The following is a 56547-nucleotide window of genomic DNA, read 5'->3' on the forward strand; positions in this document are numbered from 1 at the left end:
CCCGCTCGAGTACTACAAGAAGCTGCGCTTCCACCGGACGGCGGCAACGGCGAACGCCTATGGCCTCGAACTTGCCGGAACCGGCGCATGAGCGAGGGAAAGCGCGTTACCGTCTATACCGACGGCGCATGCTCGGGAAACCCCGGCCCCGGCGGCTGGGGAGCCATTCTCGTCTATGGCGACAAGAGCAAGGAGCTCTGCGGCGGGGAGCAACTGACCACCAACAACCGTATGGAGCTGACCGCCGCCTGCGCCGCACTCGAGGCGCTGACGCGGTCCTGCGCGGTCGATCTCTATACTGACAGCCAATATGTGAAGGGCGGCATCACCGGATGGATCTTCGGCTGGAAGAAGAATGGCTGGAAGACCGCCGACAAGAAGCCGGTGAAGAACGCCGACCTCTGGCAGCGGCTCGAGGCGGCGCGTGAGCGCCACAGCGTCGACTGGCACTGGGTAAAAGGCCATGCCGGCCACGACATGAACGAGCGGGCCGACGAGCTTGCGCGCCAGGGCATGGCGCCGTTCAAGCCCGGCTATGTGCCGCCCGGCGGAGGAGGAGAAAATGCCGCATGAAGCCGCGCCGATCCTCGTCGTGGCCAATCCGGTGGCCGGAAACTTCAACTATCGCCACCTGATGCGATTGGCCGAGCGGCTCGATCGACTCGGCCTCAAGTCCGACATCTGGCTGACCCGCTACTCGGGCGAGCTTTCCGATATTGCCTTGGAGCTATCGCCTTCGGTGCGTACGCTCGTGGTCGGCGGTGGAGACGGCTCGATCAACGAGGCGATCACCGGCATCGTCCGTCGCGGTGGAGACGGCCCTGCCCTGTCGATCCTGCCATTCGGCACCGCCAACGTGCTGGCGCACGAACTCGGGCTGCCCTCCTCACCGGAGAAGATCGCCGAGCGCATCGCGGCGGGGCGCAAGACCCCGCTTCATCTCGGCATGGTCGGCGAGCGCCCCTTTGCGCTGATGGTGTCGGCCGGCTTCGACGCCGATATCGTCCATGCCGTCGAGGCTCCCTTCAAACGGCGCTGGGGCAAGCTCGCCTATGGCTGGCGTGGCCTTGCCTTGGCGCTTGCCCAAAAAGGGCGAGACGTGACGGTCATCGCCGACGGCGAGACGATCAAGTGCCGGATCGCCGTGGTGACGACGGCGCGCTTTTATGGCGGTCCGCTTACGATCACGCGCCACACCAAGGCGACCGAGCAGGGCCTGCGCCTGGTGACGCTCGCCGACGACCGGCCGGCAACGCTGCTTCGCGCCGCCACCGCGCTGGCGCTCGGCCGCTTGGAGAGGTTGGCTACGGTTCAGGACCGGCCAGTCACGGAGGTTCGCTTCTCGGGCGAAGGCATCCGCATGCAGATCGACGGTGACCGGATGGAGACGACAGACGCGGTGGTGCGATCCGGACGCATCATCGACGTTCTGGCGTGAACGCGTCATTCGCGTTTTTCGCACACGGATGGCAGCCACAATCTCGCCGCGAACAGGCTCGATGCATAGTCCGATAGCATCCACTGGCATTTTCCGCCGCGTGGGGCCCAGCCAAGCGCTCAGGCATCATGCCCCAATCAACATCCGTCGCATTCGCTTGCTTGATCTTGTCGGCATCCCCCTTACAGGCGGCCCCAGCGAGCTTTGAAACGCCGAGACCGGACGGCAGTACGATCCACTGGTCGCTCGACAGGCCGGATGCAGGCGCAAACGGACTGCTGGTTCTGATGCAGGGCTCGGGTTGCGCCAGTTCGAACAGCAGCGACAATCTCGCCAAAGCAAGAGCTGCCTTTGCCGACTTCGCGGTGTTGACGGTGGAGAAGTACGGGGTCGAGCCATCCTCGAGCCCAGAGCCGACCGGGGAGGCCTGCTCGGCGGAGTTCTACAGAAACCACAGCGTCTTGCAACGCGTCGCGGACTATCTCGACGTCATCGCCACGCTACGCGACTCACCATGGTGGAACGGCCGCCTTGTGCTCTTCCGCGGTTCGGAAGGCGCCGATGTCGCCTCCCGCCTCGCGGTCCCGGCCCATGCGGACGCGGCCGTCGTCCTTTCCCTCGGCGGCGGCTACACCTTCGGCGAGGACGTGCGCTGGTCCTTCGAGCAACAGATGATACGCGAGGGCGTGCCTCGGGACCAGTGGCCGGACCTCGCCGCGGTCTTTTCGGAGGCCAAGTCCGCCCCGCGCAGTGGCAAAGCCTGGGGTGGATCCGGCTATCGCTTTTGGGCGGACAGCGTCGACCACCGGGCCGCCGATGACCTCATCCGGTTCGACGGTCCGATTCTGATGATCCATGGGAGCGCCGACACGTCGGTTCCGGTCGCCTCGGCGCGCGCGACGCTGGACAGGTTCGCCGACGCAAAGCGTTGCAACCTGACCTTTTGGGAGTTCACGGGCTACGACCACGGCATGACCGATATGGACGGTCGGAACCACATGACCGAGGTGCTCGATCAGGCCGCCCTCTGGGTCAAGACCCGGTTGGCGGAACGAGGCGCTCGGTCGCCTTGCATGGCGCCCTGAGCCTCGTCCACGCCATCGTCGACCGCAGCGCCTCTTGTGAGAGCGACTACAGCTTTTCGAGAATGCTCGGAGCCGCCGAACAGGTGGCCTCGCTCGCCCTTTCTTCGACCTGCAGCTCCTTGACGATGCCGTCCTCTACGATCGCGGCGTAGCGTCTGGACCGAATGCCCATGCTGGGCGAAGGTTCGAGATCGAGCCCAACGCTCTTGGCAAAGGCGGCCGCCCCGTCGGCGAGAAAGACGATCTTGTCGCCGGCACCGAGCGCATCGCGCCACGCGCCCAACACATAGGCATCGTTGACCGCGGTGACCGCGATGGCGTCGATGCCCTTGGCCTTGATCTCATCGAACTGCTGAATGAATCCAGGAACATGGGTCTTGGAACACGTCGGTGTGAAGGCACCGGGCACAGCCACCAGAACCACCTTCTTGCCGGCAAACACTTCGTCGGTCGTGATCTCCTTCCGGCCGCCGTCGGCGGTCGGCGTCAAGAAGGTGAACGCAGGCAGCTTTTCTCCAACCTTGATCATGACCTCTCCCTCTCTCTACAGTACGACCTCGTGATTATACCTATTCAGACATAGCGTCGAGGCTACGGACGATCTCGTAGGCCCGGTCTTTCTCGGCCAGCACGAAATTAAGCTCAACGCCGTCCACGCCCGCCGCTTTCGACGGTCCCTCCAGCGCAATGGTGAAGCGGCGACGGCCGTCCTCCACGCCAACGGGCTCCGGTGGCGCTGCGTACCATTTGGCCGGTCCGGTCACGAAGAGATCGACAAGGCGACCGTCATCGGGCACCGACACCTCGACGCTCCCCCTCGCCGTCGTCGCATCGAAGTGGAGGCGATCGACGGCGACGCGACCATCGTCTGCGATTGTCGGCACGCGCGCTTCGAAGGCCGAGATGGCGGAATTGGCCTCGGGATCGGCTGGAGCATCGGGATCGAGGCGGACGGTCGCATCAGCCTCTGCCGGCACGCAGATCTCCGCGCATAGCCCGTAAAGCACGTGAACGGAGAGCGTCAGCGGCTTGTCCGGCCGCTCCGGAACAGCTCGGATCGGCAGGAGGAGACGCCCCTCATAGATCATCGACGTGCCGGTGCCGTCGGTGTAGCGCTTCGGCACCGGATAGGCGACGCCGAAATCCTTGAGATTGGCGCTGCCGGCCACATCGAAGATCGGCGGAATACCGGCATCGCCGGGGTTGCGCCAATAGGTGTGCCAGCCCTCGGGCAGATCGAGTTCCAGCGCCGCACGATAGGCGCCGTTCTCGATGCCGCCTGCAACAAGCAGGCGAGCATCCACTTTCGGCACGTCGAAAGCCGACGCCGGGCCCGCCAGGACACCGAGCAGCGGCAGGAGAAAAGCAGTTCGCAGCAGGGCCGACATCTTCAATACAGTCATCTCGATTCCGGAAGGCAATCGGGACCAGATAGCATCAACCCGGCCTTCAGCCCCACGAAAAAACGATAAGCCGACTGATTGGGGATCACATTATCGTGGCCGGGACCACCACCGGCGAGACCGGCCACATTGTCATAATAGTCAGTGTTTTCTGTTTCTTAAGGGCTCCGGGAGTTGATGATTACACCTTTCGTATGAGCCCTCGAGGATAGTATGCGTCTGTCCATACAGAAGTCGATAATTCTGGTTGTTTCGACGTTGAGTCTGGCCCTTTTGGCCCAGACAGGAGACGGCGTCTGGACGGCATATCGAGCATGGTCGACAGCGGAGACATTGCGAGGTCTCGCGGAGGTTGAACGCAGCCTGTTCGAGGCCATGTCCGCCTTCCGTATCGAGCGCGGCGATACGCCTTCCGCGCTCGGGATGCCAAAAGAGCAGAGCGGTGACATCGTCAACGCAATCGCCGAGCGTCGGGCGGAAACCTCGGCCAAGCTCGATGCCACGATCGCCGGTCTTGAACTGATCGGCGGCGACGCGTTGAAGCCGGCGAAAGACGATCTCATGAACCGGCGAGACCGGCTAAAGACGTTGCGAGACGCCGCCGACACCGAGCTCGCCAAGCCGCTTGCCGAGCGGGACAAGAAGATCGGCAAGACCTACCTCGCAGAGGGCGGAGACATCCTCGCCGCGATGGATAAAGCAACGGGCGCAATTGAAACCCAAATGCAGTCCATGGCCCCGGAACTGGCCGCCTTGGTCAACGTCCGAGCGCTGGCCTGGAACGCCCGCAGCTACGCGGGCACCACGGTGATCGGAATGCTGCCCGCGATTACGGAAAAGCGCCCGTTCCGCGATGGCGAGGCCGCACCGATCAATGCCGCCCTCAAACAGGCGCAGTCCCTGTGGGAGCTGGTGCGCGACATGGTCGCCTCACCCGGCATTCCCGAAAAAGTCAGGCAGGCTTTCACCGAGGGAGACACCGCCTTCTTTTCCGGCGAGTTCCGCAAACACCAAGACGATCAGATCAAGAAGATGACGTCCTGGCAACCGCCGAGCATCAAGCTCGATGCCTGGCTGCAGGCCGGAGCCAAGGCGACTTCGACGGTCGGCGGGGTCGCCGGAGCGGCGATCGAAGCTCTCGGGACCAAGGCCGACGGCTATTCGTCCAAGGCCACGCGTCAGCTCGCCATAAATGCGGCCATGCTCGCCTTCACCGTGCTTCTGTCGATCGCCGCCGCCGTCATCACCCGCGTCCGGCTTGGCCGTCCCATGGCGTTGATGACCGTCGCCATGAGCCGTCTCGCCGCCAACGATACGACGGTGGAAGTCCCCGGGCTTGGCCGCAAGGACGAGATCGGCGCGATGGCCGCCGCCGTCGAAGTGTTCAGGAACAACGCCATTCGGGTCGGCGAAATGGCTCGCGAGGCCGCCGAGCGCGATGCAGGCGAGATCGCGGAACGGCAGCGGCTGCGTGAAGAGACCGCCGCCGCCTTCGAGACCACCGTCGGTGGCGTCCTGGAGCGGGTCATCGCCGCCATCGACCTGTTGCACAGCTCAGCCGAAACTCTGACCGGGAACGCCGAGGAGACGGCAATGCAGGCTGCCTCGGCCGCCGCCGCCGCCAGTCAGGCGACAGCCAACGTTCAGACCGTCGCCGGGGCCACCGAGGAGCTGTCGTCCTCGATCAACGAGATCGGTACCCGCGTCGCCGCAGCCGGCTCGGTCACAACGGAAGCGCGGGAGACGGCCGCCGCCACACGGGAGAACATCGCCGGCCTACAGACCGCAGCCGATCAGATCGGCACCATCGTTGAACTCATCGACAGCATCGCGGGACAGACCAACCTCCTCGCGCTGAACGCCACCATCGAGGCCGCGCGGGCCGGTGAAGCGGGCAAGGGTTTTGCCGTCGTCGCCGCCGAGGTGAAACAGCTTGCCGACCAGACCTCGAAGGCCACATCCCAGATCGGTCGTCAGATCGGTGGCATCCAGTCGTCGACCGGCACATCCGCCACCTCGATCGGTGCGATCGCCGAGATCATCAACCGCCTCAACGACATCTCCGGGGCCATCGCCACAGCCGTGGAGCAGCAGTCCGGCGCGGCGAGCGAAATTGCCCTCAATGTCAGCGAAGCGGCGCGCGGAACCGCCGCCGTGTCGGAGAACGTCGAGGGCATCCGAAAGGCTTCGGAGCATACCAGCGCCGTGTCGACCACCGTGCTCTCGGCGGCGGACGACCTCGCGGAGCAGGCTGGCGAACTTCGTCGGGCGATGGACGATTTTCTGGTGACGCTGCGGGCGGCCTGATACCGGGCAATCCGGTACTTTTTGCGAAGGGAGGTTGCAGACGCCGCCTCCCTTCGCCGCTTTCAAGCCTTGAATAATCGCCATGGCGGTTCATATTGGTCAATCGGAGCCCCACGAACCCCGGATGCGCCATGGCCGACAAGGCAGCCTATCTCGACGGTAAGTTCCTGATCGCAATGCCGGCGCTCGACGACGGTGAGTTCGAGCGCTCCGTGATCTATATGTGCGCCCACTCGGCCGAGGGAGCGATGGGGCTTGTGATCAACAAGCCGCTCGACCATCTGTCCTTCCCCGATCTTCTGGTGCAGCTGGAAATCATTCCCGACGAGAAGCGCATCCGCCTGCCCTCAATGGCCCGCTCCATGCGGGTGCATCAGGGCGGCCCCGTCGACACCGGCCGAGGCTTCGTGCTGCACACGTCCGACTTCCATCTCGAGACGTCGACGCTGCCGATCTCCGAAGACCTGTCGTTGACCGCGACGGTGGAAATCCTGAAAGCGATCGCCGAGGGGCGAGGGCCCGAGCATTCGCTTCTGACGCTCGGCTATGCCGGCTGGGCGCCGGGCCAACTCGAGAGCGAGATCCAAGCCAACGGCTGGCTCATCACCGATTCCGATCCCGACATTATCTTCTCCGCCGCCGATGGCGAGCGCTATCGCCGGGCGCTCGCCACGCTGGGCGTCGATCTCGCCGCATTGTCGCCGGTCAGCGGACGGGCCTGATCAGCCCGCAGCCTTTTCCCTGGCCACGGCGCGCCAACCGATATCGCGGCGACAAAAACCATCCGGCCAGCGAACGCGATCAACCGCCTCATAGGCCTTGGCCTGCGCTTCGGAGACACTGTCGCCGAGTGCCGTGATGGCGAGAACACGGCCGCCGTTCGAGACGATCGAGCCGTCCTTCGAAGCAGTCCCTGCGTGAAAGACCGACACGTCCGGCAGCGCCGCCGCTTCGTCAAGGCCGTCGATCCGGCTACCCTTGCCATAGGTGCCGGGGTAGCCCTTGGCGGCCATGACCACGGTCAGCGCCGTGCGCTCGTCGAAGTTGGCGATATTGCCGGACAGGCGCCCTTCGGCGGAGGCCAGCATCAACTCCAGAAGATCGGACTGAAGACGCGGCAACAGGACCTCGGTTTCCGGATCGCCGAAGCGAACGTTGTATTCGATCAGCTTGGGGCCGTCCGCTTCGATCATAAGGCCGGCGAACAGCACGCCGACAAAGGGCGTCCCGCGCTTGGCAAGGCAGCGCACCGTCGGGACGATGATCTCGTCCATGATGCGCATCTCCATCGCTTCGTCCACCACCGGCGTTGGTGAATAGGCGCCCATGCCACCGGTGTTGGGGCCCGTGTCGCCATCTCCTACCCGCTTGTGGTCCTGGGCAGCTGCGAGCGGCAGCACGTCGATGCCGTCGGTGATGGCAAAGAAGCTCGCCTCCTCGCCGACGAGACAATCCTCGATCACCACCTCGGCGCCAGCCGCCCCGAATGCGCCGGAGAAGCAGGCGTCGACCGCAGCAAGCGCCTCGTCGACCGACGACGCCACGACGACCCCCTTGCCGGCGGCCAGACCATCGGCCTTGACGACGATGGGCGCGCCCCGATCGAGAACATAGGCACGGGCGGCCTCGGCATCGGAGAACCGACCATACGCCGCCGTCGGGATACCCGCTTCGGTGCAGACTTCTTTGGTGAAGGCCTTGGACCCTTCGAGACGCGCCGGCTCCCTCTTCGGACCGAAGGCCTTGATGCCGGCAGCGGAAAGATCGTCGACGAGGCCGGCCACCAACGGCGCTTCCGGTCCGATCACCACGAAGTCGACGCCATTGGTTTTGCAGAAGGCGATCACGGCCTCATGGTCGGCGGGGTCGATGGCGACAAGGTCGGCAATCTCGGCGATTCCCGCGTTGCCAGGAGCGCAGCTCAGACGAGTCAGCTTTGGAGAACAGCGAAGGGCGGCGGCAATGGCGTGTTCACGCCCGCCGGAACCGATAAGGAGCACGTGCATCTGAAGCCTCCAACGTCGCCGAGCCGATGCCGCGCGCCTTAACATGGCGGGCCGTGGAACAAAAGGCCGGAAGGCGAAACGGCCAGCGTTTTTCCATGAGTAAGCTGTCGCACGCAAATGGGAGGAGGGCTAGACTTCCTCCATGAACGCCCCTGATTCCGACGATATCGTCATTCCCGACGCCAAGCGCGGCAACTGGACCGATCGCCTGTTGCCGGCTGCCGCCAAGCCCTATGCGCAACTCGCCCGACTGGACCGGCCAATCGGCTGGTGGCTGCTGCTTCTGCCCTGCTGGTGGTCGCTGGCGCTGGCAAGTGGAGCGGCCGGCCAGGCTTTTCCGTCGCCTTGGCATGCGCTGCTGTTTTTCGTTGGCGCCGTTGCGATGCGGGGCGCCGGCTGCACCTATAACGACATCGTCGATCGCGACATCGACGCCGCCGTGGCGCGAACGCGGACGCGGCCGATCCCGTCGGGACGCGTCAGCCGCGGAGCCGCCACCGCCTTCCTGGGGCTGCAGGCTCTGGTCGGCCTCATCGTGCTGCTTCAGTTCGACCACTTCTCGATCGTTCTCGGCCTGTGTTCGCTGGTGCCGGTCGCGATCTATCCGTTCATGAAGCGGATTACCCACTTCCCACAGGTCGTACTCGGGCTTTCCTTCTCGTGGGGCGCGCTGATGGGCTGGAGCGTGGTGTTCGGGCGGCTCGATCCGCCGGCATTTCTCGTCTATGTCGCGGCCATCCTTTGGACCTTCGCCTACGACACGATCTATGCGCATCAGGACCGCGAGGACGATGCGCTGATCGATCTCGGTTCGACAGCCCGCTATTTCGAGCACTCGACGCCGAAGTTGCTCACCGTCTGCTACGGTGCCGCCGTCTTGCTGCTTGGGGTGGCCTTCTACCTCGCCGATGCCAAGATCGTCGCCTTCGTCGGACTCGCGGGTTTCGCTCGCCATCTCGCCTGGCAGGTGGAGAAGTTCGACGCGGACGACGGAGAGCTTTGCCTCAAGCTGTTCAAGTCCAACCGCGATGCCGGACTTATTCTGACCGCCGGCCTTGTCATCGACGGACTGCTCAAAGGCATGTAGCCAGCCCCCGCTTGACGAAGGTCGGCTACAGGACAACGTTCAAGCCACGATCATTCGTAGCTGATGATCTCGCGCCAATCGCGTAACACCGGCATTTCGCCCGCCGCGCCCATCTTGCGACGGACGAGGAAGCGAGGTCGACGATCGCCCATGGAAGCGTGACGCCGACGCGGCGCCGGATCGCCCACCGGAACGGCGGCCTTGGAGCCGACGCGCTCGACGGAGCCTGATGTCGAGACCAGCAACATCGGCAACCCGAGACGATCGGACCAGCCCTTCCAGTCGGCCGCAGCGGCTTCCATGTCGCGCGTCACCGTGAGCGGAATCGACAGCGCCGGATCGCGATGGTGCAGCTCGACGTTGGCGACGAGATCGCCGGCGGCATTCGGCTCGATCCTGACCGACACGCCCTCGAAGGCTGTGAACGGCAGGCTCAGCGTCAGCGGCAACCCGGACAACTGACGGCGAACGACGACCCCATCGTCGTCCATATAGATGGCGGCCTCCTGGACGGGCCGACCGACCTGCCCGACGTTGACGCACCACTTGGCCGGCAGATGCCCTGGATCGAGCCTAAGCGCCGTTTTCAGGCCCAGGGGAGTGGCTCCCATCATGCTCTTTGCCTCACTCGCAAACTTTTGACTATCCCTGTCGGGCCGAGCGTCTTTTTTTCGCGCTCAGTCCCGAAACCATGGCGAGCATAGGTCGAACGTCATCCCCGGCGGCTTAAGGGATTGGGTAAACTTTTTCTCGATTTTTGAGAGGGTTAGCGGAATCTGAAGCGCCAAATCGCGGCACGGCGTCAACTCTCGGTCAATCTTCGTTGACAACGCCTCGCCAGCCCTTCCATCGGCGATGACGTAACGTTCAGCCAGAAAATGCTTGCACGTCAAAAGGTTGACGGCCAACCTCCCCCGAAAGGCGAGCAAGCGTCACGGTGAAGGCCGGCAAGGAGTTGCCGCATTTCTGTACGAGGAAGACCGCCTCAAGGCTTGTCGGCCGACACCCCCAGCCCTAAACACGGAACTCCCGGAACCGATCGGATACCCGCATGAGCGATCTCGTCGACCTCGACCAACTGACCCAACAGGCGGCTCGCCTCGTCGAAGCGGCGCGCGCGGCCGGCGCGGACGCCGCCGATGCCGTCGCTGTCCGCTCCGTCAACCAGATGGCGAGCGTCCTCAAGGGCAAGGTCGAAAAGATCGAGCATGCCGAAAACGACGATTTTGGCCTCCGGGTCTTCGTCGGCGATCGCAACGCAACCATCTCCGCGACGCTCGGCTCGGATGTCGAGGCATTAGCCAGCCGAGCGGTCGCCATGGCCCGCGCGGCGCCCTCGGACCGTTATGCCGGTCTGGCCGACAGCGCCTTGCTGACCACCGCCCGGCCCGACCTCGACCTCCTCGACGAAACACCGGTGTCCGCCGCCGATCTCGCCGAGCGAGGGAAGGCCGTCGAAGCGGCCGCCATGTCCGTCGACGGCGTGAGCAACACCACCGGCGCCAGCGCCTACTGGGCACGCGGAGGCATGGCTCTCGTCACGTCCAGCGGGTTCTCCGGTGCTTATGAGTCCTCCGGCCACGGCCATTCGGTCGCGGCCATCGCCGGCAGCGGCACCGGCATGGAACGGGACTGGGATTCCTCTTCGAAGACCCATCTCGCCGACCTTGAAAGCGCGGAAACCGTCGGCGCCCGGGCCGGCATGCGTGCCGTACGCCGCCTCAACCCGCGTCAGGTGGCGACCCAGAGCGCGACGGTGGTTTATGATCCGCGCGTCGCCACCAGCCTGATCGGCGCGCTCATCGGCGCCATTTCCGGCGCGTCGATCGCCCGGCGCTCATCCTTCCTCAAGGATCGGCTCGGACAGCAGCTGTTCGGGCCGAAGATCCGGATAACAGACGATCCTCTGCGGCGACGCGGCCCTGGATCACGTCCGTTCGATGGTGAAGGCGTCGGCGCCGAGCCGCTCGATCTCGTAAAGGACGGCGTTCTCACCACTTGGTTGCTCGACAGTGCGACGGCACGCGAACTTGGCCTTCAGACGAACGGCCGCGCTGGCCGGGGCACCGGCGCGCCGAGCCCCTCGTCGACAAACGTCTTGCTGCACCCCGGCGGGCAGTCGCCAGCAGAGCTGATCGCGGCGGTGGGCACGGGACTCTACGTTACCGACTTCATCGGGCATGGCGCCAACCTCATCACCGGCGACTACTCGCGGGGCGCGGCAGGCTTCTGGATCGAGAACGGGGAGATCGCCTATCCGGTGGCCGAGATCACGGTGGCCGGCAACCTCATCGACATGTTCCGCGAACTGGTACCGGCCGATGACATCGAATTTCGCTCGGCCTTCACCGCGCCAACGGTGGCCATCGGAGGACTGACGATTGCCGGTCGCTGACAGCGCACGCATCGACGAAGACACGGCGCTCCTTTCCGACGCGGCGCTCGCCGCCGCAAGCATCGGTCTTTCCTTCTTTCGCCGCGACCCGCGCGTCTGGAAGAAGGCCAATGACTCACCGGTCAGCGAAGCCGATCTCGCCATCGATCGCTTTCTGAAGGATCGCCTGCTGGCCGCGCGGCCCGATTATGGCTGGCTGTCGGAAGAGACCGAGGACGATCCGGCTCGCTTGGGCTGCGAGCGCGTCTTCGTGGTCGATCCGATCGACGGAACGCGCGGCTTCATCGCCGGCTCCGACCAGTGGACGATCTCGCTCGCTGTCGTCGAACGCGGGCGGCCGGTGGCGGCGGCGCTTTTGCAGCCGTCAGTCAGTCATCTCTATACGGCCGGTCATCGGCGCGGCGCATTCCTCGATGGCAACCGCCTGCGCCTGCAGCCGCGCCCGAGTCTCGCCGGCGTACGTGTCGCCGGTCCCGCCGTTCTGATTTCCCGCCTGTCGCGGCCGGTGCCGACGCTCAGGAGCCGAGGGTACGTCGCTTCGTTGGCGCTCAGAATCGCCATGGTCGCCGACGGTACGCTCGACCTCGCTTTCGCGCGCGGCGGCTCCCACGACTGGGACCTTGCCGCCGCCGACCTGATCGTCGCCGAGGCCGGCGGGACACTCGAGACCATCGACGGTGGCCCTATCGTCTACAACCGCCCCGATGCTGACCACGACAGCCTAATCGCCGGCTCGCCGGCACTGACGCGAGCGGCAGCGGGCGCCATAGGCCCCTATTGAGGAGCCGCCCTTGCAAATCGGGCCGGGCTTGACGAAAAGAAGATGGGCCGCCCAAAGGAGGCGCCCGTTGCGGAAGGCGAGATCTTCATGACGACCGAAATCACATCGAAGCAACTGCTTCACCTCGTCATTGGCGGCGAGATGAAGACGCTCGACTCGACAGAGTTTGCCGATATCAACGCCATCGATATCGTTGGCGCTTTCCCCAATTATGCCGCCGCCTATGCCGCCTGGAAGCAGAAGGCGCAGGCCACCGTCGATCAGGCGCAGACACGCTACTTCATCGTCCACCTGCATCGTCTCATGGATCCATCGACCTGATGCAGCTCCCGAACAACCCCCATCTTCCGATGTCGCACACGCGCTGCCTTCTGTCTCCGGAGACACCGCTTGCAATTTAGCCGGAAACTTCTCGGCAGCGCGTCGGTCAACAACGCCCTGTCGCATCTGCTCGCCTGGTATGTTCTTGGTGTGTTTCGCACCGCCAAGGTGAACATCGTGCCGTCTGATGCCTTCGACGTGGCGCTCGCGGAAGCTCCGGTGATCTTCACCTTCTGGCACGGTCTCGCCATGATGACGCCTCGTGCCGTGCCGCTCGGCCTGCCGATCGTGCCGATGATCGCCCGCAACAAGGCGGCCGGAATCGTCGCCAATGCCGCGGGAACGCAGGGCATCCGCACCATTCGAGCGTCCGGCTCGCAGGGCACGCGTACATTGCACAGGAAGGGCGGGGCCGCCGGATTCCGGCAAGCCTTGCGCGAACTCGAAGCCGGCAATTCCGTTTTGATGACGGCTGACGTCCCCAAGGTGTCCCAGGTATCGGGCAAGGGTGTCATCCACCTGGCCCGGCTCTCCGGCAGGCCGATCATTCCCCTCGCCTACGTGTCGCGCTACGGCCTTCGTTTCAACAACTGGGACCGCATGGTGGTGGATCTACCGTTCTCGCCGGCAACTGTCAGGCACGGCGCTCCGATCCGGGTTCCGGCCGAGGCCAACGTCGAGGACGTCGAAAGGTTGAGGCGCTTCCTCACCGAGGAGCTTGATCGGATCACGCAAGACGCCTACGAACGCACGGGAATCGCTGAAAAGTTCATCCCCGGTCCTCAAAACCAAGACCTTGCCGCCGATGGCTGATCTCGGAGACGCGCTTCTTTCGACGTGGATCGCCCTGACCCGGCTCGCCGGCCCTGTCGGTGGGGCCATCGTCGGCATGCGTCGACGCCGCGGGAAGGAAGATCCCTCCCGGTCGTCCGAACGGCTGGGCCATCCTTCGGCCCCCCGTCCGGAGGGGCCGCTCGTCTGGGTACACGCCGTCAGTGTCGGCGAGGCGATGGCGGCGATGCCGGTGGTCGACCGTTTGATCGCGGAGGGCAAGGGCGTTCTGGTTACAACGGTCACCACGACGTCCGCCGCTCTCGTCGGGCACCGCTTGAGGCCAGGACTGATCCATCAGTTCGCACCTCTCGATCTCGCCGGTCCGGTCGATCGATTTATCGCCCATTGGCGCCCCGATCTCGCGGTGTTCGTCGAAAGCGAGATCTGGCCGGTCGCCATCGGCCGCCTCGCCGATCACGGCATACCGCTTGTCGTCGCCAACGCCAGGCTGTCGCCGCGCTCCTTCGGAGGGTGGCAACGGGCGGCGCCAGCGGCGCGCGCCGTGTTTCGTCGCATGTCACTGGTGCTTGCCCAGACCGATGACGACGGAGCGCGCTTCTCAAGGCTGGGGGCCCAAGAGGTTGCCACTTTCGGCAACATCAAGTTCGACGCCGGCCTGCCGGACGTCGGCGTCGCCGATCTCGAAGCGTTGAGACATGGCATTGGCGCGCGACCGGTGCTGCTTGCCGCCTCCACTCACCCAGGCGAAGACGAAGTCGTCCTGACGGCGCTCCTGAAGATCAAGGAGAGACGGCCGGAGGCGATGCTCGTCATCGTACCGCGTCATCCGGTGCGGGGGAGCGACATTGCGCTGCTCTGCCAGTCCGCCGGTCTTGAAACGCGTCGTCGCGGTGCCGGAGATCTTCCGGATGCCTCTACGGAAGTCTATGTCGCCGACACGCTTGGCGAACTGGCTACGTTCTTCCAACTGGCCGATTTGGTCTTGATGGGCGGCACCTTCATCGAGGGTATCGGCGGTCACAATCTCATCGAGCCGGCTCGCCTCGGCGCAGCGGTGGTGAGCGGACCGCACTTTTCCAACTGGGTCGAAATCTACCAAGCCTTCATCGAGGCCGGCGGCCTCAAGGTCGCCGAGACGCCCGACGATCTCGCCGAAGCGGCACTGAGCCTGATCGACGATCCAGACCTCAGAACCAGGCAGGCTGCAGCTGGGGAGCGGGTGGTCGCAGGCTCGGCCGGCGCCGTTGCCCGCACCATCGAGGCTATCACGCCCCTGATCGGCCGACCGCCGGGTGGTGCCCCATGCTGACGCCGGCCTTTTGGTGGAAGCGCAAAGGTGTCGCCGCCTTGTTGCTGGCCCCGATCGGCCTTGTCTATGGCGCCATCACGGCGCGGCGCATGCACCGCCCCGGAGGCGCTGAGCCGCCACTGCCTTTGGTCTGCGTCGGCAACTTCGTGGCCGGAGGCGCCGGCAAGACGCCAACCGCCATCGCTCTTGCCCACTCCGCGCGTTCGGTCGGTCTCGATCCCTGCTTTCTGACCCGCGGACACGGCGGGCGCCTCAAGGGGCCGATCCTCGTCAACATCGAGACGCATACGGCGAGCGACGTCGGCGACGAAGCCTTGTTGCTCGCCCGAGTCGCGCCAACGGTGGTGGCACGCCGACGCACCGATGCCTTTGGGCTGCTCCGGGCCACCGGGACAGATCTCTGCATCATGGACGACGGGTTCCAGAACCCGTCGGTAAAGAAGACCTTCAACTTCGTGGTGGTCGATGGAATGGTCGGGGTCGGCAACGGTCTGCCACTGCCTGCCGGACCCCTGCGGGCGCCGCTTCGGCGCCAGATGCTGCTGGCCGATGCAATCATCATTTATGGCGACAGCAAGCTCGGCCAGCGGGTCGTGCGGATGGCCGCCCGCGCCGGCAAACCGGTATTCCGAGCCACTCTCGATGCAAACGCGCCGCCCGCCGCTCCGCATCGACGACTCTATGCCTTCGCCGGCATCGGACGTCCGGAGAAGTTCTTTCGGTCGCTAGAGGCAGAGGGTTACCGTCTGGCTATGCGTCGAGCCTTTCCAGACCATTATCCATACCGCTTCGAAGACCTTACCCGTCTGCTCGACGAGGCCGACATGCTCGATGCAGTGCCCGTCACCACCGAGAAGGATGCCGTTCGTTTGCCGCGCGGCATTGTCGGCAGCAACTGGTCGCGAAACCGCGTCGCCGTATTCGGCGTTCACACGCGCTTTCTCGAAGAGAATGCGTTGGGGGCCCTGCTTCTCGACATCCGCAGGCGCTGGATGGCGAAGCACTTCAGCTGATCTGCTTCGACCTCGGGCAGATGCTACCCAAACCGAGACCTGGACTCAGCGAGCGCCTGTATGACGACGGTAGGCGGTAAGCGCCGCCTCGGCATCGATATACGGCTCCTGATGCTCGACGGACCAGTATTTCAGGTCCTGCAGCAAGATCGGGCGTCCGGTGATCGCGCAACGCACATAATTGCCGTTGCGGAGGATCTGGTAATCACCGTCGAGATAGCGGATCTGCGCCTCGCCACCGCCGAAGGGGGGGTCCATATTGTTCAACATGGAATGGTGAATAACCCTCGCCCGGCGATCATGCAAGAGGCTCATGCCTTGGCGGCAAGGCGGTCGATCGACCACCCGGCCAGCCATAGAGCGGGCAGACCGAACAGCGCGGCGCCAATGCTCCACCAGAGGATCACCGCGTCAGCGCTGCCGTACCAGATTCCGAGCCAGCAGAAAGGCAACGTGCCGAGCGTCGCCCTGCCCCAGTTGAAAAACGTCGAGTAGGAGGCAAATCCGAGATTGTTGAAGGCGGCATTGGCCACGAACAGCGCTCCGGTGAAGATGAATGTCGGCGCGGCCCAGAGACAGTAGAAGGCGATCATTTCCGCCACCCTGCCGGAGGCCTGGAACGCCCAGTTGATCGCGTCAGTCCCCAGAAGCAGCAACAGCCAGATCGCCGCCACATAGATCGCCGTGAACAGCGTGCTGTCCGACAAGGTCTTGCGGACCCGGTCGAAGCGATGAGCGCCGACATTCTGGCCGAAAATGGCTCCGACAGACCCCGTCAGCGCAAAGATTCCGGCAAAGCACAGCGGATAGATGCGGCCAATGATCGACCAGCCCGCCACCGCTTCCGTGCCGAAGCGCGCGACATAGGCGGTGACCATCATGTTGCTGACCGGCGTGGCGAGGTTGGTCAGAATGGCAGGAAAAGCGATGATCAGGAGCGGCGCGAAGTCGCGACGGACATTGCTCATCGTCGGCCGCACCAGAGCATTGAGGCGCGGCACCAACCCGTACCAGCCGACGGCGATCGCCACGAAGCGGATCAGAACGGTGACGATGGCGGCGCCGGTGACGCCGAGATCCAGAGCGAAGATGAAGATCGGGTCCAGGATTGCCGTTGCAACGGCACCAGCCAGGTTGATCCATAGCGTCATGCGTGGCGCACCGAACGCCATCAGCACACCGCCCATGGCCATGCTGAGGGCCAGAGGGGGCATGCCCAGCATGGTGATCCACAGGAAATGCCGGGTTACCTCGAACTCTCGACCTGTCGCGCCAAGTAGCGAAAGACATGGATCGAGCACGGCCGCGATCACCAATGTCACGGCACTGCTGGCGGCAAAGGAAATGACCAGGCCCGATGTGGCGACACGGCGGGCGCCGCTGCGGTCGCCGGCACCAACCCGCTGAGCGGTCAACGCCGTCACACCGATCGAGAAGCCGATGCCGACCGACACCAGAAGGAACAGCACGGCTCCGGCGTAGCCCATGGCCGCCGTAAGCACTTCGTCGCCCAGAAGCGAGATGTAGAGGAGATTGACCAGATCGACGGTGAAGATCGCCATCAGCCCCAACGAGCCGAGAGCGGTCAGCGCCACGACGTGACGGAACACCGATCCTTCCACGTAGGCGGCGTCGGCGGTCGCACCGGCGGCGTGCGGCATCGTGAGACCTCTCAAGCGATCAGAAGCAGACGAAACGACGAAGGCCAAACGGCCTCACTTCAGGATGTCGTCGGTAGCATCCTGGAGATCCTGAATCTGGCAGCTTTGTTCGCCGGTGATCCCGGTGCAAACTTCAACCGAACCACGATGGATCATGTCTACGGCGACATAGAGAATGACCAGGAGGCCGATCCACGCGATCCAGCGGAAGCGGTGCAGCAAGCGAGCGATCAGCGTGGCCGCGGCTCCCATCAAACCGACCGAAAGCAACAGGCCGATCACCAGAACGCCGACATGGTCGCGCGCTGCGCCCGCCACGGCCAGCACGTTGTCCAGCGACATGGAAACGTCGGCGAGGATGATCTGGATCAGCGCTTGACGGAATGTCTTGCCGCTCGCGGCCGGCGTCGCGTCGCAAGCGGCGGAGTCGAGCGCCTGCTCGGCGGCCTCAACACCTCGCGCCTCCTCGTGACGGTTCGCCCAGATTTCCCGGAACATCTTCCAGCAAACCCAGAGCAACAACACGCCGCCCGCCAGCGTCAAGCCAACGATGGCGAGGAGATGGGTGGTAATGATCGCAAACAGGATGCGCAGAACAACCGCGCCGCCAATGCCCCAGAAAATCACCTTGCGCCGAATGGATCGATCGACACCCGCCGCCGCCATTCCGACGACAATCGCATTGTCACCGGCCAGAACGACGTCGATAAAGACGACCTGAGCCAGCGCGGCGAGTTCAACCGACAAGAAATCCATCGAAAACACGGCGTCTGTCCCAACCCTGTTCGGCGAGACGCCGATATCTTCCAGGCAAATTCCCGACCGCCGTCAGGTAGGACGCGCGAGAGGAAATTTCAATGGCTGGAGTGAATTTAGACCCTCGTCATTTATGCGAAGGAAGACGCTTCAAAGAAGGCCATGGGAAACGAGCTCGGCCTCAAGGGCGACCGGCGTGGTGAAGACCGCGCCGAGCAATCCGGCTTCGTGCGCGCCCTCCACGTTTTCCGGCATGTCATCGATAAAGAAGCTTTCCCCTGGCCGGAAACCCAGTTGTTCGAGGGCTCGGCGGAAGACCTTCGGATCGGGCTTCAGCGTCGAGAAGGAGGAAGAGACCAGGAAACGATCACCCACAAGACGTGCGAGGTCCGGCGCGAGTGTTTCCCGATAGGCATAGACCAGGGGACCATTGTTGGTCAGCACCGCGACGGCAGTGCCGGCCGCGATCAGCCGTTCGATGAGGGCGAGCGTTCCGGGGATAAGGCGCATGCCCCGCCTGCGGGCCTCGACCCAGTCCTCGATGGCCAACGGATAGCCAAGACGCTCGCGCCAGGAGGCAATATAGAGTTCCGGCGTCGGAAAGGCGCCACCGTCGGCGGCAGCCTCCAGCCCCTCGCCCCAGACGCGCTCGTTGATGAAGAGAGGATCGAGACCGGTCACGCTTGCAATGTGAGCGATGCGATCCGCGCGCGTGTACGTGTAGACGACGTCGTCCATGTCAAACAAGGCAAGGCGGATGGGACGCATACTGCTTTCTCGTTGCGATCGGATGGGTACCGGAGGCCTACCCCGGCTCTTGGCGACCTGCGACTTCAGGTCGCCGTACCACCGACGGTGACCTGATCGATCCGGAGCGACGGCTGACCGACACCGACCGGCACGCTCTGTCCGGCCTTGCCGCACATGCCAATGCCCCGGTCGATTTCCAGGTCGTTTCCGATCATCGAGACCCGCTTCATCGCCTCGGGACCATTGCCGATCAGCATGGCGCCCTTGATCGGCTCGCCAACCTTGCCGTTTCGAACGCGATAGGCCTCGGTGCAATCGAACACGAACTTGCCGGACGTGATGTCCACCTGGCCACCCGAGAAGGACACGGCGTAGATGCCGTCCTTCACCGAGGCGACGATCTCCTCGCGACTCTTGTCGCCGGAAAGCATGTAGGTGTTGGTCATGCGCGGCATCGGCACATGGGCATAGGACTGCCGGCGACCGTTGCCGGTGGACTCGGCGCCCATCAGGCGGGCGTTCTGGCGATCCTGCATGTAGCCGACAAGGCGTCCATCCTCTATCAGCACCGTCTTGCCGCTTGGTGTCCCCTCGTCGTCGATGGTCAGCGATCCGCGCGCATCCGGCAACGTGCCATCGTCGATGATGGTGACGCCCTTCGCCGCCACCTGCTCGCCCATCAGTCCGGCGAAGGCAGAGGTCTTCTTGCGATTGAAATCGCCTTCGAGGCCATGCCCCACCGCTTCGTGCAGCAGAACGCCCGTCCAGCCGGGCCCGAGCACGACATCGAAGGTTCCCGCCGGGGCCGACTTCGCCTCGAGATTGACCAGGGCCTGACGAAGCGCTTCGTCGACGGCGTGCTGCCAACGCTCCGGCGTGATGAAGCCGTCGAGCGCCAGACGACCACCCTCGCCATAGGAGCCGCTCTCCTGCCGGTCGCCGCTGCCGGCAATCAACGACACGTTCACACGGACCAGCGGGCGCACATCCCGGAGGTGAACGCCGTCGGCGCGGATGATCTCGACGATCTTGTGGCTGGTAGTGATCGAAGCGGTCACCTGCCGCACGCGCGGGTCGCGAGCGCGCGCCCAGGCGTCGATTTCCGAAAGCAGGGTTACCTTGTCCGAGAAGGCGGGAGACAACAGCGGATTGACGTCGCCATAGAGCTTGCGATTGGTCGGCCGCGGCGGCTCGGCGAGCGTGCCGGCATACCCCATGGAAACGGCCTTCACGGCGTCGGCGGCCCGTCGCAGGGCCTTTTCCGAGAGATCGTCGGCATGGGCATAGCCCACCGCCTCACCTGCCACCGCCCGCAGGCCGAACCCCTGGTTGACGTCATAAGTGGCCGTCTTGAGGCGTCCGTTGTCGAAGGTCAGCGCCTCGCCTTCCGAACGCTCCAGGTAGAGTTCGCCGTCGTCGGCACCGACGAGCGCATCGCGAACGAGGCGTTGCGTCGCGTCGGGATCGAGACCGGCAAGGGCGAGAAGGTCATGGCGTTCGGTCATCGGCGGCAGCGTCCCATCAGCAGGAGGATCAATACCTCCATAAATGCAAACGTCCGGATGCTCTAGCTTCCGGACGCGCAACATGTCGTGTTTCGTGCAGCCCCACGCAAGTGCGACCGTTCACGGAAGGGCGTCAAAACCTTCCTTGAAGCCCTTCAGCGAGATCGGAATACCGATACCGTCTTCCGGGGAATCGTAGATGATGAACAACGCCTTGCCGCCCTTCTCGAGCTGACCGATGAGATCGTCCTGCAGGACGACCTCGGCATAGCAGCCGCGCGCCCGACAGCGGACGAAACCGACGCGGCCGATGTCCTTGTCGTCGATGCGCAGGCCAAGTCCGGCCATCAGGTAGACGCCGAGCGGCGCCAGGACCCGCATGATCCTCGCCTTCTTGTCGACCGTCTTCACGATCAGCACGGACAGTCCGATGTTGTCGCGATCCTCGGCGGTAACGTTTTGCACCATGGCGCACTGCTTGTCGCGTGCGCCGACCGGCTGGTCGCACCGGATCTGCCAGTCGCCGTGCACGGACTCCACCTTGCCATCGACGAACTCCTGCGCCGCCGCCGAGGAGAGCGTCGCCGGCAATGAACCCATGGCGAGCAGAACGGAAAGGCAGGCGGAAAGAACGGTCCTCATGACGGTCATGATCCTCTCGTCAACGTCCCAGACCCAAGAGACTGGCGACGAATCGCCGGCCGGTCCTTATTCCCACACTTGCAGCGGCACGAAAAGATGGCGTCAGGCGGCGGGCGGGCCGCTGGCCGCTTCGCCAACCACCACGGTAGAGCCCCCCGGCACCCGTTCAGGCACACGTGGCGGCGCGTCGGGTACGGCAACCGGCGCTACCTTGGCGACCGCCTTCTTTGCCTTTTCCATCAGCTTGCGCACCTCGTCGGCGCTCATCGGCGACCCGAAAAGATACCCTTCCAGATAATCGGCGCCAAGGTTGGCGACATCGTCGAGGTCGACCGTGCGATCGACACCTTCCACCACCAGCTCCAGTTCGAGATCGTGGGCGAGCGATGCGATGGTCCGTAATAGGGCCTGCCGATGACGGCCGGAGCTTCTCAGCACGTTCTGATCGACCTTGAGCGTGCCAGGCGGCAGCCGCTGCAAATAGCTCAACGAAGAGAAGCCCATGCCGAACTCGTCAACGGCAAAGCCCGCCCCGAGCTCCTTGATTTTCATCAGCATCTGCAGCGAGAACTCCGGGCTCTCCATCAGCAGGCTTTCGGAGAACTCGAGGTGAAGCACATCTCGCGGCAGGCCGGTGCGGGACAGGATCGCCTTGATGTCGTTCAGAAGCTCGTGCCGCAGGATCTGTCGGTTGGACAGGTTGACGGACATGGTCAAGGTGTCGCCGAAGGGGAGATGATCACGCCAGTCGGCAAGCTGCCGGGCAGCCCTGTCGAGCAGGAACATGCCCAGTTGGACCACAAGGCCGGAGCGCACGGCAATCGGCATGAACTCGGCAGGCGGGATCGAGCCCTTGCGCGGATGATTCCAACGCAACAGCGCCTCAAAGCCGGCAACCGACCGATCGCCGGCCCGGATGACCGGCTGGTAGAGCACCGTCAGCTCGCCCTTGTCGATGGCGCCGCGCAGGTCCTGCTCCAGCGAGGTGAGATCGGCCGACATGATGCGCAAAGCCGGACGGAAGGTCTCGATGCGATCGCCACCGAGCTTCTTGGCAAAGGCAAGCGCGATCTCGGCATCCTGCATCAGGGTTCGGGCTTCCTTGTCGTCGGCATCGGGCACGGCTATGCCGATGGAGGCGGTCAGGAACACTTCCTTTTCGCCAACGACGATCGGCGCGCGAACCGCCCGCTTGACGGTATCCGCGAAAGCGGCAAGCCGGTCGGAGGCCTGCTCGGACACCAGCACGATGCCAAAGCGGTCGCCCTCGAGACGCGACAGGGTGTCGAGCGGCTTGACGAGGCGTCCCAGCCGGCGAGCCAGGGTCAAGAGGATGGTATCGCCCACGGAGAGGCCGAGCGTCTCGTTGACCTGACGGAAACGATCGAGATCGACGAGGAAAACCGCCGGCCGCCTCTGATTGTCCACTCCGGCGCGGACCAGATCGGATGCCAGGCGGTCGAGATAGAGCTCGCGGTTCGGCAGTGAGGTAAGGTTGTCGTGAATGGCGTCGGAGAGAAGGCGCTCCTGCGCCAGCTTCATGTCGGTGATGTCGAGCAACGTGCCGACGCAGCGGATCACCTCGCCATCGGAACCGAGGATGGGGCGGGCGCGCAGGCGGAACCACTGATAGTGCCCGTCCTGGGCACGCATGCGGAAGGTCTGGCTGAGGCGGCCCTTGCGCGTCTCGACGACGGCGTCGAGCGTCGCCTTGAAGCGCTCCCGGTCCTGCGGGTGCAGGTAGTCGAGCCAATCGCGCGCCGGCCCTTCGAGGCGACCGCGCTTGAGGCCAAGGCTTTCCTCCGCCTCGGCCGAGGTGACGATCTGGTCGGCGAGAACGTCCCAGTCCCAGATCATGTCGCCGGAGCCGGTAAGCGCCAACGCCTTGCGCTCGCTATCGTCCACCTGCCCTTGCGTGATGGCGCCACCGGCAAAGGCATGCTGCATGACGGTGAAGCCAAGCAGCAGAACGACCAGCACAAGGCCACCGGCGAGCGCCGGCTGGGCGAGATCGCTGACGAGGCGACCGGAAACCGCAAGGCCTGTACCGGCCAGCCAGGCAAGGAACACCAGCCACGTTGGCACCAGCATGATCGCCCGGTCATATCCACGCAAGGCCAGCGCGACGATCAGCACGAAGCCAACACCGCCGAGCGCGGCCAGCACCATGCGGGCGATGCCGGCAGTGATCGAGGGGTCATAGAGGGCGAGGGCGAACAGACCGATGAGCGCCAGAAGCGTGATCAGCATCACGTGGCTGTAGCGCACGTGCCATCGGTTGAGGTTGAGATAGGCGTAGAGGAAGATCACCATGGTGACGGCGATCATCACCTCCGAACCGGCCCGGTAGAGTTGATCGGTTCCCGAGCCGACGGCAAACACCTTGTTCCAGAAGCCGAAATCGATGCAGAGATAGGCGAGAACGGCCCAGGCCAGCGCTGCCGTGGCCGGGAACATCATCGATCCCTTGACCACGAAAAGGATGGTCAGGAACAGGGCGAGGAGGCCAGAGATGCCGAGAACGATGCCCCGGTAAAGCGTGTAGGCGTTGACGCTGTCCTTGTAGGCGTTGGGCTCCCACAGGCCGATCTGCGGCAGGTCGCGCGTCCGAAGCTCGACGACGAAAGTGACCACGGTGCCGGGGTCGAGCGTCACCAGGAAAACGTCGGAATCCTGGCTGCTTTGTCGCTCCGGGGCGAAGCCGGAGCTCGGGGTGATCGCCGCGATACGCGACGCGCCAAGGTCGGGCCACATGACGCGCGAGCCGACCAGATGGAAGTGCGGGGCGACAATCAGTCGGTCGAGCTGCAGGTCCGACTGGTTGGATAGAGAGAACACCACCCAGGACGGATTGGAATCAATACCCTTGGCCCGAACCTCGATACGACGCACGACCCCATCTGGGCCGGGCGCCGTGGAGACCTGGATGGAGTTACCGGCGTCGCGCCGATACTCCACGGCATGGGTGAGATCGAGCGCCTTGACGTCGGGTTCGACGAGAATGGGCTCGGCAGCCAGCGCGAGATGCGGGGTCAGGCCGGCGACGAATACCAGCAGGAAGAAGGCGACAGCGGCGCGGACGAAGGCCAAGGACACTCTCCAGCTCGACTGGCGAACAGTTTGGTTTCGTGGACCGCGCCGGACACGCGGCGGTTTCTGTCAAAGGGCGCGGAAGCTTCGACGGCGCCCGCGCTCAAAATCCTTCGCGCACCAACCTTCGAAAGCGCGTTCGGAGAGATATAGCCGAGGACGGCGGCCATGCAAACCGCCCGTTCGGCGCCTGCCATCAGGCCGCATCGTCCTCGTTCATCATGTACGAGAGCAGCACGTGATCCTGCCAGCGGCCATCGATCATGAGATAGCGCCGCGCATAGCCTTCGCGAACAAATCCGGCTTTTTCGAGAAGACCGAGGGAGCGGTCGTTGCCGGGGATGCAGGCCGCTTCGACGCGGTGAAGCCGAAGCTCCTCGAAACAGAACTTCAGAACGAGATCCACAGCCAGGCGCATATAGCCACGACCGGCGTGACGCACACTCATCCAGTAGCCGAGGCAACAACACTGGGAAACGCCACGGCGGACGTTGGACAGCGTGATTCCGCCAAGGAGCGCTTCGTCGTCGCGACGAAAGATCAGGAAAGCGAAGCCGGTCTGCTCGGCCGCCTCGCGTTGAACCCGGCGAACACGGCGCTTGAAGGAAGCCCGCGTCAAGTCCTCCGCCGACCATGTCGGCTCCCATGGCTTCAGGAAGTCATGACTCTCGGAGCGCTCGTTGACCCAGGCGGCATAGTCGGAAACCACCGGCAAGCGCAGGGAGACGACGTCGTCCGCCAGCGCCGGAAGGGCTCCGGAAGCCACGACGCCGAAAAAAGTCATGCTGCGCTTGCCTTGGTCGACACAGCACTGGCGGCGATCGAGCCGACCGAAGGCACCTTTGCGATCGGACCGATGGCCGCCAACGTCGGGTTGGGCGCAACATTGATCCTCTCGAGGAACTCGCAGATCCTCTGCGGCGTCACGGCATTGATCCGCGTAACCAGCTCGTCGAGCGGCAGGATACGCCCATGGAACATGATGTGACGGGCAATCTGACCGGCCCTCGCCACCGGGCTTTCCAGAGCCATCAGAAGGCCGGCACGCAGCTGCGATTGCGCGCGCTTTACCTCCACCTCCGTGACCGCCATCGAAGCTCGGGCGATCTCGTTCATGGTTTCCTCGACCACCGCGCCGGCGTCGCGTTCACCCGTCGCCGCCGATATGCCGAAGATACCCGCATCCTCGAACCCCCAGTGGAAGGCGTAGATGGAGTAACAAAGGCCGCGTTTCTCGCGGATTTCCTGGAAAAGCCGCGATGACATGCCGCCTCCCAGAATGGAAGACGCGATCTGGGCGGTGATGTAGTCCTCATGGCCATAGGCGATGCCGGGAAAACCAAGAACGACTTGCGCTTCCATCAGGTCGCGCTCCTCGCGCGCCTCGCCGCCGACATAGACCGCACGCTCGGGAACAACCGATTCCGCTTCGCCAAAATGCTGGAACTTGCGGCGGGCCAAGCGCACCAGGTCGCGATGTCCCAGCTTGCCGGCGGCGGCGATGACCGTCCTGCCGCCGGTATAGTGGCGACTGAGGTAGCCGCGCAGGGCATCGTCGGAAAAGCCCTTCACCGTATCGATCGAACCGAGGATCGGGCGACCGATCGCCTGGCCGGGGAAGGCGGCCTGCTGGAACATGTCGAAGACAAAGTCTTCCGGCGCATCGAGAGCGGCGCCGATTTCCTGACCGATGACGTGCTTCTCGCGATCGAGCTCTTCCGGATCGAACTTGGAGTTCTGCAGGATGTCGGAGAGGATATCGAGGGCGAGCGGCACATCTCCGGCCAACACTCGCGCATAGTAGCTGGTGCTCTCGATGGAGGTGGCGGCATTCACTTCGCCACCGACATTCTCGATCTCCTCGGCGATGTCCTTGGCCGAACGCTTCTTCGTCCCCTTGAAGGCCATGTGTTCGAGAAGGTGGGAGATGCCGTTCTCGTCAGCCGCCTCCGATCGCGATCCGGCCGCCACCCAGACGCCAAGCGCCGCCGATGCCAGATGCGGCATAGAATGGGTGACGACGGTGATGCCGTTATCCAACTTGGTTATTTCGACGGCCATCCGACCATTTCCTCCCTAGTGGTTCGGCCCCGACACTGGCATTCGCTCGACACAGGCCTCCCGACAAACGTCGGCGCCGAGAGAACCACGATCACACCCTTGTTCTGCTGGAGCTTTTGATTTCGGTATTCGTGCCCGTCATGATGTCAGGCATGTTCCAAATGTCAAATTCGCTCCACCAAAAGTCAGCTTTTGTTGCGGACTCTGCATGGAACGACGTTCCACTCAACACAAAGTTTCACATGCCCCTTCACTTTTGACGGCGCGGTCTCTCCCTCCGTCCGCGCCGTTCAGGCCAGAACCCTTGCCCGCTGGCGGACAAAATCCTCGACGATTGCAAGATCGTTGGAGAGCACCGTCATGCGCTCCGGCCTCTCCATCAAATCGCCGAGAAATGCGGGCAGCGCCGGCCGTTCGCCGGTTGCCGCCCCCACCGCGTCTGGGAACTTGGCCGGATGGGCGGTCGCAAGCGTCACCATCGGCACCGCGCCGCCAGTGAAAGCCTCGGCCACAACGACACCATTGCCGCCGTGGGTATCGATCAGATAACCGGCCTCGTTACGCAGCCGACGGATAAGCTCCGCCGTCGCTTCGACCGAGGCGCGGCCGGCGCCGAACTCCTTGCGGATGCCGGCATAGGCCCCTTCGGGCAGCGTGAAAGCGCCCGACTGGGACAGGGTTTGCATCAGACGGGTCACGACACCCGCGTCTCGGCCACAGGCCTCGAAAACGAGACGTTCGAAGTTTGAGGAGACCTCGATATCCATGGACGGCGAGGTCGACGGCACGACGCCGGTCGCCTCGTAGCGCCCGGTCTCGAGCGTGCGGGCAAGGATGTCGTTGACGTTGGTGGCGATCACCAGCTTTTCGATGGGCAGTCCCATCTTCTTGGCGACATAGCCGGCGAAAATATCGCCAAAGTTGCCCGTCGGCACGGTGAAGGACACCTTGCGGGCCGGCGCACCAAGCGCCACCGCCGCGACGAAATAGTAGACGACCTGCGCCGCGATACGCCCCCAGTTGATCGAGTTGACGCCGGAAAGGCAGAGCTCGTCGCGGAAGGCGAAGTGGTTGAACATGCCCTTCACGAGGCTCTGGGCATCGTCGAAGGTGCCTTCCAGAGCAATGCAATGGACGTTGCCGTCGGCCACGGTCGTCATCTGCCGGCGCTGCACGTCCGAGACGCGACCATTGGGGAACAGGATGAAGATGTCGGTGTTGTCGCGCCCACGGAAGGCCTCGATCGCCGCGCCGCCGGTGTCGCCGGAGGTGGCGCCGACAATGGTGGCCCGCATGCCGCGTTGACCGAGCACATGATCCATCAGGCGGGCGAGCAGTTGCATCGCCACATCCTTGAAGGCCAGCGTCGGCCCATGGAACAGCTCCAGCAGAAAATGGCCGGAAGCGATCTGAACAAGCGGCGTTACGGCCGGATGACGGAACGTGCCGGTATAGGCGGCATCAATCATGCTGCGAAGGTCGGCATCGGCAATGTCGCCATCGACGAAACGCGAAATCACCTCGAAGGCGACATCGGCGTAAGGCCGGCCAGCGAAGGAGGCGATGGTCGCCGCATCGAGCGTTGGCCATGTCTCCGGCACGTAGAGGCCGCCATCACGAGCGAGGCCGGCGAGAACGACGTCGGAAAAGCCAAGAACGGGAGCATTGCCACGGGTGCTGACGTATTTCATGGAACTCTTCCCTGTCCTTACGCGACGACGGTTCGCCTTCTTGCTGGAAATGCTCTAGCGGCGGCGCAACTCGGCCGCAAGCGCGCTGGCGGCAGTGAAAGACCGTTTTTTGGCCGCCGGTCTCGCCAAAGCGTCGTGAAGACGCCATATCGATCCGGCATGCCCATCCCGTGACGGAGATAGCAATCATGACCGATGCCGCCCCCCAGCAAGCCGTTCCCGCTCTCGGACTGGCGCTTGGCGGCGGTGGCGCACGCGGCCTTGCCCACGTGCACGTACTCGCGGCCCTTGACGATCTCGGCATCCGTCCGTCGGCCATCGTCGGCTGTTCGATTGGGGCGCTGATCGGCGCCGCAGCTGCAGCTGGACTATCGGGCGCAGAGATCGAGGACGAGGTCCTCGCCGCGCTTGGCCGTCCGGCGGACATATGGGGCAAGGTGTGGAAGCTTCGCCCGCGCAGCCTCGCCGAAGTTGTTGGAGGCTTGCCGCTGTTCGATCCGGAAGCGGCGATCCGCGAGTTCCTGCCCGAGAGAGTTCCCGACGATTTCGGCGATCTCCCCATCCCCTTCTCGACCGTCACCGCCGACTACTATGGGGCCGCCGAAGTGGAGATCGGCGCGGGTTCGTTGCGACGCGCCGTCGCCGCCTCGATCGCCCTGCCCGCCCTTTTCCGGCCCGTGGAAATCGGCGGTCTGACCTTGATCGACGGTGGCGTGGTCAATCCGCTGCCGTTCGACAAGCTGCCGGAGGACGTCGGGATGATCGTCGCGGTCGACGTGGTGGGTATGCCTGTACGGTCCGACAAGGGGCGTCCGCCCGGCGCCCGCGAAGCGCTGTTCGGCTCAAGCCAGATCCTTATGCAGTCGCTGATCTCCGAAAAGCTGAAGTTGCGCCGGCCGGACGTTCTGATCCGCCCTCCGATCAACGGCGTCGGTGTGCTCGACTTCACCAAGGCCAGGGACATTCTCGCGGCGACTGCCTGTGTCCGGGAAGAGGTGAAGGTGGCCGTCGGGCGCCGGCTCGATGCCGCGGCTTGAGCGCGACGCCGGGCAGCGCCCTTCCCCGGATTGCGTTAGCGCCGGTTGGCGAAGAACGCCTTGAGAAGCCGCCCGGCCTCGCTTTCGCCGATACCCGAGTAGACCTCCGGCGCGTGGTGGCAGCCGGGCGAGGAAAAAAAGCGGACGTTGTGCTCGACAGCACCACCCTTCTCGTCGGCCGCGCCGTAGTAGAGCCGCCTCAGGCGAGCAAAGGAGATGGCGCCGGCGCACATGGCGCAGGGTTCGAGGCTGACGTAGAGATCGCAGCCGATCAGCCGCTCCGAACCAATCTTGGCGGCGGCGGCACGGATCGCCAGCACCTCCGCGTGAGCGGTGGGATCGGAAAGCTCAAGCGTCCGGTTGCCGGCGGTGGCGAGAACGGCGCCGTCGCGTACGATCACCGCACCGACGGGAACCTCGCCGCGTGCGGCCGCCAAGCGCGCCTCTTCGATCGCCATGTCCATGAAGCCGGGCATGCTTTTCCTCTATACTGACGACACGCGGTATAACCCGGCGATCGCCAGACGAACATAGGCCGGGCGCAAGCCTGCCCAACGCCTAACAGACCGGCTGCACGTCGCCCTCTTTTCCTGCTAAGAGCGTCGGCATGATCAAGACTCCCTCCCCCGCCCCCAAGGCGAAGAAATCTACGGCCAAGGCCGACGATGGCGCCGATCGCATCGCCAAGGTAATTGCGCGCGCCGGTCTATGCTCGCGACGCGAGGCCGAAACGTGGATCGCCGACGGTCGCGTCAAGCTCAACGGCCGCGTGCTGGACACGCCGGCGATCACCGTCAAGCCCGACGACAAGGTCGAGGTCGACGGCCAGCCGCTGCCCGAGCGTGAGAGAACCCGCCTCTGGCTGTTCCACAAGCCACGCGGCACCGTCACCACCACCTACGATCCCGAAGGACGGCCAACGGTATTCTCGATCCTGCCCGAGGATCTGCCGCGCGTCATGACCATCGGCCGACTCGACATCAACACCGAAGGCCTGCTGCTGCTCACCAACGACGGCGGTCTCGCCCGCGTGCTGGAGCTGCCGGCGACCGGCTGGCTACGCCGCTATCGCGTGCGCGCCCATGGCGACATCGACCAGGCTCGGCTCGATGCGCTGAAGGACGGCATCGCCATCGACGGCATTCTCTACGGTTCGGTGGAGGCAACGGTCGACCGGCGCCAAGGCGACAACGTTTGGCTGACGGTAGGATTGCGCGAGGGCAAGAACCGGGAGGTGAAGACCATTCTCGCCCATCTCGGCCTCGACGTGAACCGGCTGATCCGCGTCTCCTTCGGTCCGTTCCAGCTTGGCGAACTGGCTGACGGCGCCGTCGAGGAAGTCCCGCGCCGCGTCCTGCGTGCCCAGCTCGGCGACCGACTGGCCGGCGAAGCGGGTGCCGATTTGGAGCCGCGCGAGGAGGATCGCACACCGATCCAGTCGGTGCTTGCCAAGGCGGGCAAGACGGCGCCCACCTCAAAAGACAAGCAGCCTGTTGCCCGGGAGAGGGCACAACCTAGGCCGAAAGGCGTGTCGGCGGCGGCAAGCCGCAAACGCCACGAGGCCGATCTCGATGCGGCGCAAGGCCGACAGCCGGGCGGGCGGAGCGCTGGCAAGGCTGGAACAGGCAAGCCGCCAGTTCGTGTCGCCAAGGCGGAGAAGCCGCAGCGCGCCACCCTGACGCTCAAGGGCGAGGCAAAGGACGGACGCCGTGACGGTCGTCTTAGCCGTCGCGCCGAGGCCGAAGACGCCCCACGCGCATACAAGTCCGGCAAGAGCTTCGACGTCGACCGCAAGCCGCGCGCCCACGGCGACGAGCCGGCGCGCGTGAGGGGCGACAGGCCGCAACGCGGCATCACACCGAAGGGCAGCCGCATCCAGGACGGAAGTCCGATGAGCGCGCCTGGCGGCAAGGGAGCAAAGGGCGGGCGCGGGTCGAAGGATGGCGGAGGCCGCGGTGGCCCGGGCAAGCCGAGGGGACGCGATGCGGATCGTCGCCGGTAAGCATCGCGGGGCGGCGCTGGCGACCCCGGCGGCCGGCAGCCTCGCCATCCGCCCCACGTCGGACCGCCTGCGCGAGAGCGTCTTCAATATTCTGGAGCACGCCTACGATGGCATTCTCCAGGACGCACGCGTCATGGACGTTTTCGCCGGCACCGGTGCTCTCGGTTTCGAGGCAATGAGCCGGGGCGCCAAGACATGCCTGTTCGTCGAAGAGGCAGCGGAGGCGCGCGGCCTGATCCGACGCAACCAGGAAGCTCTCGGCCTGATGGGGGCAACGCGCATCTTTCGCCGCGACGCGACCACCATGGGCTCGATCGGCCCGGCCGAGCCCTACACTCTCGCCTTCCTCGACCCCCCCTATGGCAAGGGGCTCGCCGAAAAGGCGCTCGCCTCGCTGCTTTCAGGCGGCTGGCTCTCGGAAAGCGCCCTTGTCGTCATCGAGGAAGCGGCCAAGGCCGAGGTGACGCTGCCCGACGGACTTGAGCGACTGGATGAGCGCCAGTACGGCGAAACGCAGGTTATCTTCGCGCGCCGGATTTGAGCTAGCGCTCAGTCAGACGCCACAAGAAGGTCCCTGACTTCCCCCCGGATGGTCGGCGCGGAAAGGATAGCCGGCGCGTCACCGCATTCGATCAAAAATCACACTCGCCCCGCCGATTGGGGTGAAAAAGCGAGTGAATTCTTGATCTTTCTACAATCTTGCCCAGATTCCGCTCAACTCTGCTACAAAGGTCCGGCTACTGAAACCGACCGAATATGACATGAAGAGCTGAGGCTCGGAACTGACGGGGACCTGGGGCATGCCGACCATCGCGCTCGTGGACGATGACAGAAACATCCTGACGTCCGTCTCGATCGCCCTCGAATCGGAGGGTTATCGCGTGGAGACCTACACCGATGGTGCCTCGGCCCTCGACGGTCTCAGCAAGGCGCAACCCGATCTCGCCATCCTCGACATCAAGATGCCGCGCATGGACGGCATGGAGTTGTTGCGCCGCCTCCGACAGAAAACCGACATGCCCGTCATCTTCCTGACCTCCAAGGACGACGAGATCGACGAGCTGTTCGGCCTGAAGATGGGAGCCGACGACTTCATTCACAAGCCGTTCTCGCAACGCCTCCTGGTCGAGCGCGTCAAGGCGGTGCTGCGCCGCGTCGCTCCGCGCGACACCTCTGCCGCGCCGAAGCCGACCGACGCCAACCGCAACATCGAGCGCGGCAACCTCGTCATGGATCAGGAGCGGCACACCTGCACCTGGAAGGGACAGAACGTCGTGCTGACCGTCACGGAGTTCCTGATCCTGTTCGCGCTCGCCCAGCGCCCAGGCGTGGTCAAAAGCCGCAACGCGCTGATGGACGCCGCCTACGACGATCAGGTTTATGTCGACGACCGTACCATCGACAGCCACATCAAGCGGCTGCGCAAGAAGTTCAAGGCCATCGACGACGACTTCGAGATGATCGAAACCCTCTACGGCGTCGGCTACCGCTTCAAGGAGATGTGAGGCGAAGGCTAGCGGAGCGAGTTTGACATTTTGCGCCAAGGCTAGCATCTGGCGTGGGCGAGTGTCGGAGTCGAACCACTAGCAGGAAACGATGCCGATGAAGGGAAGCCAGGAAGCGGACCGAACCGACAGCGGGCGCATACAGACGATGCGTCGGCTGGCTCCGGTCATCACCCGTCGCATCAAGCGCTTCACGGCAACGTCGATCGGAACCTCCCTCAGCCGCCGCATCCTTGTTCTCAACCTCGCCGCGTTGGTGGCCTTGGTCTCGGGCATTCTCTATCTCAACCAGTTCCGCGCCGGCCTGATTGATGCGCGCGTCGAGAGCCTGCTGACGCAAGGCGAGATCATGGCCGGCGCCATTGCCGCGTCGGCCTCGGCCATATCCAACACGATCACCATCGACCCCGAGCGCTTGTTGCAGATGCAGGCCGGTGGCGAGGTCACCTCCCAAACCGACACGGAGAGCCTCGACTTTCCCATCAATCCGGAACGGGTGGCGCCACTGCTGCGCCGGTTGATCACGCCGACAAAGACTCGGGCCCGCATCTACGACCGTGACGGCATCCTGATCCTCGATTCCCGCTTTCTCTACTCCCGGGGACAGGTGCTGCGCTTCAACTTGCCGCCGTCGAAGCCACCGCAGCCCTCGCTCTTCGAGCAAGCGATCAATGCCATCAACTTTCGCCTGAGACGAATCGACCTCCCCGTCTACCGGGAGCTTGGGGGCGGCAATGGACGCGGCTACCCGGAGGTGGAGCGGGCGCTTAACGGCTCTCCCGGCACGGTGGTCCGCGTCAACGAGGCCGGCGAGATGATCGTCTCCGTCGCCGTACCGGTGCAGCGCTTCGGCGTAGTCGTTGGATCTCTGCTGCTGTCCACCGAGGGCGGCGACATCGACGCCATCGTCGCAGCCGAGCGATGGGGTATTTTCCGCGTTTTCCTCGTGGCTGCAGCGGTCACCACCACGCTGTCCTTCCTGCTGGCCGGCACCATTGCCCGGCCTTTGCGCCGCCTCGCCGCAGCGGCGGACCGCATCCGGCGGGGCGTCAAGCAACGCGAGGAGATCCCCTCCTTCGATCGCGAGGATGAGATCGGGGATCTTGCCCGCGCCTTTCGCGACATGACCAACGCGCTCTACAGCCGCATGGATGCCACGGAGAGCTTCGCCGCCGATGTCGCCCACGAGCTCAAAAATCCGCTGACCTCGCTGCGTTCGGCGGTGGAGACCCTGCCGCTTGCCAAGAGCGACACCAGCCGGGAACGGCTGCTGGAGATCATCCAGCACGACGTCCGCCGGCTCGACCGGCTGATCACCGACATCTCCGACGCCTCACGCCTCGATGCCGAGCTGGCACGCGAAGATGTGGCGCCGCTGGATGTCGGCCGGCTCGTCGAAGGCGTCGTCTCGCTGGCACGCGAAACGGGGCGCCATCAGGAGATCGGCATCGACCTCATGGTCGAGCGCGGCGAGGGAAATCGCCCACTGACGGTCCTCGGCCACGACAGCCGGCTCGGACAGGTGTTCAACAACCTGATCGACAACGCCCGCTCGTTCTCCCCGGAGGGTGGGCAGGTGGAGGTGGTCGTCCATTGCGACGATGGCATGGTCGAGGTCGTCGTCGACGACCACGGGCCTGGCATCCGCGCCGAGAAACTCGAGAGGGTCTTCGAGCGCTTCTACACCGATCGTCCCGAGGGAGAAGGTTTCGGAAACAACTCCGGCCTCGGTTTGTCGATCTCCAAGCAGATCGTCGAGGCCCATCGCGGCACCATCATGGCGATCAACCGCAAGGACGACCCATCCGACCCAGACCGTGTCACGGGCGCGCGTTTCGTGGTGTCGTTACCGGCCGACCTCGTCACATGACCCAGCCCACCGTTCATGCCACCGCCGTTGTCATCGGCGAGACCGGAGTGCTGATCCGCGGCGCCTCGGGGGCCGGCAAGACCTCGCTGGCCTTCGCGCTCGTCGAGGCGGCACGACGGAACGGCACCTATGCTGCCTTCGTCGCCGATGACCGCGTGGCGCTGTCCCGGGTCAATGGCCGAGTCGTCGCCCACTGCCCGGAAACCATTGCCGGCCTAGCCGAGCGACGGGGCCGTGGAATCGAACGGGTGGACCATGTTCCGGCGGCGGTGATCCGTCTCGTCGCTGATATTGTTGAACCCGAGGCCATGCCCCGCCTGCCAGAAATCGAGGAGGAAGGGGCCGAGATCGACGGGGTGAAGCTGCCCCGTCAAGCGATTCCGAGCAGGCAAACGGCTGTTTCGCTGCCGCTTCTGGGTGCGGCACTCTCGGAAATGAACAAGATTTAACGATCGCCGCCACATTTCCGACAGAAGATAGCCATTTCCCCTAAACTCCCTCCAAGGCCGGGTTTTTCGGGCTATCGTGCGGTGTCATTCGTTGAGTTGGCACCCCTTGTAACGCCTTTCGGGTAGAAAGCGAACCGGCTTCAAGTCGGATTTCCTCTTGCAAGAAATCCCGCTCTGGTGAAGATGTGGCCCGTTCCAGCTTGGAGCGAAACCAACATGGCGTGCCGCATGATCTTCGTAATCTATAGGGATCGGACCCCAGCATGATCGGGTTGGTTTTGGTGACGCACGGTCGTCTGGCAGACGAGTTCCGGTCGGCGCTTGAGCATGTGGTCGGTCCCCAAGCCGATTTTGAGACCATCTGCATCGGCCCCGAGGACGACATGGAGCAGCGTCGGAGCGACATCATCGCGTCGGTTGGTCGCGTCAATTCCGGCAAGGGTGTCATCCTGCTCACCGACATGTTCGGGGGCACGCCTTCGAATCTCGCCATTTCCGTCATGGACATCGGAGACGTCGAGGTGATCGCCGGCGTCAACCTGCCGATGCTGGTCAAGCTTGCGACGGTGCGCAAGGAGCGCCCGCTCGCTGAGACCGTCACCGAGGCGCGCGACGCCGGCCGCAAGTACATTTCCGTTGCCAGCCAGGTACTTGCCGGATCATGACAGACGACAGAGCCGACGGCGCCATCGTCCGTGAGCTGAAGATACTGAACAAGAAGGGCTTGCATGCCCGTGCCTCCGCGAAGTTCGTCCAGTGCGTCGACCGCTTCCAAGCGGAGGTTCTCGTTCTGAAGGACGGTCAAAGCGTATCGGGAACCTCAATCATGGGGCTAATGATGCTGGCTGCCGGCATCGGCTCGTCCATTGAGGTTCAGGCGACCGGCTCTGACGCGGCGACTGCCATCGAGGCTATCGCGGCACTGGTCAATGACCGATTTGGCGAAGGCGAGTAGTCCTTTGGCCTCGGCGCTTCGCGTCGTTCCGGCCACGCCGGAAAGCTTGGCGCCTCTTCCATCCTGGTTCCCTACCCCCGAAGCGCTTGCGCAATGGGGCGGCAGTGGTCTCAGCTTTCCGCTCGATGCCCGTCAGATCGAGGCGATGCTCGCCGAAACGCGAACGGTTCCGCCACTTCGTCTGGCGTTCGTCGGTCTCGTTGAGGGCGAGACGGCGGCTCATGCCCAGGTGGTGCTCGACTGGACGGATGGCATTGCCCGGCTTGCTCGCTTCGCCGTCGCTCCGACTTACCGGGGTCAGGGACTGGCGCGCCCCTTTCTCGCGGACGTCTTCGCCCGTCTCGATGCGGTCGGCGACTTTCCCCGGCTGGAGCTCAACGTCTACACCTTCAACACGTCGGCGATCGCGCTTTATGAATCCCTTGGCTTCGTGCGCGAAGGCGTTCGCCGCTCGTCGGTGAAGGTCGGCAGCGCCCGTTGGGATGCCGCCATCTACGCGATCATTCGCGAGCGCTGACGTCACCGCCGGCCGAACAGCCGTTCGATGTCGCTGAGCTTCAGCTCGACGAAAGTGGGACGGCCGTGGTTGCACTGGCCAGAGTTGGGCGTCTCTTCCATCTCGCGCAACAACGCGTCCATCTCCTCCACCCTGAGGCGGCGGCCGGCCCGGACGGATCCGTGACAGGCCATGGTGGCGGCGATGGCGTCGAGCTTCTCCTTGAGTCGCGTCGCCTGATCCCATTCGGCGAGATCGTCGGCAATGTCGCGCAGCAGCGCCGCGGTGTCGGTCCTGCCAAGCAGTGCCGGAATCTCGCGAATTGCGATCGCCCCCGGCCCGAAGGCCTCGACGACAAGACCGAGCTCGGCCAGCTCGTCCGCGCGCTCGATGAGGCGATTGACGTCCTCCTCGGGCAGGTCGACGATCTCCGGAATGAGCAGCATCTGCGTCTCGACGCCCTTGGCGATCTCGCGCTTCAGACGCTCGTAGACGAGGCGCTCATGAGCGGCGTGCTGGTCGACGATGACGAGTCCCGTCTCGGTCTGGGCAACGATATAGGTCTCGTGAATCTGCGCGCGCGGCGCACCAAGCGGTCGCGAGAGGCTTTCCACCGGAACCTCGGCAAGGCCGGCGCGCGCATCGGCCGACACGGCGCCATCGACCACCGAGAACCGCCCCTGTGGCGGCCCCGCGTCGAAAGGCACTTCGTCCTCGGCAAACGTGCGAACCGTCGGCGCCTCGTCGGGAAGCGGCCGGTCGGGTGCCGTCCGCCAATCGAAAGCGACGGGGCGGCTCTGGTAGTCCGATCGCCAGGAAGACGCACCGGCCGTCGACATCGGCCGCGAAACGGCGGCGCCAAGCACGTCGAGCGTCGCAGCGCCGTGGGTCGAGGCGGCGCGATGTCCGGCGTCGGCATGCGCCCGGCGAAGCGCACCGACCAGAAGGCCGCGCACCAGCCCCGGATCGCGGAAGCGTACGTCGGCCTTGGTTGGATGAACGTTGACGTCCACTTCGTGCGGGTCGAGATCGACGAACAGAACCGCCGCCGGGAACCGGTCGCGGGCCATGACGTCGGCATAGCCCGCCCGGATGGCGCCGAGCAGCAACTTGTCGCGCACGGGCCGGCCGTTGACGAACAGGTACTGGCTCTGGGCGTTGGCCTTCTGCAAGGTGCCTAGACCGGCGAGGCCGGTCAGTCGCACCCCCTCGCGCAACGCATCGATCTCGATCGAGTTTTCCGCGAAATCGGCGCCCATCACCTGCAGCGCGCGCCCTCTGAAATCACCCTCCGCGAGTCCGGGATAGTCGAGCGTTGAACGATCGGAGCCCGACAGCGAGAAGCGGATCTCGGGGTGAGCCAGCGCCAGTCGCTTGACGACGTCCGTGATGGCGCCGGCTTCGGCACGCTCGCTCTTCAGAAACTTGAGGCGAGCTGGAGTCGAAAAGAACAGGTTCCGAACCTCGATGCGCGTTCCCTGGCTCAGTCCCACCGGCATGATGTCCGACCGGCTGCCACCCGAGACCGTAATGGCCCATCCGTTGTCTTCGGATGCGTGCCGCGTTTCAATTCGGAGATCGGCCACAGAGCCGATCGAAGGAAGCGCCTCGCCGCGAAAGCCCAGCGTGCGGATATCGAGAAGATCATCCTCGATGAGCTTGGAGGTACAGTGCCGCTCCACGGCCATAGACAAATCGTCCGCCGTCATGCCGACGCCATTGTCGGTCACGCGAAGAAGCGTCTTGCCCCCGCCCGAGGTCACCACCTCGATGCGATCTGCACCGGCATCGATGGCGTTCTCGACCAGCTCCTTGACCACGCTCGCCGGCCGTTCCACTACCTCGCCAGCGGCGATGCGGTTGATGGTGACGGGCGAGAGCTGGATGATGACGGGCATGAGCTGTCGGGATTCGCGTGTACCGGAGAGGATCGGAGCGACGACCTTAACCGAAGCGACTTTGCGAGGCGAGATCGCCTCCGGCCACAAAATCGTCAACACCGGTATCCATCCACGTGTCTATATAGTCGCCGACAGGAATGAAGGGCGGTCATGAGAGACATCGAGATTTCGCCGGCGACGTCGATCGTCGTGCTGACCGGCGCCGGCATTTCCCAGGAGTCGGGCCTCGACACCTTCCGCGACGCTGGCGGCATCTGGGCGCGTTACGACATCGACGACGTTGCAACCCCGGAGGGGTTTCGCCGCAACCCGCCTCTGGTGCACGACTTCTACAACGAGCAGCGCCGAGAGGCTGCGATCGCGCTGCCAAATCCCGCGCATGTTGCGCTGGCCGAACTGGAAAAGGCCTGGCCGGGACGGTTTCTCCTGGTGACGCAGAACATTGACGGCCTGCACGAGAAGGCTGGTTCCAAGGCCCTGTTCCACATGCACGGAACACTGGATGGCTTTCTCTGCGAGGCCTGCGAGAAGAGAGGCCCATGGGGAAGCGACATGTCGAGCGCCTCGATCTGCCCGCTTTGCGGAACGAAAGGTACGCTCAGGCCTGACATCGTCTGGTTCGGCGAGATGCCCTATCACATGCCGGAGATCTACCGGGCGCTCGGCGAAGCAGACTTGTTCCTGTCCATCGGCACATCCGGCACCGTCTATCCGGCAGCCGACTTCGTGCGCGAGGCCAGGCAGGCCGGTGCGTTGACGGTCGAGCTGAATCTTGAGGCATCCCGCCGGGGATACGGTCTCTTCGACATCGAAATCGAGGGCAAGGCGAGCGAATGCGTCCCAACCTTCGTCCGTGACCTGCTCGGACGGCAAGGGGGCTGATCAGCTGGACCAGGGCCCCTCCAGCCCCCATTCCTTGCAATGTTCCCTGATCGCAGCAGGCGAAGATAGCCGGATCTTGGGCAGAGACAGCTCGTCGAACGTATCGGTATTGCGCTGACGATTTCGGCGCGTCGTCACGGCGATGTGGCGGATCATCTCCAGCTTGACGCTATCGGCGCTCCCCTCAAGCCCACCGATCCGGTTGGACTGAAAAAGAGTTCGCCGGAGGTATCGGCAAAGGCTGAGCGTTGTCGATACGTCCAGATAGATGACGCCCGTGGCCCGGCGAAAGCGCTGCGGCATGCAAACGGAGTAGTTCCCGTCCATGATCCATCGGTCACCTGCGATGGCCTCGTCGTGCAGCGCGACGAAGTCCTCCCGTGGCCGAGGTACCCAGTCGGTCCGGGGCAGATGATAGAGCTGATCGAGATGAACGACGGGAAGACCGAGCTTCCGACCGATCGCCGTCGCCAGCGTCGATTTTCCGCTGTTGGACGGACCTAGAACGCAGATCCGCTCACCGAACTCCAATAGCCGCATGTTGCCCCTTTCATTCTGTCTGCTGGCATTGCCTTGACCTTGTCATGTCCGCCCCTTATCGGGATGGGCATGCAAGAGATAGACATGATCGCGGGGCTTTCGACCCTCGCCGAGGCCTATGACGGCGTCATCTGCGACGTCTGGGGCGTTCTCCACAACGGCGTATCACCTTACCCGGCTGCCGCCGAAGCGCTCACCCGCTTTCGCGCGCTTGGCAAGGCCGTCGTGCTGCTCACCAACGCGCCGCGTCCGGCGAAAGCCGTCGAGGACCTTCTCAGCCGGCAGTATGCCATCGGCCCGGAAAGCTACGACGAGATCGTCACATCCGGTTCGGTCGCGCGCAATGTGTTCGAGAACGAACCGCGTCGACGGCTGTTTCATCTCGGACCGCAGCACAATCTGGGCCTCTTCGAAGGGCTCGACGTCGAGCTGGTCGGCGAGGAAGACGCGGAGTATGTGGCCCTCACCGGGCTGTTCGACGACGAGACGGAAACGGCAGAGACTTACCGACCGATGTTTTCACGCTTCGTGGAGCGCGGCCTCAAGATGTACTGCGCCAACCCTGACGTGGTGGTCGAGCGAGGCGAGCGTCTCGTCTATTGCGCCGGGGCCCTGGCCCAGCTCTACGTCGAGCTCGGCGGCGACACCACCATCATCGGCAAACCCTACAAGCCGGTCTACGATGCGGCGCTCGCCGCCATCGATAAGGCACTGGGGCACCCCGTCGAGAAGCGTCGCGTGCTTGCCATCGGCGACGGCCTGCCCACCGATATCAAGGGCGCGTGGGGCCAGGGAATCGACGTGCTGATGGTGACGGCCGGTATCCACGGCTCCGATTTCGGCGACCTTCTCAGCCCCGATCCAGTACGGCTGGCCAAACGGCTCGAGGCGGAAGGGTTCAGCATCCGGGCCGCCATTCCACGGCTTGCCTGGTAGGCGGATACGAGAAGAGGCCCGATCGGGCCTCTTTTTCGTTGCCGTGGGTTCAGGGACCGTCAGAAGAACGCGTCGATGTCGTCCTGGCTGACGCCTTCGCCCTTGAACTGCGGACCGTGCAACATCAGCTCGCGCGCACGCTTTTCGGAAGCCGTCTCTTCGCCGGCTGCATCGGTGATGCGCATGATCTTCAGCTTCTCGACCAGGGTGGTGATGCGCTTGTCGAGGGCATTCAGGGTTGAGACCACCTTGGATATGCGCTGCCCGGTGATATCCTGGAACGAGCAGGCCTGGAAAATATCGATCACCTTCTCGCCGACCAACGCCTGATAGGCATCGCTATCGGTCACGTCGGCCGCCATGATCTCTTCGGCGGCGGACATGATGGTGTTGGTGGCTTCCTCGGTCGCCTCGACGATGGCGTCGAGCTCGCGGCCCGCAGTGGGAATATGCTCGTCGCGCATGTCGCTGAGGCGCAGCAACGCAAGCTCTTCCTTCATGTTGGCGATTTCACGCGCCATTTCGCCCAGCTCGGTATAGATGGCGAGATCCATCGTCTTGAAGAAGGACTGGAAACTCTCGGCCATCAACTCCGCAAGACGCATCACGTCTTCGAGCGACACGTCCTCCGCCTTACGCTCATTGCGAAGGAAGTCGATAATCTTGGCCACGTGCTCTGAAGACATGTCCGACATGGATAGATCTCTTTCTGAGGTGCGCGACGGCGTCCGCCCGAACGATACGGCGGTAGGAACGTCTTGATCCTGCGTTGAATGCATCGGCAGTGCCGCGCCTCCCCGGGTTCGCGGTTGGCGGTGTCAGCACCGCTCCGCGTCTTCCCGGCCCGTTTACGGCATCAGTCGCCGAACACGGCTTCAATCTTGCTCTTCAGAGTCGGTGCATTGAAGGGCTTGACGATGTAGTTGTTCACGCCTGCCTTCTTGGCGGCGATCACGTTCTCGGTCTTGGATTCGGCCGTCACCATGATGAACGGCGTCTTCGAAAGCGAGGAGTCCGAGCGGACCTGCTTCAGAAGCTCATAGCCGGTCATGGGCTCCATGTTCCAGTCGGAGATCACGAGCCCGTAGCGGCGCTCCTTCATCTTGCCGAGGGCTTCGGTGCCATCGGCAGCCTCATCGACGTCCTCGAAGCCGAGCTGCTTCAGAAGGTTCCTGATGATTCGGATCATGGTCTTGTAATCGTCGACCACCAGAACCGGAATCGATGTGTCAAGTGCCATCGTTTACTCCACACTGCCGCGACGCCACCCGCGCCTCGATGACGAGCTCACATGCACGGGCGGGTGAACGTCCCTGACGGGGCCCGTGCTTGAAGGAAACCATACGACGGGGACCTGAAAAGTCGGTTAATTCTCGAAGCCCCTGCCATTTGGGTCATGGTTGATCGGTGAGACGCTTGATTTACTTTTTGTTTTTCAATTGAATCGTTTTTTTGGCGGTGTTCGGCGTTTTTTTGTTTGAGTTGTCATAAAGTTCGGCGCGGTTGGTTTACGCTTTGCCAACCATGCCGAAGATTCCCCCTCGTCAACCGGTGTCCCGAGGACACTGACATGGCGAGGCCATCCTGGCATTTAGCTGCTTGACCTTGCCTGGAGCAGAAGGCACGGTCACGCCGCGCCGCCGAGCCGATGTTCGCGCATGACGGCGTCCCGGCGACAGCAGATTCCAGAGACCCATGCCCCCCTTCCAGTTCGTCGATCGTCATTCCGTTTCCGCATCCCTTCGAGGAGGCGCCGTCGCCATCGGCAACTTCGATGGCGTGCACCGCGGGCATCAGGCCGTCCTGGAGACAGCTCAGGCGGTGGCCCGGAACCGTGGCATCCCGGCCGTCGCCGTGACCTTCGAACCGCATCCGCGCGATGTGTTCCGCCCGGAGCATCCGGTATTTCGCCTCACGCCTGGGCCGATCAAGGCACGCCTCGTCGAGGCCATTGGACTCAACGGGCTCGTCTCCATCCCTTTCTCATCCACCTTTGCCGCGCAAAGCCCCGAAGAATTCGTCGAGAGGGTGCTGATCGACGAGCTCGACATTCGCCATGTCGTGGTCGGTTGGAACTTCCACTTTGGGCAAGGGCGGCACGGCACGCCACAGATGCTGCGTGAACTCGGCGAGCGGCATGGCTTCACCGTGGACGTCATAGAGTCGTTCGAGACCGAAGACGGCTATACCGTTTCTTCAAGCGCGGTGCGTGATCGTTTGTCCGAGGGCCTGCCGGCCGAGGCCGCCGGCCTGCTCGGCTGGCACTGGTTCTTCGAAGGGACCGTCATCGACGGTGACAAGCGAGGTCGGACCATCGGTTTTCCGACCGCCAACATCCGGCTGCCCAGCCAGGTTCGGCTGTCGGAGGGCGTCTATGCGGTCCTCGCCGAGATCGACGGCGTTCGTCACGCAGGCGTGGCAAGCTGGGGCCGTCGGCCCACGTTCGACAACGGCGCGCCGGTATTCGAGACTTTCGTGTTCGACTTTGCGGGCGACCTTTATGGCAAGACCATCACCATCATGCCGCTCTCCTATCTCCGCCCCGAGCTGAAGTTCGATGGCGTCGCCCCGTTGATCGATCAGATGAACCGAGATGCCGAGGAAGGCAAGGCTCTTCTGGCCGCGTTCGACGGCTTCACTGTCCTCGACCGCGCGCTCTGGCGCAACTGGACTCCCTAAGCCTACGCTTACAGTCTATCCGTTGATTCCTACGGACAACTTCTCCTCTTTTACGTCGGAAACGCGCGTTTTCTTAAGAAAACAGCGCTATCATACTCGTACCTCCCACGAAGAGCGACGAGCATGCTTGGTAAAATTCGCATCGGACATCAGATTCTGCTTAGTGTCGTGATCGCCGGCTTCGGTTTTGTGGTGATCGCCGCCAACCTGTTCTACATGGGCCAGAAGGTCGACACCGCCACAAACCTCGCCCGCATCGGCCGTGAGGTCGGCATGGATGCGACCCACTTTCAAGAGGTGATGCTGCAGATCCGACGGACAGAGAAGGATTTTCTGCTCCGAGCGGACAAGGCTTACGCCGAGCGCGCGCTGGCGCAGGTTGGAGAAGCGGAGAGCGCGCTCGCCGGGCTGCGTGGCAAAGCGGCGCCCCTCGGCAACCCGCAGATCGTCGCGGCGATCGCGGACATCGAGCAACCGCTCGCCGCCTACAAGGCCGCTTTCGCCAAGATGGCGGAGACACGTAGCGCAATGGGCCTCAAACCCGATGAGGGGCTCGAAGGCGATTTGCGCCAGAAGGTGCACAGTCTGGAAAAGGCTTTCGCCGAACTGAATGACAAGGACCAGACGATCCGCATGCTCATGTTGCGTCGTCATGAGAAGGACTTCATGCTGCGACGCGATAGCGCCTATCTAGACAAGCACGCGCGCATGATGGCCGAGTTCTCGGATGCGATAGCCTCCTCGTCCATTGACGATACGCGGAAGGCGCAACTTGCCGAACTCGCCAATGGCTACAATGCCTCCTTCAAGGCATGGTCGGATTCAGCAAAAAAGGTGCAAGCCGACCAAGCCATTGTCTCCGACGCCTACGCGGCGCTCGAACCGCTGGTGGCCGCCATCGACAAGGAAACCGCCGACCTCAGCAGCGAGCTTGACGCCACGGCCGAGGCAGCGCGCAATACCTCCAATCATCTAGCCTACCTGACCATTGTGCTGGCGATGCTTACCGCCGTCTGCTTCGCCTTGGTCGTCTGGCGCTATGTTTCGAAGTCTCTCGGGCGGATCGAGGGCTGGATGGGGCGTCTTTCGGCGGGCGACTACGACGCCCGGTCGCCCGACACGGCGGCGCGCAACGAGATCGGCTCCATGGCGCGCGCACTCGCTGACTTCGCCGGCAAGCTCGCCGACGCCGAGCGCCTCCGGCGCGAAGCGGCAGAAGCGGAAATCCGCCAACGACACGAACGTGCCGAGGAAATGCGGGCTCTGATGGCCGCCTTCGATGCCAACGTTGGCGAAATCGTCGCCACCGTGTCCTCGGCAGCGCACGAGTTGCAGGCGGCGGCAGGCACCCTGACGGAGACGGCAACCAGCACCTCGACCAAATCCACCGGGGTTGCCAAGGCGACGGAGGTGATCGCCGAGCAGGTTCAGGCGGTCGCCGCCGCGTCGGAAGAACTCTCGGCCTCGATCGGCGAGATCGGCCGGGGCATCGGCCAGTCGCACCAGATATCGGCGCAGGCGGTCGGAGAGGCGCGCGAGGCGGCTTCCACCGTCGGCGATCTTGCCACGACCGCCGAGAAGATCGGCGAGGTCATCCAGCTCATCGACAGCATCGCCTCGCAGACCAATCTGCTCGCTCTCAACGCGACCATCGAGGCGGCGCGCGCAGGCGAAGCGGGACGCGGCTTCGCCATCGTCGCCGCCGAAGTGAAGAATCTCGCCGGACAGACCTCAGAGGCCACGTCGCAGATCAGCGACCAGGTCAACCGCATCCAAGCGGCGACAGGCAACACGGTCGAGGCCATCCGGCGGGTATCGGAGATCATCGACAGAGTGAACGAGATCGGCGCCGCCATCGCCTCCGCCATCGAAGAGCAAGCGGCGACGACCCGCGAGATATCGAACCGCATCAACGACGTCGCGACGGAGACGGGACGCACTTCCGCCAGCATCGGCGACGTTCTCATGGCGGCGGAGGAAACGTCCGGCGCGGCGACGCAGGTGCTCGCCTCTTCCGGCGACCTGTCGCAGCAAGCGGAGAACCTCTCCCAGCGGGTGCGGCATTTCATCTCCAACATTGCCGCCGCCTGACGATCGGCTTCGATGGCAATCGACCGAAGGAACGGATCGCCGGCCAGAGAAATCTGCCGGCGAACTCTTTATTTCGCCGCGCTTTGTCGCTAGAGCTTCTCGGTGAATTCAAAGGGCTCGGGCCGGCCGTTTCGGTTGGCTTCAACCCCGGCACGCCATGGCGACATGCGTCGCGCCGTCCCCAGCCATTTCTGTCGGAACAGCCCATGTGGATCCGAGCCTTCGGCACCATAGCGTGCCGGATCAGAGAGCGAATTATCGGCCCGGCCCCGATGGACCGCCGCTGAAGCGGCGAAATCGAGGGACCGGGAGCCGAACTCTGGCCGATCGCCGCATTGACCGGGCCGGCCAGCCCTTAATCTAGCTGCACCGACGAGACACCCCATGACCGACACGCCCGCCCCGACGTCCGAAGCGACGCCGACCCGCGACTATTCGTCAACGCTCAACCTGCCCGCAACCGACTTTCCCATGCGCGCCGGCCTGCCCGAAAAGGAGCCGAAGCTGATCGCGCGCTGGGACGAGATGAAGCTTTACGAGAAGCTGCGCGAGACAGCCAAGGGCCGCGAGCAGTTCGTCCTTCACGACGGACCTCCCTATGCGAACGGCCACCTGCACATCGGCCACGCACTCAACAAGATCCTGAAGGACATCATCACCCGTTCGCGGCAGATGATGGGCTACGATTCCAACTACGTTCCCGGCTGGGACTGCCACGGCCTGCCGATCGAATGGAAGGTCGAGGAAGAGTATCGCGCCAAGGGCAAGAACAAGGACGAGGTGCCGATCAACGATTTCCGCGCCGAGTGCCGGGCCTATGCCGAGAACTGGGTCAAGATCCAGAGCGAGGAATTCCGTCGGCTCGGGGTCGAGGGCGATTTCGCTCGTCCGTACACGACGATGGCGCTGGCGTCCGAAGCGGTGATCGCCACCGAGCTTCTCAAGTTCGCCACGAGCGGCCAGCTCTATCGCGGCTCCAAGCCGGTGATGTGGTCGGTGGTCGAGAAAACGGCGCTGGCCGAGGCCGAGGTCGAGTATCAGGACTACCAGTCCGACACCATCTGGGTGAAGTTCCCGGTGGTCGCCGGCGCGCCGGAACTCGACGGCGCCGCCGTCGTCATCTGGACCACGACGCCCTGGACCATCCCCGGCAACCGGGCCATCAGCTACTCGCCGAAGATCGCCTACGGCCTCTATGAGGTGACCGAGGCGCCGGAGGGCAACTGGGCCAAGACCGGCGAGAAGTACGTGCTTGCCGACGCCCTGGCGGAGGCCGTGTTCAAGCAGGCCAAGGTAACGGGCTACACGAAGCTCGCGCCGGTGTCCGCCGCTGTGCTCGGCAAGCTCACCTGCGCCCATCCGTTGCGCGGCCTCTCCGGCGGCTACACCTTCGACGTTCCGCTGCTTGCCGGCGACCACGTGACCGACGACACCGGCACCGGCTTCGTCCACACAGCCCCCGGCCACGGCCGCGAGGACTTCGAGGTATGGATGGACTATGGCCGCGAGCTGACCGAGCGCGGCATCTCCACGGCGATCCCTTTCACCGTCGATGACGACGGCTTCCTGACCGACGAGGCTCCCGGTCTCACCGGCCGTCGCGTCCTCACCGACAAGGGCGAGAAGGGCGATGCCAACGGCGCCGTCATCGAAGCGCTGGCCGCCGCCGGCATGATGGTGGCGCGCGGTCGCCTCAAGCACACCTATCCCCACAGCTGGCGCTCGAAGAAGCCGGTAATCTTCCGCAACACGCCGCAGTGGTTCGTTTACATGGACCGCCCGATCGGCGGAGAGGCCGCGGGAAGCAACGCCACGACGTTGCGCGCCCGGGCGCTCGCTGCGATCGACGAAACCGCCTTCTACCCACCCGCCGGCCAGACCCGCTTGCGTTCGATGATCGAGAATCGTCCGGACTGGGTGCTGTCGCGTCAGCGAGCCTGGGGCGTGCCGATCGCCGTGTTCCGCAACGTCGAGACCGGCGCCGTGATCCCCGGCCCGGAGTTCGCCCATAACGAAGCCTATGCAGCCCGCATTCGAACCGCCTTCGAGGTCGAGGGCGCCGATGCCTGGTTTGCGGAGGGCGCCAAGGAGCGGTTCCTGAAGGGTTTCGTCGATCAGCTTGCCCCCTGGGAGCAGGTCACGGACATCCTGGATGTCTGGTTCGACTCCGGCTCGACGCATGAGTTCGTGCTGAGAAGCCGCCCGGACCTCAAGTGGCCGGCCGATGTCTACCTAGAGGGATCGGACCAGCATCGCGGATGGTTCCACTCCTCGCTCCTGGAGTCCTGTGGCGTCAACGGCATCGCCCCCTACAAGACGGTGGTCACGCACGGCTTCACCATGGCCGAAGACGGTCGCAAGATGTCGAAGTCGCTGGGCAACCAGGTGCTGCCGCAGGACGTCATCAAGCAGTCCGGTGCCGACATCCTGCGCCTCTGGGTCGCCTCGACCGACTATTGGGAAGACCAGCGCATCGGCAAGAAGATCCTGGATGCCAACTCCGACGCCTACCGCAAGATCCGCAACACCCTGCGCTGGATGCTGGGAACGCTAGCCCACTACGACGGCAGCGCTGTGGATTACGCCGACCTGCCGGAGCTCGAAAGGGTGATGCTGCACAAGCTGGCCAAGGTGGGCGCCGAGGTTCAGGAAGGCTATCGGGAGTACGACTTCAAGGCCGTGTTCTCGTCGGTGCTCAACTTCATGAACATCGAGCTCAGCGCCTTCTACTTCGACGTTCGCAAGGACGCGCTCTACTGCGACCCCAAGTCGAGCCTCAAGCGCCGCGCAGCGCTTCATGTCGTGGCGGTGCTCTACGACCATCTCGTCAAGTGGCTTGCACCGCTGATCCCGTTCACTTCCGAGGAAGCCTGGCTCGAGCGGCATCCGGGCGACACGTCGTCCGTTCATCTCGAGTTGTTCCCGACGGTGCCGCAGGAGTGGACCGACACGGCTCTCGATGACAAGTGGGAAAAGGTGAAGAGGGTCCGTCGCGTTGTCACTGGCGCGCTCGAGATCGAGCGGCGGGAAAAGCGCATCGGTTCGTCCCTTGAGGCCGCGCCGATGGTCCACGTCGAGGACAAGGACCTCCTCGTGGCGCTGGATGGGCTGGACTTTGCCGAGATCTGCATCACCTCGCAGATCGCCGTCACCGATGCCCCGGCGCCGGATGGTGCCTTCCGCCTCGAAGACGGCACGCCGGTCGCCGTCGTGCCGAAACTGGCCGTAGGACGGAAATGCGCCCGTTCGTGGAAGATCCTTCCCGAAGTGGGCAGCGACCCCGACTATCCCGACGTGACGCTCCGCGATGCCCAGGCTTTGCGTGAGTTGGCGGCTGGCGCATGACGACAACGTCGAGCGATCATCGGATACGGCGAACGCGGCTTGCCGCGCTCGCCGCCATTCTGTTGACGTTCATTGCCGACCAAGCGAGCAAATACTGGGTGCTCAACCACACGGGCCTGCCGAATGGCGACCGCATCTCGGTGCTGCCGGTGTTCGACCTCGTGCTGACCTGGAACATGGGTATTTCATATGGCCTGTTTCAGCAGCACGAAGCCCTTGGGCGATGGCTGCTGATAAGCCTTACGGCGCTGGCGACGGTACTGCTCGCCGTCTGGTTGTGGCGGTCACGCGATCGGTTGATCGCCTGCGTGGCGCTGGCGCTGATCATCGGCGGCGCGCTCGGCAATCTCGTCGACCGCGTCGTATTCGGCGGTGTCGTCGATTTTCTGTACCTGCACTACGGCTCGTTTTCCTGGTATGTTTTCAACTTGGCCGACTGTGCCATCGTTGCAGGGGTGGGCGCACTCCTGTATGAGTCTTTGCGCTTGAGGCCACAGTGATGCCTCAAAAGTTGGCTAGTCGCTGACCGGAGCAAAGGTCAGACCATGACTGATCCGGCACGAGAGCGAGAGTGACGATATCGATGATCAATCTGCTGACCGGCAAGCGTTACGCTCTTCTCGCCGTCGCCGCCTTGAGCCTTTCTGCCTGTTCGGCGCTGGGTACCTCGGTCGCCGAGGACGATCCTGAAACGGAAGTTCCCAACGTGTCGATGGGCCGTGCCGTCATGGAAGGCCTCGGCGCAGTGCCGTCACGCACCACTGCGATCAACTATACGCCCCGTGCCCCACTGGTCGTGCCGCCCAACCGCACGGCCCTGGTGGCGCCCGAGGATCCCAAGCGCCTTGAGGCGAGCGGGACCTGGCCGGAAGACAATGACGTGAAGGCCCGTCAGTTGCTGGCGGAAGCGTCGGCGCGCGAAGCGGCGCGCGGCGAAGATGACCATCAGCTTTCGCCTTCTGAACTGAAGTCCGTACGGCTACCGCAGAATCCCAGTCGTGCCATGACGTCGCCCAACAGCTTCGAAGAGGCCTCCAAGCCGCTGTTCCCGAGCCAGCTCGGCGACATGCCGCGCCAGAGCTCCAGCCAGCTTTACGACGCAAGTGGCAAGCCGGTGCGCAAGGCACTGGTCGAGCCGCCCGTTGCCTATCTGGAGCCGGCGCCTGGTGTACCGGTAACGACGGACGACGGCACCCCGCCCTCAGCCAAGAAGTCGTGGTGGAAGTTCTGGTAATCGAGCAAGACGCTTCGCCTTCGCTCCGCTAGACAGAGAAAAAGCCGCGAATGTCGCGGCTTTTTTGTTACCATGCAGACGCTGATGTTCAGCGGCGCGACATTCCCGCCCGCTCTTTGCCGGCGGTCGCCGTGCGAGCTGATGCCCCCGCCGTTGCCTGAGCCGCCCCCAGCACCTCCGGCCGTACCTGACGCGGGCTGGAGAACAGGTTGCCCTGACCGAAAGTGAGGCCGTAGTCCAGGAGATCGATAACCTGCGCCTCCTGCTCGACCCGATCGACGATCAGGGTCAACCCTTGGCGCTGCAGATGGCCCGCCATGTCTTCCACGTGAATGTCGCCCGTCACGAGAGGCGCACGGCCGAGCAGTCGATCTGCCGCGACCTTGATCGAGCGGAAGCCGAGATCGGACCAGCGGCGGAAGTCGACGCGCAGATCGGTGACGTTGTCGATCGAGAAATGGAAGCCGAGATCCGATACCGCCCGAAGACTCTCGATTTCGAGCGGCCCCATCTCGACAAGCGCATCCTGGCGAAACTCGAACTGCACGAGATCGGCCATCGCCCTGTTCTGGCTGAGAAAGCTCTGGAACTCCCGGAAGAAGGTGGACGAGGCCAGACTTTCGACCGACAGATTGACGTAGAGGCCAACATCGCTGTTGCGCTGAGTGAGCCGCTTCAGGATCTGGAACGAGCGGATCACCTGGTAGGTGTCGAGTTTGGCGATCAGCCGGCTCTTTTCGGCGACCGGTATGAACTCGGCGGCCGGGATCAGACCGGAAACCCCTTTCAGCCGTGTCAGCACCTCGTAGGAGCGAACAAGCCGTTGCGGCAAAGTCACCACCGGCTGCAAGTGCAGCTCGATCTGTTCCTCACGAATGAGGCGCTCCACCTCGCGATCGAAAGCCGGATCGGTATCCGGAACGAACAGCGAGTTCTTCATGCTGGCGGAGACGTCATCACGCCCGCCATTCGGGCGCCCAGGGCGATCCTCGTCGAGATAGTCGTCCGAACGGCTCCTGCGTGACCGCCGCCCGGTGTCTTCTGTTTCGCGCATATGCCGCTCGAGAGCGCTGAAGCGCGCGTTGACGCCATCCAGGCGGCCGTCCACGGTCGACTCCAGCTCGGCCAGAGTCTCGGTGACCTGCCGGAGCAGCTCTCCGACCACTTCGACTTCGGCGGCGAGTTCGCCGGTCTGTTCACGCACGCGTCCGGGCAGAGCCTGCTCAAGGCGATTGAGGCGCGCGGCGATTTTCTCGATCTCGGCTTCGCCATCACCAGCGACGGCTGCGATTTCGGCAAGACGGTTCTCGATCCAAGCCCGCTCCCGGCGCCGCTCCATCGGCTGCTGCAGGGTGACCATCACGAGCATCAGGCCAATGCCGACCAGCAGCGCCGAACCCGCCGACAGGCCAAGCTGAAAGAACAGCACCACCGCGGCCGAAGCGGCGATCACGCCCATGGCGATCAAGATCATCGTCGATGACGACCGGTTCATTCGCCTGCCCACTCCAACACGATATCACGCAACGAATCACGAAGCATTGTTGCCGTTTTCGCTCTCGGAAGCGAAGACGGACAATGGTTTTCCAAGGTTTTTCAGTCCATTTTGCCCATCTCGGGGCGCTTTGGGCACCGATCTGCCCGTCTATCGCCACCTTGACCGTCGCCGGCCACCGTCCCATGCTTGACGAAGCTCGACGACGACCGGTCGAAGGGCTCGGGAAATGGAGACGAAACATGGTCGAACTCAACGTCAAAGGCATGATGTGCGGTGGCTGCGCCAGCTCGGTGGAGAAAGCGATCAAGCGCATCGACGCCGACGCCACCGTAAAGGTCGATCTGGCCGCCGGGAAGGTCAGCGTGGAGAGCAAGGCCGACGCCAAGACCCTGGGCGATGCGATCACGGCCGCCGGTTACGAAGTGGCCGCCTGAAGACCGATTCTCGGAATACACTCGTCATGCCCTTCCAAGGCGATCTGCAAGCGGCTTTTTGCTCCTTGATTTTCTTGGCGGGAAAGCGGGCTTGAGCGAGGGCTTTGACATCCTGTTAAGGGTTATCAACCGTTTGTTTACCATGATCGGGGCAGAGTTCCGCCGGTACGCAATGCAATTTGCAACTGTCTGGCAAGGAACGCTTTCCGATGTCGGTTGGCCCGCGCAGCACATCGACGGTACGTCTTCTGATCGTCGATGCCGACGTCTCGTCACGGAGAGCCGTACGTAAGGCACTTGAGGCCCGCATCGCCCGTCCGATGCTGATCCTCGAAACCGCCGAACGCGACGCCGCGCGCGTCATGGCCGGCAAGCAGACGTTCGACATCATCGCCATCGACCTCGAGACCATCGGCGGATCGGCGGCGTTCAAGGCCTTCACCGAACAGCTCACGCCCACCACGATCTACGCCATGGGCGATCCGACCGACGTGCAAGCCGCGGTGGCCTGCGTACGGGCGGGCGCCGCCGACTTCATCGAGAAGCCGGTCGATGGCAACGCCTTTGCACGCCGCGTCGAGCGTCAGTTCGTCGAGAGCATCGCCAATACGGTCGAAGAGACGGACGGTCTGATCGGCTCGGCCCCGACGACGCGGGCGCTCGCCGAGCAAATCTTGCGCGTCGCACCGTCGCTCGGCCCGGTCTTCATCTCCGGCGAAGCCGGTAGCGGCAAGTCGCTGGTAGCCCGTACCGTTCACGCACGATCTCGCCGCCGCACCGGTCCATTCGTCACGCTGGACTGCGCGCGGACCCCGGTCGACCGGTTGGTTGCCGATCTGTCCGAAGTCGACGGCGCCCTCTCCACCGCCGATGGCGGCACACTTTTCCTCGATGAGGTCGGACACCTTCCCGATCCGGCTCAGCTGGCGCTGATGCGCTTTCTCGACACCGGCGAGATTGCAGGGTTCGACGGTGGCCACCGTCTGTCGGTCCGTATCGTCGCTTCGTCGCGGCGACCGCTTGACGACCTGAAGGGTCCTGCCGGTTTGAGACAGGACCTCTACTTCCGCCTCAACGTCCTGACCTTGACCGTACCGCCGTTGAGGGACAGGACCGAGGATATCCCGCTCCTCATCGACACCATGGTGCGGCAGATAAACCGCGACAACGGCTCGCGCTACACACGCTTCACCGCCGCCGCCGTGCAATGCCTTGCCGGCCGCGCCTGGCCGGGCAATGTCGCCGAACTCAGGTCGGCGCTCGAAACACTGATGTCGCTCTATCCCGGCGATCTGGTCACGGCGGACATGGTCGTACCTGTGATCGTCGCGCCGACGGCTCTCGCAGCGTCGCCCCGAAAGAAACTGCCGGCCGAGGTCAAGCCGCTCTGGGTGGAAGAGGCACGAGTGATCGAAGAGGCGATAGCTGCCTTCGACGGCAACATTGCCAGGGCCGCGGCGGCTCTTGAGATCAGTCCCTCAACCATCTATCGAAAGCGTCGCGACATCGAAGAAGCGATGGCTGCCCGCAGCGCCTGAGTAGTTCTGCGAGGCAGCGGCCGTGACCTTGGAAAACGGCAGCGGATCAGTAAGATATAAAGTGGGATCACAATCGCCCCGGCAGCAAGGCTGCGCTGCCCCGTTTGAGGCCTTTGGCGGAAGCGGCGGCGTTTTGTGGAAGGGCAAGAGTATTCGCTTGAGCTATCGTTTTCGATCTGACCGGATGGGCCTGATCGACGGATGCTCTGGGGGAAGGACGAGCGGTCATGCACGGGTTGCGTTTTCTTGCTGCTTTTTCCGCCTGCGTGATGGCGGCGTCGACGGCAATGGCAGGGCCGATCCTCGATGAGGCCAAGGCCGCCGAAGCGCTGCTTGCCGAAGGCAAGCCGGTCGAGGCGCTGGCCTCTCTGGAAGCGGCTTTCAATGTCGCCTGGGATGCCGCGCCGCTCGGCTTCTCCGAGGCGACCTTCGTCACCGCCAAGCCGGCAGGCTTCGGCATCTACTCAACGCGCCCCAACTCCGTCTTCCAGCCCGACGAGCAGATGCTCGTCTACGCAGAGCCTTTCGGCTACGGCTTCGGCAAGGAAGGCGACCTGTTCCGGATCGATTTTTCCGCCGATTTCGAACTGCGCACCCCGCGAGGCCAGATCCTGCACGCGCAGGAAGGGTTTGCTTCGCTCGACATGGTCTCACGGCGGCGAAACAAGGAGTTCCAGGTCTACATCGTCTATAATTTCAAGGGCCTGAAACCGGGCGACTATGTGCTGGTCACCAAGCTCAGCGACCGCAACTCCGACAAGAAGGGCGAGTTCGAGCTGCCTTTCACCATTGCCGATACGTCGACCAACTGAGTAGCGATGACGAAAGAGCCCCTCATCCGAACCGCCATCGATGCCGATGGCGACAGTATCGTGCGCCTGATCGCCAGCGTTTTCGGCGAGTATGAAGGCTGCCCTTTCGTCTTTGACGATTTTCCCGAACTATCGGCACCGGCAACGCACTATGAAAAGCGGGGCGGCCGGCTGTTCGTCGCCGAGCATGACGGTGTCATCGTCGGATCCTTCGCCGTGTCTTCACCCGATAGCGACGGCGTTTTCGAGATCAACAAGGTCTATCTCGACCGGGCTCAGCGCGGCTCCGGTCTCGCACAACGGCTTTACGCGGAGGCCCTCGCCGAGGTCGTCCGGCGCGGCGGGCGGACGCTGAAACTCTGGAGCGACACCCGCTTTCTTTCCGGCCATCGATTTTACGAGAAGCTCGGCTTTGCCCGCCAGCCCGTCGTCCGCTTCGTTCCCGACGCCACCGACTGCTGGGAGTTCGCCTACCGGCTGGAACTCGTCCCTTAAGCAATTGCCGCGGCGCGCCTGACATTACGCGTGAGGGGCCCTCGCCAAATCGGATAACCGGCGGACCTCATGCTCGGATTTCTGGCCTGAGAGGTCTTTTCGCCAACCTTCCGACCTTGCCGCCGACACGGCCGAAGCGTAGAAGCCGCCGTCCGTCGCTCCGGAGACACCATGCAGTCGTCGATGCGCCTATATGCGGCCGGCGCCGCCCTCCTTGCCGTGTTCCTGTTCTCGGGACTGGACGCTCTGGTCAAGGCCACCACTTACGGCACGCCGCTCGCCATGGTCGTGTTCCTGCGCTATGCCGCCGGCCTGATTTTTTCCTCGACGTCGGCGGCCCTGCAAGGGCAGCTTCGGCCTGGTTGGGCCACCATCCGGCGCGCCCTCGGGCGCTCTCTGGCGGGCCTCTCTTGCGCCGCCTTGTTCTTTGGGGCTCTCAAACTGCTGCCGCTGGCCCAAACGGTCGCCCTCACCTTCACGTCGCCCTTCTTCATGGTGCTGATCTCGGCGGCCATGATCGGTGACCCGGTCACGCGCCGTTCGCTTGTCGCCGCGGCATTCGGGTTCCTCGGGGTCGTCGTCATGCTGGCGGAGAAGTTCAGCACCGAGGCCGGAAGCCCGCTCGGCTTTGCCATGGCCCTTGCCTCGGCCGTTGCCTATGCCCTGTCCATGATCCTGTCGCGACGGGATACGGCTCACGACAGCGTCCCCCAGATGATCCTGGTTCAGAACTCCATCAGCGCGGTGGTGGCGTTTCCCTTCGCCCTCTACGCATACCAACCGCTGCCCGGTGAAACGCTGCTTATGTTCCTCGCTATCGGCGCGCTCGGCACGGGCGGCAACTACGCCATCACCTGGGCCTACAAGCATGCCCCTGCGACACTGCTCGGCCCCTTCGAGTTCACGGCGCTGCTCTGGGCGGTCACCTTCGGCGTGATCTTCTTTGGCGAGATTCCGAGCGTCCATACCCTGATCGGCGCCGGAATCATCGTCGCCGCCTGCCTCGTGGTGGTCCAGCCCGCCGCCATGCCGACTCGCCCGGCTCCGGACGACTCTCGTCCGTAAAACACCAGACCGGCCCTTGACAGATTGGCGGCTTACGCCTATCTCCGGCCCGCTTGGCACTCGCCATCAGTGAGTGCTAACAGCAGGTAATTTTCGCCATGGCCTGTGAGGCAAGAGCGCACGCGCCATGGGCATTTCAGAAACGAGGAGCCGAACATGAAGTTCCGTCCCCTGCACGACCGCGTCGTCGTCCGCCGGCTGGAATCCGAGGAGCGCACCGCTGGTGGCATCATCATCCCGGATACCGCCAAGGAAAAGCCCCAGCAGGGCGAAGTCGTCGCCGTGGGCCCCGGCGCCCGTAACGAGAAGGGCGAGCTCGTCGCCCTCGACGTCAAGGCCGGCGACAAGGTGCTTTTCGGCAAGTGGTCGGGCACCGAGGTGAAGATCGACGGTCAGGACCTCCTGATCATGAAGGAATCCGACGTGATGGGCATCATCGGCTGATCCGTTCAGTCCGTTTCGTCCTCCGTTAACCTCTCATTTCAAGGAAAAAATCCATGGCTGCCAAGGAAGTCAAATTCGGTTCCGACGCCCGCGAGAAGATGCTGCGCGGCGTGGACATCCTCGCCGACGCCGTCAAGGTCACGCTGGGTCCCAAGGGCCGCAACGTCGTGATCGAAAAGTCCTTCGGTGCTCCGCGCATCACCAAGGACGGCGTGTCGGTCGCCAAGGAAATCGAGCTTGCCG

General features: G+C 64.0%; 56 protein-coding genes (2 of these 56 running past the window's edge). 36 read left to right on the forward strand and 20 right to left on the reverse strand.

Annotated features, from left to right (window positions below; all coding sequences use genetic code 11):
* From M4J40_RS15365 to M4J40_RS15380, 4 genes are all read left to right on the forward strand, one after another.
* Positions 1 to 91 carry the 3' portion of a homoserine kinase gene (locus M4J40_RS15365; RefSeq protein ID WP_251755159.1) on the forward strand. Its footprint begins 890 nt before the window's first position, so the window shows 91 of its 981 coding nt (coding positions 891-981); its start codon lies off the left edge, out of view; it ends in the stop codon at positions 89 to 91.
* The gene (rnhA, locus tag M4J40_RS15370; RefSeq protein WP_251755160.1) at positions 88 to 573 is read left to right on the forward strand and encodes a ribonuclease HI; all 486 of its coding nucleotides are present in this window, start codon (positions 88 to 90) and stop codon (positions 571 to 573) included. The genes M4J40_RS15365 and rnhA overlap by 4 nt, the downstream gene beginning before the upstream one ends.
* Positions 563 to 1438: a diacylglycerol kinase family protein gene (locus M4J40_RS15375; RefSeq protein ID WP_251755161.1), complete on the forward strand. Its 876-nt coding sequence runs from the start codon at positions 563 to 565 to the stop codon at positions 1436 to 1438. The genes rnhA and M4J40_RS15375 overlap by 11 nt, the downstream gene beginning before the upstream one ends.
* Positions 1439 to 1725: 287 nt before the next feature.
* Positions 1726 to 2523, forward strand: coding sequence for a S9 family peptidase (locus M4J40_RS15380; protein ID WP_251755163.1), 798 nt, complete (start codon positions 1726 to 1728; stop codon positions 2521 to 2523).
* A gap of 46 nt (positions 2524 to 2569) precedes the next feature.
* Here the strand turns inward: M4J40_RS15380 and M4J40_RS15385 are convergent, their stop codons facing one another.
* Both M4J40_RS15385 and M4J40_RS15390 read right to left on the reverse strand, forming a co-directional pair.
* Positions 2570 to 3052 (reverse strand): peroxiredoxin, encoded by a 483-nt coding sequence (locus M4J40_RS15385; protein WP_251755164.1) that lies wholly within the window; start codon positions 3050 to 3052, stop codon positions 2570 to 2572.
* A gap of 40 nt (positions 3053 to 3092) precedes the next feature.
* Positions 3093 to 3926, reverse strand: a complete 834-nt coding sequence (locus M4J40_RS15390) for a protein-disulfide reductase DsbD domain-containing protein (protein WP_251755166.1) — start codon at positions 3924 to 3926, stop codon at positions 3093 to 3095.
* A gap of 333 nt (positions 3927 to 4259) precedes the next feature.
* On the opposite strand from M4J40_RS15390, the gene M4J40_RS15395 reads away from it, so the two are divergent.
* Both M4J40_RS15395 and M4J40_RS15400 read left to right on the forward strand, forming a co-directional pair.
* Complete coding sequence (locus M4J40_RS15395; protein WP_251755168.1) at positions 4260 to 6233, forward strand: methyl-accepting chemotaxis protein; 1974 nt, start codon at positions 4260 to 4262, stop codon at positions 6231 to 6233.
* A gap of 131 nt (positions 6234 to 6364) precedes the next feature.
* Entirely contained in the window at positions 6365 to 6955 is a 591-nt protein-coding gene (locus M4J40_RS15400; protein WP_251755170.1) for a YqgE/AlgH family protein, read from the forward strand.
* Here the strand turns inward: M4J40_RS15400 and purD are convergent, their stop codons facing one another.
* Positions 6956 to 8239, reverse strand: coding sequence for a phosphoribosylamine--glycine ligase (gene purD / locus M4J40_RS15405; RefSeq protein WP_251755171.1), 1284 nt, complete (start codon positions 8237 to 8239; stop codon positions 6956 to 6958).
* Positions 8240 to 8381: 142 nt separating this feature from the next.
* Between purD and ubiA the strand changes: the two genes are divergently transcribed.
* Entirely contained in the window at positions 8382 to 9326 is a 945-nt protein-coding gene (ubiA, locus tag M4J40_RS15410) for a 4-hydroxybenzoate octaprenyltransferase (protein ID WP_251755173.1), read from the forward strand.
* A gap of 50 nt (positions 9327 to 9376) precedes the next feature.
* Here the strand turns inward: ubiA and M4J40_RS15415 are convergent, their stop codons facing one another.
* Positions 9377 to 9940, reverse strand: coding sequence for a DUF6101 family protein (locus tag M4J40_RS15415; protein WP_251755175.1), 564 nt, complete (start codon positions 9938 to 9940; stop codon positions 9377 to 9379).
* 437 nt (positions 9941 to 10377) lie between these two features.
* Here M4J40_RS15415 and M4J40_RS15420 point away from each other — a divergent pair, with 437 nt between their 5' ends.
* The 6 genes from M4J40_RS15420 to lpxK all read left to right on the forward strand — a co-directional run bounded on the left by M4J40_RS15420 (position 10378) and on the right by lpxK (position 15940).
* Positions 10378 to 11721, forward strand: a complete 1344-nt coding sequence (locus M4J40_RS15420) for a TldD/PmbA family protein (protein WP_251755176.1) — start codon at positions 10378 to 10380, stop codon at positions 11719 to 11721.
* Positions 11708 to 12502 (forward strand): 3'(2'),5'-bisphosphate nucleotidase CysQ, encoded by a 795-nt coding sequence (locus M4J40_RS15425; RefSeq protein ID WP_251755178.1) that lies wholly within the window; start codon positions 11708 to 11710, stop codon positions 12500 to 12502. Before M4J40_RS15420 ends, M4J40_RS15425 begins: the two co-directional genes overlap by 14 nt.
* 87 nt (positions 12503 to 12589) lie before the next feature.
* The gene (locus tag M4J40_RS15430; RefSeq protein ID WP_251755180.1) at positions 12590 to 12823 is read left to right on the forward strand and encodes a DUF4170 domain-containing protein; all 234 of its coding nucleotides are present in this window, start codon (positions 12590 to 12592) and stop codon (positions 12821 to 12823) included.
* 69 nt (positions 12824 to 12892) lie between these two features.
* A complete protein-coding gene (locus M4J40_RS15435) occupies positions 12893 to 13636 on the forward strand; it encodes a lysophospholipid acyltransferase family protein (RefSeq protein WP_251755181.1) in 744 nt (247 codons plus the stop codon).
* Entirely contained in the window at positions 13629 to 14927 is a 1299-nt protein-coding gene (locus tag M4J40_RS15440) for a 3-deoxy-D-manno-octulosonic acid transferase (RefSeq protein ID WP_251755183.1), read from the forward strand. The genes M4J40_RS15435 and M4J40_RS15440 overlap by 8 nt, the downstream gene beginning before the upstream one ends.
* Positions 14921 to 15940, forward strand: a complete 1020-nt coding sequence (lpxK, locus tag M4J40_RS15445) for a tetraacyldisaccharide 4'-kinase (protein ID WP_251755184.1) — start codon at positions 14921 to 14923, stop codon at positions 15938 to 15940. Before M4J40_RS15440 ends, lpxK begins: the two co-directional genes overlap by 7 nt.
* A gap of 45 nt (positions 15941 to 15985) precedes the next feature.
* On the opposite strand, the gene M4J40_RS15450 is transcribed toward lpxK, so the two are convergent.
* From M4J40_RS15450 to thrC, 10 genes are all read right to left on the reverse strand, one after another.
* Entirely contained in the window at positions 15986 to 16210 is a 225-nt protein-coding gene (locus M4J40_RS15450; RefSeq protein ID WP_251755187.1) for a DUF2093 domain-containing protein, read from the reverse strand.
* 41 nt (positions 16211 to 16251) lie between these two features.
* Positions 16252 to 17601, reverse strand: coding sequence for an MATE family efflux transporter (locus tag M4J40_RS15455; protein WP_251755188.1), 1350 nt, complete (start codon positions 17599 to 17601; stop codon positions 16252 to 16254).
* Between the two features lie 54 nt (positions 17602 to 17655).
* Entirely contained in the window at positions 17656 to 18357 is a 702-nt protein-coding gene (locus M4J40_RS15460) for a TerC family protein (RefSeq protein WP_251755191.1), read from the reverse strand.
* A 150-nt stretch (positions 18358 to 18507) separates the two neighbouring features.
* Positions 18508 to 19125 carry an HAD family phosphatase gene (locus M4J40_RS15465; protein ID WP_251755193.1) on the reverse strand — a complete coding sequence of 206 codons (618 nt, stop codon included), beginning with the start codon at positions 19123 to 19125 and terminating at the stop codon, positions 18508 to 18510.
* A 65-nt stretch (positions 19126 to 19190) separates the two neighbouring features.
* On the reverse strand, positions 19191 to 20612 hold the full coding sequence (gene tldD / locus M4J40_RS15470; protein ID WP_251755194.1) for a metalloprotease TldD: 1422 nt from the start codon (positions 20610 to 20612) through the stop codon (positions 19191 to 19193).
* A 120-nt stretch (positions 20613 to 20732) separates the two neighbouring features.
* On the reverse strand, positions 20733 to 21263 hold the full coding sequence (locus M4J40_RS15475) for an invasion associated locus B family protein (protein ID WP_405030756.1): 531 nt from the start codon (positions 21261 to 21263) through the stop codon (positions 20733 to 20735).
* Between the two features lie 93 nt (positions 21264 to 21356).
* Positions 21357 to 24344 carry an EAL domain-containing protein gene (locus tag M4J40_RS15480; RefSeq protein ID WP_257235222.1) on the reverse strand — a complete coding sequence of 996 codons (2988 nt, stop codon included), beginning with the start codon at positions 24342 to 24344 and terminating at the stop codon, positions 21357 to 21359.
* Positions 24345 to 24540: 196 nt separating this feature from the next.
* Positions 24541 to 25128 (reverse strand): GNAT family N-acetyltransferase, encoded by a 588-nt coding sequence (locus tag M4J40_RS15485; RefSeq protein WP_251755198.1) that lies wholly within the window; start codon positions 25126 to 25128, stop codon positions 24541 to 24543.
* Positions 25125 to 26405, reverse strand: coding sequence for a pitrilysin family protein (locus M4J40_RS15490; protein ID WP_251755200.1), 1281 nt, complete (start codon positions 26403 to 26405; stop codon positions 25125 to 25127). Before M4J40_RS15490 ends, M4J40_RS15485 begins: the two co-directional genes overlap by 4 nt.
* 290 nt (positions 26406 to 26695) lie before the next feature.
* Complete coding sequence (thrC, locus tag M4J40_RS15495) at positions 26696 to 28096, reverse strand: threonine synthase (protein WP_251755201.1); 1401 nt, start codon at positions 28094 to 28096, stop codon at positions 26696 to 26698.
* 188 nt (positions 28097 to 28284) lie between these two features.
* Here thrC and M4J40_RS15500 point away from each other — a divergent pair, with 188 nt between their 5' ends.
* Complete coding sequence (locus M4J40_RS15500; RefSeq protein ID WP_251755203.1) at positions 28285 to 29133, forward strand: patatin-like phospholipase family protein; 849 nt, start codon at positions 28285 to 28287, stop codon at positions 29131 to 29133.
* Positions 29134 to 29168: 35 nt separating this feature from the next.
* Here the strand turns inward: M4J40_RS15500 and M4J40_RS15505 are convergent, their stop codons facing one another.
* Positions 29169 to 29609 (reverse strand): nucleoside deaminase, encoded by a 441-nt coding sequence (locus tag M4J40_RS15505; protein WP_251755204.1) that lies wholly within the window; start codon positions 29607 to 29609, stop codon positions 29169 to 29171.
* A 131-nt stretch (positions 29610 to 29740) separates the two neighbouring features.
* Here M4J40_RS15505 and M4J40_RS15510 point away from each other — a divergent pair, with 131 nt between their 5' ends.
* From M4J40_RS15510 to M4J40_RS15545, 8 genes are all read left to right on the forward strand, one after another.
* Positions 29741 to 31135 (forward strand): pseudouridine synthase, encoded by a 1395-nt coding sequence (locus M4J40_RS15510; protein WP_251755206.1) that lies wholly within the window; start codon positions 29741 to 29743, stop codon positions 31133 to 31135.
* Entirely contained in the window at positions 31116 to 31676 is a 561-nt protein-coding gene (gene rsmD, locus M4J40_RS15515) for a 16S rRNA (guanine(966)-N(2))-methyltransferase RsmD (protein ID WP_251755208.1), read from the forward strand. The genes M4J40_RS15510 and rsmD overlap by 20 nt, the downstream gene beginning before the upstream one ends.
* A 259-nt stretch (positions 31677 to 31935) precedes the next feature.
* Positions 31936 to 32640 carry a response regulator transcription factor gene (locus M4J40_RS15520; protein ID WP_251755209.1) on the forward strand — a complete coding sequence of 235 codons (705 nt, stop codon included), beginning with the start codon at positions 31936 to 31938 and terminating at the stop codon, positions 32638 to 32640.
* Positions 32641 to 32737: 97 nt separating this feature from the next.
* Complete coding sequence (locus M4J40_RS15525; protein ID WP_405030757.1) at positions 32738 to 34510, forward strand: stimulus-sensing domain-containing protein; 1773 nt, start codon at positions 32738 to 32740, stop codon at positions 34508 to 34510.
* The gene (locus M4J40_RS15530) at positions 34507 to 34959 is read left to right on the forward strand and encodes an HPr kinase/phosphorylase (protein WP_251755211.1); all 453 of its coding nucleotides are present in this window, start codon (positions 34507 to 34509) and stop codon (positions 34957 to 34959) included. Before M4J40_RS15525 ends, M4J40_RS15530 begins: the two co-directional genes overlap by 4 nt.
* Before the next feature lie 263 nt (positions 34960 to 35222).
* Positions 35223 to 35624 (forward strand): PTS sugar transporter subunit IIA, encoded by a 402-nt coding sequence (locus M4J40_RS15535; RefSeq protein WP_026790909.1) that lies wholly within the window; start codon positions 35223 to 35225, stop codon positions 35622 to 35624.
* A complete protein-coding gene (locus M4J40_RS15540) occupies positions 35621 to 35914 on the forward strand; it encodes an HPr family phosphocarrier protein (RefSeq protein ID WP_251755213.1) in 294 nt (97 codons plus the stop codon). The genes M4J40_RS15535 and M4J40_RS15540 overlap by 4 nt, the downstream gene beginning before the upstream one ends.
* A complete protein-coding gene (locus M4J40_RS15545) occupies positions 35889 to 36431 on the forward strand; it encodes a GNAT family N-acetyltransferase (protein ID WP_251755215.1) in 543 nt (180 codons plus the stop codon). The genes M4J40_RS15540 and M4J40_RS15545 overlap by 26 nt, the downstream gene beginning before the upstream one ends.
* A gap of 2 nt (positions 36432 to 36433) precedes the next feature.
* On the opposite strand, the gene mutL is transcribed toward M4J40_RS15545, so the two are convergent.
* Entirely contained in the window at positions 36434 to 38308 is a 1875-nt protein-coding gene (mutL, locus tag M4J40_RS15550; protein ID WP_251755217.1) for a DNA mismatch repair endonuclease MutL, read from the reverse strand.
* Positions 38309 to 38461: 153 nt separating this feature from the next.
* On the opposite strand from mutL, the gene M4J40_RS15555 reads away from it, so the two are divergent.
* Positions 38462 to 39193, forward strand: a complete 732-nt coding sequence (locus tag M4J40_RS15555; RefSeq protein ID WP_251755218.1) for an NAD-dependent deacylase — start codon at positions 38462 to 38464, stop codon at positions 39191 to 39193.
* Here the strand turns inward: M4J40_RS15555 and M4J40_RS15560 are convergent, their stop codons facing one another.
* Entirely contained in the window at positions 39194 to 39733 is a 540-nt protein-coding gene (locus M4J40_RS15560) for an AAA family ATPase (protein ID WP_251755220.1), read from the reverse strand.
* 84 nt (positions 39734 to 39817) lie between these two features.
* Here M4J40_RS15560 and M4J40_RS15565 point away from each other — a divergent pair, with 84 nt between their 5' ends.
* On the forward strand, positions 39818 to 40669 hold the full coding sequence (locus M4J40_RS15565) for a TIGR01459 family HAD-type hydrolase (RefSeq protein WP_251755222.1): 852 nt from the start codon (positions 39818 to 39820) through the stop codon (positions 40667 to 40669).
* Between the two features lie 59 nt (positions 40670 to 40728).
* On the opposite strand, the gene M4J40_RS15570 is transcribed toward M4J40_RS15565, so the two are convergent.
* Positions 40729 to 41364 (reverse strand): protein phosphatase CheZ, encoded by a 636-nt coding sequence (locus M4J40_RS15570; protein WP_251755223.1) that lies wholly within the window; start codon positions 41362 to 41364, stop codon positions 40729 to 40731.
* 161 nt (positions 41365 to 41525) lie between these two features.
* Positions 41526 to 41909, reverse strand: coding sequence for a response regulator (locus tag M4J40_RS15575; RefSeq protein WP_026782148.1), 384 nt, complete (start codon positions 41907 to 41909; stop codon positions 41526 to 41528).
* A gap of 455 nt (positions 41910 to 42364) precedes the next feature.
* On the opposite strand from M4J40_RS15575, the gene M4J40_RS15580 reads away from it, so the two are divergent.
* From M4J40_RS15580 to M4J40_RS15600, 5 genes are all read left to right on the forward strand, one after another.
* A complete protein-coding gene (locus M4J40_RS15580; protein WP_251755225.1) occupies positions 42365 to 43348 on the forward strand; it encodes a bifunctional riboflavin kinase/FAD synthetase in 984 nt (327 codons plus the stop codon).
* 123 nt (positions 43349 to 43471) lie between these two features.
* Complete coding sequence (locus tag M4J40_RS15585) at positions 43472 to 45439, forward strand: methyl-accepting chemotaxis protein (RefSeq protein ID WP_251755227.1); 1968 nt, start codon at positions 43472 to 43474, stop codon at positions 45437 to 45439.
* A 384-nt stretch (positions 45440 to 45823) separates the two neighbouring features.
* Complete coding sequence (gene ileS / locus M4J40_RS15590) at positions 45824 to 48784, forward strand: isoleucine--tRNA ligase (RefSeq protein WP_251755229.1); 2961 nt, start codon at positions 45824 to 45826, stop codon at positions 48782 to 48784.
* A complete protein-coding gene (lspA, locus tag M4J40_RS15595; protein ID WP_251755231.1) occupies positions 48781 to 49284 on the forward strand; it encodes a signal peptidase II in 504 nt (167 codons plus the stop codon). The genes ileS and lspA overlap by 4 nt, the downstream gene beginning before the upstream one ends.
* 71 nt (positions 49285 to 49355) lie before the next feature.
* A complete protein-coding gene (locus M4J40_RS15600) occupies positions 49356 to 50018 on the forward strand; it encodes a hypothetical protein (protein WP_251755232.1) in 663 nt (220 codons plus the stop codon).
* An 88-nt stretch (positions 50019 to 50106) separates the two neighbouring features.
* On the opposite strand, the gene M4J40_RS15605 is transcribed toward M4J40_RS15600, so the two are convergent.
* Positions 50107 to 51513, reverse strand: a complete 1407-nt coding sequence (locus M4J40_RS15605; protein WP_251755234.1) for an EAL domain-containing protein — start codon at positions 51511 to 51513, stop codon at positions 50107 to 50109.
* A gap of 242 nt (positions 51514 to 51755) precedes the next feature.
* Here M4J40_RS15605 and M4J40_RS15610 point away from each other — a divergent pair, with 242 nt between their 5' ends.
* The 7 genes from M4J40_RS15610 to groL form a co-directional block, all read left to right on the forward strand.
* The gene (locus M4J40_RS15610) at positions 51756 to 51950 is read left to right on the forward strand and encodes a heavy-metal-associated domain-containing protein (protein WP_251755236.1); all 195 of its coding nucleotides are present in this window, start codon (positions 51756 to 51758) and stop codon (positions 51948 to 51950) included.
* 209 nt (positions 51951 to 52159) lie between these two features.
* On the forward strand, positions 52160 to 53488 hold the full coding sequence (locus M4J40_RS15615; protein WP_251755237.1) for a sigma-54 dependent transcriptional regulator: 1329 nt from the start codon (positions 52160 to 52162) through the stop codon (positions 53486 to 53488).
* 227 nt (positions 53489 to 53715) lie between these two features.
* Positions 53716 to 54300, forward strand: a complete 585-nt coding sequence (locus tag M4J40_RS15620; RefSeq protein ID WP_251755239.1) for a hypothetical protein — start codon at positions 53716 to 53718, stop codon at positions 54298 to 54300.
* 6 nt (positions 54301 to 54306) lie between these two features.
* Positions 54307 to 54795 (forward strand): GNAT family N-acetyltransferase, encoded by a 489-nt coding sequence (locus M4J40_RS15625; RefSeq protein WP_251755241.1) that lies wholly within the window; start codon positions 54307 to 54309, stop codon positions 54793 to 54795.
* A 171-nt stretch (positions 54796 to 54966) separates the two neighbouring features.
* The gene (locus M4J40_RS15630; protein ID WP_251755243.1) at positions 54967 to 55860 is read left to right on the forward strand and encodes a DMT family transporter; all 894 of its coding nucleotides are present in this window, start codon (positions 54967 to 54969) and stop codon (positions 55858 to 55860) included.
* Between the two features lie 156 nt (positions 55861 to 56016).
* Entirely contained in the window at positions 56017 to 56304 is a 288-nt protein-coding gene (gene groES, locus M4J40_RS15635; RefSeq protein WP_026782155.1) for a co-chaperone GroES, read from the forward strand.
* A 53-nt stretch (positions 56305 to 56357) separates the two neighbouring features.
* Positions 56358 to 56547: the 5' portion of a chaperonin GroEL gene (groL, locus tag M4J40_RS15640; RefSeq protein WP_251755245.1), read on the forward strand. Its footprint extends 1442 nt past the window's final position; 190 of the gene's 1632 nt are visible here — the first part of the coding sequence; the start codon lies at positions 56358 to 56360; the stop codon falls past the right edge of the window.

This window comes from Pleomorphomonas sp. JP5, from assembly GCF_023721815.1.
Classification (GTDB): Bacteria; Pseudomonadota; Alphaproteobacteria; order Rhizobiales; family Pleomorphomonadaceae; genus Pleomorphomonas.

Coding starts and splice junctions, on each gene's coding strand:
- M4J40_RS15400 (WP_251755170.1), top strand. CDS start 6,365: ATGGCCGACAAGGCAGCCTATCTCGACGGTAAGTTCCTGATCGCAATG.
- tldD (WP_251755194.1), bottom strand. CDS start 20,612: ATGACCGAACGCCATGACCTTCTCGCCCTTGCCGGTCTCGATCCCGAC.
- M4J40_RS15585 (WP_251755227.1), top strand. CDS start 43,472: ATGCTTGGTAAAATTCGCATCGGACATCAGATTCTGCTTAGTGTCGTG.
- M4J40_RS15500 (WP_251755203.1), top strand. CDS start 28,285: ATGACCGATGCCGCCCCCCAGCAAGCCGTTCCCGCTCTCGGACTGGCG.
- M4J40_RS15605 (WP_251755234.1), bottom strand. CDS start 51,513: ATGAACCGGTCGTCATCGACGATGATCTTGATCGCCATGGGCGTGATC.
- M4J40_RS15390 (WP_251755166.1), bottom strand. CDS start 3,926: ATGACTGTATTGAAGATGTCGGCCCTGCTGCGAACTGCTTTTCTCCTG.
- lpxK (WP_251755184.1), top strand. CDS start 14,921: ATGCTGACGCCGGCCTTTTGGTGGAAGCGCAAAGGTGTCGCCGCCTTG.
- M4J40_RS15620 (WP_251755239.1), top strand. CDS start 53,716: ATGCACGGGTTGCGTTTTCTTGCTGCTTTTTCCGCCTGCGTGATGGCG.
- rnhA (WP_251755160.1), top strand. CDS start 88: ATGAGCGAGGGAAAGCGCGTTACCGTCTATACCGACGGCGCATGCTCG.
- M4J40_RS15530 (WP_251755211.1), top strand. CDS start 34,507: ATGACCCAGCCCACCGTTCATGCCACCGCCGTTGTCATCGGCGAGACC.
- M4J40_RS15615 (WP_251755237.1), top strand. CDS start 52,160: ATGTCGGTTGGCCCGCGCAGCACATCGACGGTACGTCTTCTGATCGTC.
- ubiA (WP_251755173.1), top strand. CDS start 8,382: ATGAACGCCCCTGATTCCGACGATATCGTCATTCCCGACGCCAAGCGC.
- M4J40_RS15375 (WP_251755161.1), top strand. CDS start 563: ATGCCGCATGAAGCCGCGCCGATCCTCGTCGTGGCCAATCCGGTGGCC.
- groES (WP_026782155.1), top strand. CDS start 56,017: ATGAAGTTCCGTCCCCTGCACGACCGCGTCGTCGTCCGCCGGCTGGAA.
- M4J40_RS15475 (WP_405030756.1), bottom strand. CDS start 21,263: ATGACCGTCATGAGGACCGTTCTTTCCGCCTGCCTTTCCGTTCTGCTC.
- M4J40_RS15580 (WP_251755225.1), top strand. CDS start 42,365: ATGCCCCCCTTCCAGTTCGTCGATCGTCATTCCGTTTCCGCATCCCTT.
- M4J40_RS15490 (WP_251755200.1), bottom strand. CDS start 26,405: ATGGCCGTCGAAATAACCAAGTTGGATAACGGCATCACCGTCGTCACC.
- M4J40_RS15545 (WP_251755215.1), top strand. CDS start 35,889: ATGACCGATTTGGCGAAGGCGAGTAGTCCTTTGGCCTCGGCGCTTCGC.
- M4J40_RS15380 (WP_251755163.1), top strand. CDS start 1,726: ATGCAGGGCTCGGGTTGCGCCAGTTCGAACAGCAGCGACAATCTCGCC.
- M4J40_RS15520 (WP_251755209.1), top strand. CDS start 31,936: ATGCCGACCATCGCGCTCGTGGACGATGACAGAAACATCCTGACGTCC.
- M4J40_RS15625 (WP_251755241.1), top strand. CDS start 54,307: ATGACGAAAGAGCCCCTCATCCGAACCGCCATCGATGCCGATGGCGAC.
- M4J40_RS15560 (WP_251755220.1), bottom strand. CDS start 39,733: ATGCGGCTATTGGAGTTCGGTGAGCGGATCTGCGTTCTAGGTCCGTCC.
- M4J40_RS15450 (WP_251755187.1), bottom strand. CDS start 16,210: ATGTTGAACAATATGGACCCCCCCTTCGGCGGTGGCGAGGCGCAGATC.
- M4J40_RS15440 (WP_251755183.1), top strand. CDS start 13,629: ATGGCTGATCTCGGAGACGCGCTTCTTTCGACGTGGATCGCCCTGACC.
- rsmD (WP_251755208.1), top strand. CDS start 31,116: ATGCGGATCGTCGCCGGTAAGCATCGCGGGGCGGCGCTGGCGACCCCG.
- M4J40_RS15540 (WP_251755213.1), top strand. CDS start 35,621: ATGACAGACGACAGAGCCGACGGCGCCATCGTCCGTGAGCTGAAGATA.
- M4J40_RS15630 (WP_251755243.1), top strand. CDS start 54,967: ATGCAGTCGTCGATGCGCCTATATGCGGCCGGCGCCGCCCTCCTTGCC.
- thrC (WP_251755201.1), bottom strand. CDS start 28,096: ATGAAATACGTCAGCACCCGTGGCAATGCTCCCGTTCTTGGCTTTTCC.
- M4J40_RS15525 (WP_405030757.1), top strand. CDS start 32,738: ATGAAGGGAAGCCAGGAAGCGGACCGAACCGACAGCGGGCGCATACAG.
- M4J40_RS15455 (WP_251755188.1), bottom strand. CDS start 17,601: ATGCCGCACGCCGCCGGTGCGACCGCCGACGCCGCCTACGTGGAAGGA.
- M4J40_RS15535 (WP_026790909.1), top strand. CDS start 35,223: ATGATCGGGTTGGTTTTGGTGACGCACGGTCGTCTGGCAGACGAGTTC.
- purD (WP_251755171.1), bottom strand. CDS start 8,239: ATGCACGTGCTCCTTATCGGTTCCGGCGGGCGTGAACACGCCATTGCC.
- ileS (WP_251755229.1), top strand. CDS start 45,824: ATGACCGACACGCCCGCCCCGACGTCCGAAGCGACGCCGACCCGCGAC.
- M4J40_RS15465 (WP_251755193.1), bottom strand. CDS start 19,125: ATGCGTCCCATCCGCCTTGCCTTGTTTGACATGGACGACGTCGTCTAC.
- M4J40_RS15565 (WP_251755222.1), top strand. CDS start 39,818: ATGATCGCGGGGCTTTCGACCCTCGCCGAGGCCTATGACGGCGTCATC.
- M4J40_RS15420 (WP_251755176.1), top strand. CDS start 10,378: ATGAGCGATCTCGTCGACCTCGACCAACTGACCCAACAGGCGGCTCGC.
- M4J40_RS15385 (WP_251755164.1), bottom strand. CDS start 3,052: ATGATCAAGGTTGGAGAAAAGCTGCCTGCGTTCACCTTCTTGACGCCG.
- M4J40_RS15555 (WP_251755218.1), top strand. CDS start 38,462: ATGAGAGACATCGAGATTTCGCCGGCGACGTCGATCGTCGTGCTGACC.
- M4J40_RS15430 (WP_251755180.1), top strand. CDS start 12,590: ATGACGACCGAAATCACATCGAAGCAACTGCTTCACCTCGTCATTGGC.
- M4J40_RS15510 (WP_251755206.1), top strand. CDS start 29,741: ATGATCAAGACTCCCTCCCCCGCCCCCAAGGCGAAGAAATCTACGGCC.
- M4J40_RS15460 (WP_251755191.1), bottom strand. CDS start 18,357: ATGGATTTCTTGTCGGTTGAACTCGCCGCGCTGGCTCAGGTCGTCTTT.
- M4J40_RS15505 (WP_251755204.1), bottom strand. CDS start 29,609: ATGCCCGGCTTCATGGACATGGCGATCGAAGAGGCGCGCTTGGCGGCC.
- M4J40_RS15570 (WP_251755223.1), bottom strand. CDS start 41,364: ATGTCGGACATGTCTTCAGAGCACGTGGCCAAGATTATCGACTTCCTT.
- M4J40_RS15485 (WP_251755198.1), bottom strand. CDS start 25,128: ATGACTTTTTTCGGCGTCGTGGCTTCCGGAGCCCTTCCGGCGCTGGCG.
- lspA (WP_251755231.1), top strand. CDS start 48,781: ATGACGACAACGTCGAGCGATCATCGGATACGGCGAACGCGGCTTGCC.
- M4J40_RS15415 (WP_251755175.1), bottom strand. CDS start 9,940: ATGATGGGAGCCACTCCCCTGGGCCTGAAAACGGCGCTTAGGCTCGAT.
- M4J40_RS15610 (WP_251755236.1), top strand. CDS start 51,756: ATGGTCGAACTCAACGTCAAAGGCATGATGTGCGGTGGCTGCGCCAGC.
- mutL (WP_251755217.1), bottom strand. CDS start 38,308: ATGCCCGTCATCATCCAGCTCTCGCCCGTCACCATCAACCGCATCGCC.
- M4J40_RS15575 (WP_026782148.1), bottom strand. CDS start 41,909: ATGGCACTTGACACATCGATTCCGGTTCTGGTGGTCGACGATTACAAG.